Raw genomic sequence first — 55,752 nt, forward strand, 5'->3', positions numbered from 1 at the left:
AACAAGGGCAGCGCGCCTGCGCCGCGCTACTCCGCCGATGCTTGCCAAAGAACAATCAGCGCAATCCGCAAAATCTGCGATTCATGACGACCAACGAAATCAAAGCCCTCATCTCCCTGCTCGACGACCCGGAAATCGCCCCCCAGATTCAGGGCGAAATTCAGGGTTTGGGCGAAGCCATTATTCCATTTCTGGAAGAATCCTGGGAAGAAACCCTCGACCCGCAGCAGCAAAGCCGCCTCGAAGACCTCATCCACCAGCTCCAGTTTGATGGCTTGCAGCAGCGCCTGCGCGTGTGGCGCGATGCCGGTGCCCAGGACCTGCTCGAAGGCATGTGGCTGCTCAACTCGTACCAGTACCCCGATGCTGACCTGCAAGCCCTTAACCGCGCCATTGAGCAGCTGCGCTTCGAGGCCTGGACGCTGCTGCGCCCCGAAATGCACCCCGCCGACCAGATGCAGGTGCTCAACCACGTCATTTTCCGCAATCATAAGTTCGCGGCCAATACCCAGCACTTCCACTCGCCGGCCAACTCCATGCTGCACCGGGTGCTCGAAACCAAGCGCGGTAACCCGCTGTCGCTCTGCGTTATCTACCTGCTGGTAGCCCAGCGCCTCGACCTGCCGGTGTTTGGCGTGAACTTACCTAACTTGTTTGTGCTGACGTACTTAGTAAAAAAGGACGACGACGACGAGGTGGTGCTGCCCTTTTACATCAACTGCTACAACCGGGGCGTCATCCTCTCCAAGGCCGACATTGAGCACTATGTGGGCCAGCTCGGCATCACCTCGCAGCCCGGTTTTTACGAGCCCTGCACGCACCTCGACATAGTGCGCCGCGCCATGCGCAACCTGCAAGTAGGTTTCGAAAAGCTCCAAGAACCCGCTAAGGCTGAAGAAGTTGCGCAGCTACTAGCCATTTTGCTGGAGCAAGACGAGCCGGGCGAAGAAGCGGAGGAAGAGTAGAAATTTAGGCTGAACTGAAAAAGACCGTCATGCTCAGCATGACGGTCTTCTTATTGCCTGTCACTCTTATAAAAACTACCGCTTAATCAAGCAGCCGGCGGCACGCTTATCGGCTACGCCGGCGGGGCGGCTGGCCAGCACGTTGTCGAGCACCTGCTGCAAGTAGTGCTGCTGCACGCCGCTGGCTACCTGGGGGTTATCGTCAATGGCACCGCGGTAGCGCACAGCAAAGCCCGAGCCAGCGGGCTGCAACACCACGGCCTCGGTGGTTTTGCTCACGCCGAGGGCCGCGCTGGCCGCGCCATCGTCGGTGAAGGTGGCTAGCGAGCCGCCGCTGCCCTCGGCCCCGTCGAGGTTGATGGGCACGTTGACGAACATGAACTGCACGCCTTTACCGCTGTACGCACTATTGAGGGCCGCCAGGCGCTCCTGGTAGAGGCGCGTGTAGGCGCAAGCGGGGTTCATAAATACCACTACCACTGCCTTTTGGCCATTGTAGGCGCTGAGCGAGGCGCTGCCGCCACCGGTTTTTTGCACCGTGAAGTCGCTCACGGTGCCTTGGGCGCGGGCCATGCGCACCGTGACGGTAGCTAGCAGTAGCGCGGTAGCCAGCACAATGGAGATTTTGCGAAAAGACATGACGGGGGTAGAAAGAGCCAAAGAGAAGATGCGGCGCGGGCCGCGGGCTAGACGTACGAAAAAACTAGTAGCAGTAAGTGAGCACGTAGCCCGCTGCCGGCCGAAGATAACAAATCTGGTGCCGGGAAATATGATTATTCAGCCACAGCTGGGCGGGTAAGGTGCCGGGCATTGCCCAGGGACCCGCCGGCAAGTCGAGCAGCAGGTTATCGCGGAAGATGATGCCGCGCTGCCCGGCCAGCTTATACAGCGTTTCCTTGGCGCTCCAGAGCAGGCTGTATAGCTCCTGGGGCGCAGTGTCGGGCGTAGTATCTGCTAAGGTAATATGCTCTAAAACAGCTAGTTCTTGTTCGTTTAGAAACTTGCGGGCAATGCGCTGAGCTTTATCGCGCACCACTTCCACGTCGATGCCCAGAGCCGTGCCGGGCGGGGCCAGCAGCGCCGCCACCCACTCGCCCGAGTGCGAGAGCGACACGGCCGGTTGCTTGAAACCAGTCAGAAAAGGCCGGCCGGTTTCGTCGTTGCGTAGCACCGCAAGCGGCCAGTCCGCTGGAACGATGCTGCTCAGCAACTGCTGCACCAGCACCCGGCCAGCCAGCCACTGCGCCTGGCGCGGGCCGTCGGCGCGGGCGGGCAGCAGCGGTGCGTAGGCGGGGGCATCGGCGAGCTGGGGCCAAAGGTCGGCCGGGGCTTCGGTGAGGTGCCACAGGCCCAGCAAAGGGCCACCGGGTAGGGGCGTGAGCGAGTGGAGCGGCATAAACTAAACGTGGGCGGCGAAGGTAGGGGGCGGCGCTTTGGCAGCATTCTGCCGACCTTTGGGGCCTTATGCTTGCTACCACGCCGCCGCCCCGCCCCACTGCTACCCGCCTCGGCACCCTGGCCGGGCACCGCGACGCGGTGTACGCGCTGGCCGGCCGGGCCGGTTCCGACCAGGTGTTTTCGGGCAGTGCCGACGGCATGGTGGTGGCCTGGGACGCCGCCCACCCCGAGGCCGATGGCAAGCTGCTGGCCCAGGTGGAGGGTTCGGTATATGCCCTGCTCGAATTACCGGCGCGCGGCCTGCTGCTGCTGGGGCACAATTTTCAGGGCGTGCAGGCGCTTGACTTACAGACCCGGACGCTGGCCTTTGCCACGGCGCTGCCGCCGGTGGCCATCTTCGAGATGGTATTTTCGGAAAGCCGCCAGCGCCTGTACTGTGCCTTGGGCGACGGCACGCTGGCGGTGCTGCGCGGCGACGATTTTCGGGTGGAGCACCTGCTGCGCCTCAGCGACAAAAGCCTGCGCTGCCTGGCCCTGCACGAAGGCCGGGGCGAGCTGGCCGTGGGCGCGTCAGACTGGAAAACCTACATCTTAGACCTCGACTCGCTGGCCGTCAAAACCACGCTCACGGAGGCTACCAATTCGGTTTTTACGCTCACCTACTCGCCCGATGGCCAGCACCTGCTGGCGGCCGGCCGCGATGCCCACCTGCGCCGCTACGCCGCCACCGACGGCTACCCGCTTTTCGACAGCGTGGTGGCCCATATGTACACCATTAATCACCTGGCTTTCAGCGCCGATGGCCGCTATCTGGCCAGCTGCTCGCTCGATAAAAGCATCAAGCTCTGGGACCCCGCCACCCTGGCCCTGCTGCGGGTGCTGGACAAGGCGCGGGCGGCCGGCCACGGCACGTCGGTGAATAAGCTGGTTTGGCCGGGCGCGCAGCATCGGCTAGTTTCGTGCAGCGATGACCGTAGCCTGGCCGTTTGGCAGATAAGTCCAGCTGTTAGCCAGTAGCTGCTAACTGTTAGCTTTCGGTCAAAATACAATTTTTGCGCAGGACTTTCGCTGAAGTCAGGCACTCGCTATTTTTATACTACAAAAAGCTAACGGCCAACAGCTAGCAGCTACCAGCTTAAGATAATGAAAATTACCGCCCTCGATATTCGGCAGAAAACGTTTGAAAAGTCCTTCCGGGGCGTGGATAAAGAAGAGGTGCAGGCCTTCCTCAACACGGTGTCGCAGCAGTGGGAGCGCCTGGGTGATGAGAACCGCGAGCTGCGCCTCAAGCTGGAGCACGCGCTACACGACGTGCAAAAAATGCGCGAAGTAGAGTCTTCGCTCTACCGCACCCTCAAAACGGCCGAGGACACCGGCAACTCCATCACCGAGCAGGCCCAGCGCGACGCCGACCTGCGCCGCCGTGAGGCCCAGCTCCTGGCCGAGCAAACCCTGTCGGAAGCCCGCCAGCGTGCCCGCACCATTGTGGACGAAGCCTACCAAACGGCCGAGAAAACCGTGGCCGACATGCAGAAGGAAGTAAGCGGCCTGGGTCAGGAATGTCAAAACCTTGAGCAGCAGCTCGATACCTTAGTGCGGGGCCTGCACCACCTGGCTTCCGATGCGCTAGAGAAAGTGGAGCGCGCCCGCACGCGCCCCAAAAACGGCCCCACGGCCATCCTTTCGCGGGCGGCGAGCGTACAGGTAAAGCGGCCGGCCGATGCGCCGGCCCCCGAACCTAGCCCCGCCCCCGATATGAACGTTACCACTGCTTCTTCCCGCGCCACGGCCGCCGCCGTTGCGCCCACGCCCGCTACCAGCGCTGACTTTAGCGGCCCCGCGGCCCGCGCTACGCAGCCCACGCCCGGCGGCGCGCCCACTGGCTACAACCCCAAGCCCGGCCAGCAGCCCGACCCCCGCAACCCCGACCAGGCGCCCGGCCCCGACATTGAGCGCCCCCAGGCCCCGCGCGAAAACCCCGGCATTGCGCCCGCCCCGCACATCGACCAGCCCGGCCCCGAAACGGTGCCCAACCCGCCCGCTCCCTACGTGGAGCCCACCCGCCCCGAGATTCAGCCCATCGGCCCGGACCGCCCCGAAATTCAGCAGCCCGAGCCCATGACGCACCCCGGCATGAACCCCGGCATGACTACCAAGCCGCAAGCTGAGACAGTAGGAGAGAAGTCGTTTTTTGACGAAATCTAGACCGCGGATTTATCGGATTCTTCGGATTAGTCGGATTTTGGTGACGTGATTCGGATTAAGATATTAGGAGGAGGGTTGCCCAGTAGGCAGCCCTTTTTTGTGCGCTTTGGGCGATGGCAGTCGGCGCATAGTTCGTCAGCTCAGCACCAGGTTTGTGTACGTAAGGAGGGCCGGCCGGCGGCCAACCCGTTACTTTTGCAACCCACTACGGCCCGCGTTCGTCACCAAAATCCGATAAATCCGACGAATCCGATAAATCCGCGGTTCAGATATGATGGGCCAGATTGCGCTTGAAGGACTCGAATTCTTTGCCTTCCACGGCTATTATGACGAGGAGCAGAAAATTGGCAATAAGTACGGCGTCGACCTGCACCTCAAAACCGACCTGCACGCCGCCGGGGCTTCCGACAAGCTGGCCGAAACCGTGAACTACGAGGTGCTCTACCGCCTGGTGCTGGCCGAAATGCAATTGCCGGCCCGCCTGCTGGAGCACCTGGCCCACCGCATCCTCGACCGTATCATGGGGGAGTTTCCGCAGGTGCGGCGGGCGCAGGTGAGCGTGTCGAAGTTCAACCCGCCGCTGGGCGGCATTTGCGACCGCGCGCGGGTAACGCTGGTGCGTAAGCGCAAGAAAACCAGCTAACTACTTAGCTATTGACCGGCGAAAAACTGGCCACCGTTTCGGGTGGTAGCTGGGTGAGGAGTAGCTGCTGAGCGCGCCGAAAATGCTGGGGCTGGTTATCCTTGATGAGTAGCTGAAATACCTCGTCGGCCTTGATGCGCTGCGGGTTGTAGTCGGCCAGCTGGGCGGCGGTGGTACTGCCTGAGAGCAGGCGCACAGCGTGCAGCGCATGGTTGCGCACGAGGTACTCCTTATTGGCCAGCAGGGCGAAAATGAGCGGCGGAATAGATGGGCCCAGCTGCGGTAGCGTGAAGTATTCGCGCAGCCCAATCACTAGGTCCATATATTGATGCTGCTTGGCGGGGTCAGCCAGCAAGTCGGCCACTACGGGCGGGTAAAAACCGGCGGGGTTTATCTGCGCGATGGCTTGCAGGGCGTAGTAGGTAGCAAAGCTTTGGCGCAGGCATTGATGCAGTAGGGGCAAGGCGTTGGCGTAGCGCAGGTAACCCAGGCCCAGCATGGCGCGGGCATCGGCCGTGCCGGCGCGCAGGCCGGCGAGCAATTCTTCGGCCGCTTGCTGCTGCTGGGCGGGCGTGAGCGCAGCCAGGCAAGTCAGGTCGGTTTGGTATTGGAAGCCGTCGTGCCAGGCCAAGTAGTTGTCAATGGGCCCAAAATAAGCTTGGCGGAAGGCGGCCAGCGAACCGTTGGGCGAATCCATAAAACAACAGGGTAAAAAATATAATTGCTGATTATCAGCTAGTTGTTGCATTATACGATTTATTTCGTACTTTGCAATTGCAACTACGAAGGTTGTCGTACAATCTTTGACCTACGAAATCATTCGTACGAAACTTTTTTGCCTCCTCCCATGCCTAAAGCGCCCCCTAAACCTACGGATTCTGAGCTGGAAATTTTGCATGTGCTTTGGCAGCATGGCCCCGCCACGGTGCGCACCGTGAACGACCAGCTCAGCCAGCACCGCGAAGTCGGCTATACTACGACCCTGAAAATCATGCAGCTGATGCTGGAAAAGGGCCTCGTGCAGCGCGACGATGAGGGCCGCAGCCACATTTACCGGGCGGCCGTGCGCGAGCAGGACACCCAGGGGCTGCTGCTCGACAAGTTTGTAGCTGCCACCTTCGGCGGCTCGGCTATGAAGCTGGTGATGCAGGCATTGGGCAACCGTAAAACCTCGCCCGATGAGCTGGCCCAGATTCGCCGCCTGCTCAATGACATTGAGATTCAGAATGCCACTCCCTCACCCTCTAAACCTAACGACAATGCTCCCGTTGCTTGAAGAAATGGTATCGCCCGCGCTGGTGCGGGGCGTGGGCTACGCGCTGCTGCACTCGTTGTGGCAGGGCGGGGTGCTGGCGCTGTTGCTGGCGGGCGTGCTGCCGCTGCTGCGCCGCCACCGGGCCGAAGTGCGCTACGCCGTGTCGGCCGCCGCGCTGGGCACGCTGGTGCTGGCGGCGGGGCTCACGTTTGGCTTTTATTACCAGACAACCCCGGCTGTTTCGGCAGTTGAAAACCACGCCATGGCTGCGCCAAAAGCGAATGCTGGGCTGGTCGCAAAAACCACCTCTATAAACTCCGCGTCCGCCACGATAATAGCGCCGTCCGCTGCTCAGGCTGCCGTGGCTGCGCCTGTTACCGTAGCCGCGCCGTTGGTTTGGCTGCGCGCAACTAGCCGAATAATAGAAGCTTACCTGCCCCTGGTGGTGGTAGCCTGGCTGCTGGGCCTGTTGCTGATGAGCGGCCGGCTGGCGGGTGGCTTGCTCTACGCGGGCCGGCTGCGCCGGGCGGGTACCCAGGCGCTGGGTGCCGAGTGGCAGCAGCGCCTGGCGGCGCTGGCCGCCCGTGCGGGCCTGCGCCGGCCGGTGGCGCTGCTAGAGTCGGCCCGGGTGGCGGGGCCGCTGGTGCTGGGGCACTTACGGCCAGTGATTTTGCTGCCGCTAGGCGCGGTGGCTGGCCTGAACCCAAGCTTGCTGGAGGCGCTGCTGGCGCATGAGCTGGCCCACATCGTGCGCCGCGACTACCTGCTCAACCTGGGCCTGGCCGTGGCCGAGGTGCTGTTTTTCTACCACCCCGCCGTGTGGTTTATGGCCCATTGCCTGCGCGCCGAGCGCGAAAACTGCTGCGACGACCAGGCCGCGGCCCTCTGTGGCGGCGACCGCCTGCGGGTGGCCCGCGCCCTAGCGGCCCTGGCCGAGCTGGAAACCACGTATGCTCCCACGCCCCGCCTAGCCTTGGCCGCGGCGGGCCCCGGCGGCCGTGGCTCGCTGCTGGCGCGGGTGCGCCGGCTGGCGCTGGGCCGGCCCGAATCGCCTACTATGAGCGAGCGCTTGTTGGCGGGTTCGCTCACGCTGCTCGGCCTGCTGGGTTTGAGCACGGGCGTGGTACTGGCCGCCAGCCCCCTGCCGCAGCAAGGCACTCGCCCGGCCGCGGCCGCCGACACTACCCGCCGCCAAGTGGCAGCCGTGCCAGCAGTGCCGCCCGTGGCCGAAACATCACGCCAAGTAGAGCGAATCGTGCGTGCAGAAGTACTTACTGGTGAGCAACTAAGCATGGCGCGCCCGCGCCCTCCGCGCCGGGGGCCGGCCAGCACGGTAGTTATTGAAAAGGATAAAAAAGGCCGCGTGGTGAACCTGACTGTCAATGGCGAGCGCGTCGAAACCAGCACCGGCAAGAAAGCCAAGCGGTCCAAAGCCGTGCGCACCGTTGAAGTAGTGCGGGTGCCCGACCAAACTATGAGCTTCGAGCGGCCGGAAAAACCCGAGCGTACCGAACGCCCCGAGCGCCCCGGTAACTCGTCGTTTAGCTTCGGCTTCTCGACTACTGTGGTGGAGGATGAGGCGCTGCGCGCCGCCCGCCAGGGCTTGGCCGAAGCTCTCCGCAGCCCCGACCTGACCGCCGAGCAACGCCAGGAAATGGAAAAAGAGTTGCGTAAGCTGGAGGAGCAGCGTATCAGCACACGCACCTTCGGCAACGGCAGTGCGTTTCGCGAGTTTCACTTCAATGTGAAGGGCGCCGCCACGGCCCACCGCCCTAACGACCCGCGCTTTTACATCAAAAACAACCGTTTGAAAATCTATAAGTCGAGCCCTGACAAGGCTGACCGTGATGCCATGCAAGCCGACCGCGATGCCGCCCAGGCCGACCGCGACGCCGCCCGGGCCGACCGCGATGCCGCCCAAGCCGACCAAGAAAACAGCCGCGCCGAGCTGACCAGCCGCCGCGCCGAGCTGCGCGCCCGCATAGTGGCCGATGCCGCCGAACTGCGGGCGTTGGAGCAGGAAACTGGCCGCTCGGGCGTGCCCGCATCGCCCCGCGCCCCGCGGGCACCCCGCGCGCCCTTCGCGCCGCAAGGCCCGGTGTCGCCGCAGGTGCCGCCCGCGCCCCCGGCCCCGCCCGCACCCAAAACCGAAAAGCTGCGCGCCGCCCTGCGCCAGGATGGCCTGCTTGATAAGGACGAGCGCAGCTTTTCCTTTCAGCTAAATGACAAGGGTGGGCGCGTGAATGGCAAGGCCCTCACGCCGGCCCAGGTAGCGCGCTATCGCCAGTTGCTGGACCAGCCCGCCAGTGGCAAGGGCAAGTCGTCGAGCTTCAATATTAACATCAGCGAGAATTAAGTATTTGTAAATGAGTTGAATAACGAGCGGGTCGGCCGGCTGAGAACCAGCGTGCCGACCCGCTTTTTTGTGCCCGGCGTGGTCGGCGGCGGGCTTTTTACAAACTATTTTTCCCCCCGCTGTAACGTATGGACACGCTGCCGGTACTCCCTGTAAATCCCGCTACCCCTGACCTTTTACCCACTGCCCGGATGCCCGCCGTCTCCGCCCTTACGTTCAGCGACGAAGCCCTGATGGCCCAGGTGCAAGCCGGCGACCTCGACCAGCTAACCGGGCTGTTTGAGCGCTACCAGAGGCCACTGTTTGGCTTCCTGGCCCGCCTGGCCAATGGCGACCGGGAGGTGGCCCAAGACCTGACCCAGAACGTGTTTGTGCGGGTGCTACGCTACCGCGCCAGCTTCCAGCCGGGCCAGGCGTTTCGGGCCTGGGTCTACCAGCTGGCCCGCCACGTGTGGGCCGACCACTACCAGCGCCAGCGCCCCACCGCCGACCTGGAAGAAGTGGAAAAAACCGCTTCCCACGGCCGCGCCGCCCAGGCCCAGCGCGCCGACAAAGACCAAAATGAAGCCCTGCACGAAGCCCTGGCCCTGCTGCCCGCCGCCCAGCGCGAGGTGCTGGTGCTGCACCGCTTCGAGGGCTTCGACTACGCCGAAATAGGCGAGCAGCTCGGCTGCACCGCCGGCGCCGCCCGCGTAAAAGCCCACCGCGCGCTCGACGCACTGCGCAAGATTTACCTGAGTTAACCTATTGATATAAAATACTTTATAAATCATAACTTCTGCTTCTAACCTACCAATGAGCCACGCTAGCGATTCCCACCTTATTGACCCCACCTGCGCCGCGCTGCGGCCCTGGCTGCCCGAGCTGGCCGATGGCCAGCCGCTGCCGCCCGAGGCCGCCCACTTGGCGGCGCACCTGCCCGCTTGCCCCGCCTGCCAGGCCGAGCTAGCCGAGCTGCGCCTGCTTTTCAGCGACCTCGACGCGCTGCCGGCTGAGGTGCCCCCGCTGGCGCTGCGCGATAATTTTCTGGCCATGCTGGAAGAGGAAAAGGCGAAGCTGGCCGCGGCTTCGCCTACCGGCTTGACGGCCGCCCGCGGTGGCCAGCCACTGGCGGCTCCTGCTCAGGAGCAACTAGTTGTTAATCAAAAAAATAGCAATCATCAACAGTGGCTGCGCGTGGCGGCCAGCGTGGCGCTGGTAGCCATCGGCGCGATGCTGGGTTTGCTGCTGCGCGGCGGCCAGCCGGCCACCCAACTGGCGCAAACCGCGCCGGAGGCGGGCCCCACGCTGTCGGCGCAGCTGGCGGCGGCGCGGCAGCTGCCGGCCACGGCCAGCCAGCGCTTGCAGCTGGTGAGCCAGGCCCCGGCCGCCGTGGTGGAGCCCAACGACCCGGCCGTGCTCACGCTCATTCACACCCTCGACACCGACCCCAACCCCAACGTGCGGCTGGCCGCCTGCGAGGCCCTGTTTCGGCTGCGCGCCGACCCCCGCGTGGGCCCGGCGCTGGTGGAGGCCCTGCCCCTGCAAACCGACCCCAACGTGCAGATTACCCTCATCGAAACCCTGGTGACGCTGCGCGAAAAGCGCGCCGTGCCCGGCCTCGAAGAACTGGCCAAGAAGCGCGATGCCTTGCCCGCCGTGCGCCAGCAGGCCGAAAGCGGCCTGGGCCAACTGATTTAATTACCCCAAATCGAGTACCAAGCGGCGTGGCACGCCGCCTCTGGAAAATCCCACCGCGAAGGTTTCGGCAGCGGGTGGGGGAGTGCTGTGCCACAGCGCTTTGCAGGCTGCCTTAGTTTTTCTTTCGCTCTTATTTTATCATGAAAAAGTTTGCTTTACTTCCGCTGCTGGCCTGCGCGCTGGCCCTGCCGGCGACGCTGCGCGCCCAGGAGTTTAAAATGAAATTCAACAGCCCCACCAACCGCAAAGTGGTGCTCGACATGCGCGGCAGCGACGTGACGGTGGAAGGCTACGACGGCGACGAGCTGCTGATAAAGGGCACGGGCGGCTACGAGGCCCCGCCGGCCCTGGCCATGGGCCTGCGCCCCGTGTACAGCGGCGGCACCGACAACACCCGCCTGGGTTTATCCGTGACGCCGGCCGGCGACAACACCATCCGCATTGGCAAGGCGGGGCGCCACGAGGGGCACTACACAGTGCGCCTGCCGCGCCTCACCGACGTGTCGTTTGCCCAGGGCGGCTGGGGCGGCTCCGACGACCTGACGATGCGCGACCTGGCCGGGCGCATCGAAATCAGCCTGCAATCGGGCGATTTACGGCTGCTGAACGTGAGCGGCCCCATTGTGGCCAACACCATCAGCGGCGACATTCAGGTGAAGTTTAGCGCCACGCCGACCCAGCCCAGCGCCATCTCGTCAGTGAGCGGCGACGTGGACGTGAGCCTGCCCGCCAGCGCCAAGCTGAGCCTCTCGATGCGCTCGATTTCGGGCGAAATCTACACCGACTTCGACCTCAACCTGGGCGGCGGCAACGGCCTCAAGCACGTGGGCGGCCAAACCGTGGAGGGCCGCGCCAACGGCGGCGGCACCACCTTCTCGCTGAAGACGATAAGTGGCGACATTTTTGTGCGCAAAACCAAGTAAATCAGTAAATTAACTGTTAATTCGTCAATTTAACGCCCTTTTTTATGAACCGCTTTTTACTCGCCGCCGGGCTGCTGCTCGGTAGCTGCGCCCCCGTCCTGGCCCAGCGCCTGGTATCGCAAACTGCCACGCTGACCGCCGGCCAGGCGGTGGTGCTGGACCTGAAATTTGCCCAAACCATCCGGGTGCGGCCGGGCACCGGGCTGAGCGTGCAAGCCAAGGTGAGCATCAACAACAACCAGCAAAACGACGCCTACAGCCTGGTGCTGGACAAAGCTGGCGACGAGCTACGGGTGGAAGAAAAGCTGGATGATAACCTGCTGCGCCAGAGCCAGTTCACGGGCGACTGCGACGGCGGCCACTTCAACAGCAGCTCGCAGGGCGTGAACGTGAACCGGCCCGGCAACCGCCCCGCTACTCGGGATGCGGGCCGCCACGGGTACGGCTACTGCGCCCGCATCGACTACGAGGTGACGCTGCCCGCCGGCACCGACCTGCGCATCAAAACCATAACTGGCGACCTGGACCTGAGCGCCTTGCGCGGCACCATCTCCGTGAACACGGTGAGCGGCAATATCTTACTGAGCGCGCTGGCTGGCCCCGTTACGGCGCGCAGCGTGAGCGGCGACGTGAAGCTGCAACAATCCGGCGCCGCGCCAGTGCGCGCCGCCAGCGTGAGCGGCAACGTGGACGCGAGCTGGCCCGCCGGCCAAAGTGCCGACCTGAGCCTGCACACTGTGAGCGGTGAGGTGTACGCCGACCCGGCCGTGACCTTCAGCAACCTCAAGGAAAAAAGCTACGTGGGCTACGAGCTGCACGGCAGCTACGGCCCCGGCGGCGGCCCGCTGGTGAAACTGGAGTCGGTGAGCGGCGACGTGTTTTTCCGCAAGCAGCAGTAGGATGTAGCGCGAAGCTCTGCTTCGTGCGCGAGCGCAGCGAGCAGCTCGCGTTTGGGTCATTCGGGTCGTCCGGCCCCGCCTGCTCGCTGCGCTCGCGCACGAAGCAGAGCTTCGCGCTACTAAAAATACCTGGTGCATCAGACAACGGCCGCGCTAATGTGCGTGTCTATGGCCCTGCTGCACTCTTACTCACCCATCCCTCATGTTTTCCTTACTAGCCAAGCAGTGGCCCGTTGGCCTGCTGCTGTGCTGTCTTTCCCTGATTGGGCTGGCCCCGGCCGCGGCCCAAAAAAGCCTGCCTGGCGCGCCTGCCGCCACGGCCGCGCCGCGCCGCCAGCTGGCCGCCCAGCGCACGGCCGCGCCCCTCAAACTTGATGGCCTGCTCGACGAAGCTGCCTGGGTCACGGCCCCGGTCACAGGCCAGTTTACGGAGCAGCGGCCGCGGCCGGGCCGCCCCGAGCGCCTGCCCACCGAGGTGCGCGTACTCTACGACGATGCCGCTATGTACGTAGGAGCCAAGATGATAGAGGCCAGTGCCGATAGCATTCGGCACGAGCTGACCCAGCGCGACGACGCGGGCAACACCGACTTTTTTGCCATTTTTATCGACCCCTACCGCGACCACCTCAACGGCTACGGCTTCATTGTGCTGAGCACGGGCGTGCAGATGGACAGCCGCTACTCGCCCGCCAACGGCGAGGACTTTGCCTGGAACGCCGTGTGGGAAAGCCACGTGGCCCCCCTGCCCGGCGGCAAGGGCTGGAGCGTGGAGCTGCGCATTCCGTACTCGGCGCTGCGCTTTGCAGCGGCCGACGTGCAAACCTGGGGCGTCAACTTTATGCGCCAGCGCAAAAAGGACAACCAGCAGCTGTTTTGGAACGAGGTGAAGCCCGCCGTGGATGGCTTCGTAAACCAGTGGGGCGAGGTCACCGACCTGCGCGACCTGCACCCGCCGCTACGCCTCTCGCTCACGCCCTACGTGAGCAGCTACGTCAACCACTACCCCTACAACGAGCAGGGCAAGCAGAACACCAGCACCAGCTTCAACGCCGGGGCCGATATAAAGTGGGGCATCAACGAGAGCTTTACCCTGGATGCCACGCTAATCCCGGACTTTGGCCAGACTATCAGTGATAACCAGGTACTTAACCTGTCGCCGTTTGAGGTGCAATACCAGGAAAACCGGGCGTTTTTCACCGAAGGCACCGAGCTATTCAACAAAGGCGGCTTGTTCTACTCGCGGCGGGTGGGGGCGCAGCCGTTGGGCTTTGGCGACGCGGCCGGGCAGCTGGCGCCGGGCGAAGCGTTGTACCACAACCCCGGCGTGACGCGGCTCATCAACGCCACCAAGGTGTCGGGCCGCACTAGCAAGGGGCTGGGCGTGGGCGTGTTCAATGCCGTGTCGGCGGCCAGCTACGCCACCCTGCGCGATAGCGTGGGCGGCCGCGAGCGCGAACTGATGACCCAGCCGCTCACCAACTACAACATTGTGGTGCTCGACCAGAGCCTGCCCCACAACTCGTACGTGTCGCTCATCAACACCAACGTGACGCGCGCCGGCACGGCCTACGATGCCAACGTGACGGCCGGCCTGTTTCGCTTTGCCGATAAGAAAAACGAGTACGCCCTCAAAGGCCAGCTCAACTACTCGCAGCGCCGCGGCCAGAACATGTTTTCCGAAACGCCGGTGAGCGACCGCAACGGCTACAAATACTACCTCAACTACGGCAAAATATCGGGCAACTGGACTTGGAACGTGGACCACGGCATCGAGTCGGACACCTACAACCCCAACGACCTCGGCATCCTGTTTGGCAACAACAACGTGAGCCAGTCGGCCACCGTCAACTACAACAAGTACCAGCAGTTTTGGAAGGTCAATAACCTGTATACCACGCTGGGCGCGTACCAGTCGCTGCTATTCAAGCCGCTGCTCTACCAGGATGCGGGGCTCTACGGTAGCCTCAATACCACGTTCACCAAGAGCTTCTTATCCACGGGCTTTAACGTCAATATCGACCTCGCCAAGCACGACTATTACGAGCCGCGCACCGCGCCGCTGGGCGGCTACTACGTGCTAGTGCCCACCAGCTACAACCTGGGCTACTACGCCTCGTCGGACTACCGCAAGAAGCTGGCTTACGACGTGAACGCCGGCATCCGGCTCTACGAGCACGACAGCCGCTTCGAGCGCCCGCGCCGCGCCGGCTACGGCCTCACGCTGAGCCCCCGCTACCGCGTGAGCGATAAGCTGAACTTTCGCTACACGTTTGATTATAACCTGAAAGTGAACCAGATAGGCTACGTCAACGACGGCCTCGACCCCAGTGTGCCCATCGACCAGCTCTATGGCTTCATCCTGGGGCCCGACCCGCTGCTGGGCCGCCGCAACGTGTCCACGTTCACCAACACTGTGAACGCTAACTATACGTTTACCAACAAGTTATCGCTAACCGTGCGGGTGCGGCACTACGTGAGCACGGTGCACTACTACGACTTTGCCCGCCTGCACCCCGGCGGCCCCGAAGAGAACCTGCCCGGCTACCAGCGCAACCACGACAACAGCTTCAGCGCCTTCAACGTGGATGCCGCCCTGGTGTGGTGGTTTGCGCCCGGCTCGCAGGTGAGCCTGGTGTATAAGGATGCCACCGCCAGCTACCTGCAAGGCAATGAAGCCACCCCGCTTTATTTCGACAACCTAACCAACGTGGCCAACACGCCGCACAATAATAACGTGTCCATCAAGGTGTTGTATTACCTGGACTACCTGAATATCCGCCGCCGCAAAGCCTAAGGCCGGCTACCCGGCTTTCCTGGCCAAAAGCCGCTACGCTGAAAAGCTGGCCGCCTGGTAGGAGGGAGGCCGGGGCGCTACGCAGTACCGCGCACCCAGCGGGCGGCCCCGGCCAGCGCCAAACTCAAGCCGGCCGCCGGCAATAGCGCCATCTGGGGCAGGTGGTGCTGCCCCGCCGCCCCGCCCAGCGCCCCGGCCAAAAACGCCAGCCACAGCGTAACGGGCCACAGCCAGTCGTGGGCCGGGGCCGCGCCGCTGAGCCAGTCGGCCAGCCCTGCGCCGAAGCGCACGAGCGTGCCCGTCACGAACGTGAGGCTGACCTTCACGCGGCCCACTTGGTGCACGCTGGCATTGAGCACGCCCATGGCCAGCACGAGGCTGGCAATGGTGGTAGTGGGGATGGTGGTGGCCAGTACCAGTAGGTTAGCTATCATAATTAAAATCAGGATGTTGCCCCACTGGCCGGCCCAGCGGTGCAATAGGCTGCCCGCTACTACGCCCGTCACAAACAGCGCCACCACGCCGGCCAGCTCGCTGGCCTTGGCCGCGTCTTCGTGGGCCACGGCCACGCCCAGCGAGGTGGTGTTGCCGCTCATAAACGACACGAATAGCCCCGTAAACCGCAGGTAGCCCACGGCATCGACGTAGCCGGCCAGCGCCACCAGCGCCAGCGTGAAACTAAGTGCCCCCAGGGGCGCGGCGGGCGGAGCAGGAGAAGCAGTGGCCATAGCTAAAACGCGCCGCGCCCGCGCTGCCGCTGGCAACGTTGCCGACAACGATTGCGCAAAGAAAAGCCCGCCGCCGCGCGCATTCGCTAGGTTAATGGGGCGTATTTGCGGCGTTCTGCTTCTTCCCACCCTTTTTGATTCTGAGTTTATGCTGCTAGGTTTTGGGTTGCGCCACGGGTTTTTACTCGCCACCATGGCCACCGGCTGGGCCCTGCGCCTGGGCGCACCGGCCGCCCCCGCGCCGCTGTTGGCCTACCCTGGCGCCGAGGGCGCCGGGCGCTTCACCACCGGCGGGCGCGGCACGACCGCGCTGCCCACCACGGTGCTGGAAGTAACTAATTTACTGGATGATAACCAGCCCGGTAGCCTGCGCTACGCCGTGCAGCTGAATGCCAAAAAGGCCCCGGCGCGCACCATCGTGTTTCGGGTAGCGGGCACCATTCACCTGCTTTCGCCGCTCACCATCAACAAGGCCAACACCACCATTGCGGGCCAAACGGCCCCCGGCGGCGGCATTTGCCTGGCCGATTTCCCGGTGCAGGTGCACGCTAATAACGTGGTAGTGCGCTTCGTGCGCTTTCGGATGGGCGATAAAAACCAGAACAAGGGCCAGGTAGATGGCGCGGGCGGCGACGATGCCTTCGGCGGCAACCGCAACCACCAGCTCGTCATCGACCACTGCTCGATGAGCTGGAGCACCGACGAGGCCTTTTCGGTGTACGAGGGCGACAGCACCACCCTCAGCTGGAATCTCATTGGCCCGCCGCTCAACTACTCGTACCACTTCGAAACCGGCGACAAGGACTACGAGCACCACGGCTACGGCGGCATCTGGGGCGGGCAGCACGCCAGCATGCACCACAACCTGTTTGTGCACTGCAACAGCCGCACGCCGCGCTTCAATGGCAGCCGCTACACCCACCCGGCGGGCTTTGAAAACTGCGACTTCCGCAACAACGTTATCTACGACTGGGGCGAGAATAACGTGTACGCCGGCGAAGGCGGTAACTACAACATTGTCAACAACTACTACAAGCCGGGCCCCAGCACCAAGCCCGCCGTGCGCGCCCGCCTGCTGAATCCCTACAAGCTCACCAAGGGCAGCAACCCGCTGCCCTACGGCAAGTTTTACCTCGCTGGCAACTACCAGGAAGCCAGCGCCGACGTAACCGCCCACAACTGGCGCGGCGTGGACATGGACGGCGGCACCCGCGCCGACACCATCCTCTCCAAAGTCACCGCGCCCTTCGACTTGGGCCCCGTGGCCACCCAGCCCGCCCCGGAAGCCTACAACCTGGTGCTGGCCAGCGCCGGCGCCAGCCGCCCCCTGCGCGACACCCTCGACCAACGTATGGTGCGCGAGGTGCGCACCCGCACCGGCCGGATTATCGACGTGCAGGGCGGCTACCCCCACGGCACGCCCTACGAGGTGTCGCAGAAAGCCTGGCCGGTGCTAAAAGCCGAGCCCGCCCCCGCTGATACCGACCACGACGGTATGCCCGATGCCTGGGAAACCGCCCACCAGCTCAACCCCAAAGACGCCGCTGACCGCAGTAAAACCGGGGCCGGCGGCTACCCCATGCTGGAAGTGTACCTGGCCGAGCTGGCGGGGAAGTAGGCCCACCCCTTATCCCTGAGCGGTTAGGTTCTAATCATCGCCCTCCGCGTTAACCCCACCCCCTAGCCCCCTCCCCTCCGGGAGAGGGGGAACTAGCAGTAGCGCTAAAATGCTGGTGATTAGGTTTTATGACTATATCTAATTCCCCTCTCCCGGAGGGGAGGGGGTTAGGGGGTGGGGTGCACGTGGAGGGCGATGACTAACTCCCAGGGTCAGCGAGCTGCCTACCCCTCCTGCCACAACCCGTGAAAACCCAGCGGAATATTGTGCGGCAGCCGCAGGCGGGCCAGGGTGCGCAGGTCGGCGGCATCGGCCACGAGCAGGTCGGTGGTGCTGGTGGTGGCATCGAAGCGCAGGTAGGCGAGGTAGCCGTCGTCTTCGGCCTGGCTGTTGGCGCGGGGCACCACTACGGGCTCGCTGCACAGGGTGGCGGGCGCGTGGGCGTGGCGCACTGCGCCGGTGTGCACGTCGAGCTTGAGGAGGTGGTCGAGCAGGGGTTGGGGCGAGCTGGCGGGCCGCCCGATGGTCCAGGTGTAGCGGTAGGGCTGGCCCAGGTGGGCGGGGTGAATCTCGGGTAGCTCGCCCTCGCAGTCGGCCAGCGATTGCCGGGTTACGGTGCCCGCTGCCAGGTTGAGCCGGAAGCGCACAAACCGCGCCTGCGGCTGGTCATCGGGCAGGTTGCCAGCTAGATACGCCTTAATGCTGGCCGAGTCGGGGTAGTTGCCGAGCAGCAGCGCATCGACCACCAGCTTGCCATCGGCGGGGTCCTGGTAGCCATTCACAAAGTGGAAAGCGAAGCCAAACTCGGTGTGTAGCCGGTGCACCGTGCCATCGGGGGCCACCACCACCACCTGGGTCGGCTGGCTGGCATCGACCTTGATGGAGGCCGCCGGCGAAGTCAGCCCCGCGAAGGCCCGAAACACATCAAACGCCACCGGCGTGAGGAAAAAAATCTGGTGCCCGCTGGCCGTCAGCACAAAGTCGTGGGCAAAGTGGGCGTCGGTCAACGGCAGCACGTGGGCCACCCGCGCCACGCCGGCGGGGCTCACCTCATACAGCACCAGCCGGTGCTTGGCACCCGCCACGGTGCCAAAGTTGTGGAGCACGCCCGTGGTGGGGTGCACCTTAGGATGGGCCGAAAACGGCATTTCGGGCGTGATGCGCCGGTCGAGCCAGCCAAACGGGTTGCGCAGCACCCCGCCGTAGTCAAAGCGCCCCAGCGTGGCCAGCGAGTCGGGGGCCAGGGCGTGGGGCAGGCCGCCTTCCCACAGCGCCAGCAGGTGGCCGCCGTGCTCCACCAGGCTGGTATTGGCGGTGTTTTTAAACTGTGTTTTGCCAAAATTGGCCCGCAGCCCGCCGGGCAGGTTGGTGCCAAAGCTGCGGTAGAGCATCTTATCGGCCGCCTCCTCGGCCACAAACTCGTCGGTGCGCACGTAGCGGTTGCGGTACGTTACGCGCTGGCCATCAAAGCGAAAGCGCGCCACCATGCCATCACCGTCGAAGAGGTGGTCGTAGAGCACGCCGTGCTGCTCGAAGTGGCCGTTGCCGTTGCGCAGCAGCGTGCCCATGAGGTCGGGCGGCAGGGCGCCTTCCACCAATTCTAGGGCCACGTCGTCGTATTCGGGCGTGCGGCGGCGGTTGCCTTCCAGGTACGTGAGCAGGGTAGGGTAGTGGCGAACGGGCATGGGCGCGGTAGGGCAAGGTGCGCGCAGCTAACGCGCGCCGGCCGCAATAAGTGACAGGCGCGCCCGTACTTCGCGCCATGCAGCTTCTCTCCGTCAACGTCGCCCAGCCGCAAGACCTGCTGTGGCAGGGCAAAACCGTGCGCACCAGCATTTTTAAGCAACCCATAGCCGGCCCGGTAGCGGTGCTGGCCGAGCACCTGGCCGGCGACGGCCAGGCCGACCTGCGCGTGCACGGCGGACCCGACAAAGCGGTGTATGCCTATCCGCAGGAGCACTGGGACTACTGGCGGCAGCTGCTGCCCGCCGCCCAGCTCGTGCCCGGTGCCTTCGGCGAAAACCTAACCACGCGGGGCATGCTCGAAACGGTGGTGCGCGTGGGCGACTGCTTCCAGCTGGGCACGGCCGTGCTGATGGCTGTGCAGCCCCGCCGGCCCTGCTTCAAATTGGGTATTCGCCTGGCACGGCCGGGCATCGTGCGCGAATTTGAGCTGGCGCGCCGTAGCGGCATCTATTTTCGGGTGCATGAGCCGGGGATTATTCAGGCTGGCGATGCCATTACCCTGGTGCAGGCCTCGCCCTACATAGCTACCATTCAAGACATGGTGGATTGCCTCGCGCCCGGTCCGCACGACCTGGAGAAGGTGCGGGCGCTGTTGGCAATGCCCTATTTATCAAGCTCCTGGCGCGAGCGCCTGACCGCTTTGCTCACTCAGGCTACTACGCCCGACCAGTAGCCGGGCTGGGCAGTTGGGGTAGCTAATGGGTGGCACGCCAAGGACTGGCGATGGATAAGCCGCAAGGGGGGCGGCTTGCTAGCCCCGGGGCGTAAACATTAGCGCGGCGGAAGGGCTTTGATTTCAAACGTTTACCCTGCGCCCGGCCCGAATAACGGCGCGGCGTGGTCCCTGGCAACCCGTGCCAGGGCGACAAAACAACTGGCCATCGGTGGGCCCCAACACAAATCAGCATGACCAACCTTGTCAGTATTGCGCAACTTGTCGTCGCCCTCGCGGTCATCTACGTGTGGGTATTCCGCTTCGATAATATCGTGCTGGAATTCAGGCAATATGGCCTGAGCGACCAAACCCGCACGCTGGTGGGGGCCACCAAAATCGCCCTGGCCACCCTGCTGATTGCCGGCATCTGGTACCCGGCCCTGGTGCTGGTACCGGCCCTGCTGATGGGCGCCCTGATGCTGGCCGCGCAGTATTTTCACCACAAGGTGCGCAACCCGCTCGTCAAGCGCGCGCCTTCCTTCATCTTGCTGGTACTGTGCGCGTTCATCGCCTACGCTGCCCTGCACCCCGCCGCCTGATGTACCTGTTCACCGCCCTGGTTTTGGTTTCGAGCCTGTCCTTTTTGGGCTACGGCATTGCCTATTTCGTGTCGCCCAACATGAAAAACGAGTTCAAGCGGTTTGGGCTGGGCAAGCTGGGGCTGGTGGCCATCATCTTCGAGCTGCTCGGGGCCGTGGGGCTGCTGGTGGGCCTGAGAAGCTACCCCATCCTGCTGATTTCTTCCGGTGGCCTGGCTCTGTTGATGTTCCTCGGGGTAGTCTACCGCATTAAGCTGAAAGACAGCCTGCTGGTGTCACTGCCCGCCCTGTTTTTTATGCTCCTGAACGCCGGCATCTTCGCCTGGGCGCTGTAAAGCTTGGAGTTTGGGGCCCGGTTGGCCCGGATTGAATAAAGCGCGGCTTTTATTACATAAAATACTGTGCATTAGTATTTTATGTAATAAAAGCCGCCTTTATTTGCTGCGTAAGAAGCAGCTGAACTACCGCGAGGCTAAGGCCGCAGCCAATGCTGGTTGGTAGCAGACCCACCGAGCTATCTAGAAAAGTGGCCGGCGCAACAAGGCTATGCGCCCAGGGTAGCGCGTACCAGGCTTAGCCCGATGCAGTGTTTCCCCCAAAAGATGCCGCCGACTGTGGTAAAATCGGTCCCACTGGCTACCCTGTGCGGGAAATCTATTTGGCAGAGTTGAAAGAGAATTACGATTAAGCTAGTTGTTGGTTTCCAGGGTTTTATCAATTACCCACGGAATAGTTGTTTCAAACTCAACCTGTACCAGACCATTCTTATCCTCAAAATAAGTCAGCGCGCTGCCTTCAGCGAAGCCGATAGAAAAATTATCGGTAACACTAGTCAGGTTAATCGTGTGGCCCCCGTTTGGCAAAGGTTCCCGGTAGTCGGGGCCCGCCAGTACCCGTCCTTTGAAGTGAAACCAGCCAGCTATATGGTGCAGCCCGTTAGGCAATTGCTCGTATGTGAAAATTTCCACTTCCTTGCGGTAGTCAATCCCCAAGTCAGCCAGCAGAAGGGTGATTTCGGCCGGAAAAACGCGGTCGCGGTAAGCAACATAATTCTTGCAGTCGTTGCATACGCAGGTATCGGACCCGCTACCAGTGACGGCGGCGTAGGTTTGCTGGGTCAGATAATGGTCAAATTCAAAAGCCCAGCTCCGGTAGTGTAATGTTGAAGTAGCCATATAATGAATGCAAGCTGCAATCGGATTGATATTCGTAGGGAGGGTTACAAAGCTCACGCTACTGCCCCAGCAACTGCCCCGCCGCCGCCCACGGCGTGAGCTGCCCAGCCGCCACAGCGGCCCGCACGCCCGGCAGCGCGCTCTGCACGCCTGCCCGCCCGTAAAATTGCGCCTCCAGGGCCTGGCGCACAGCCTCGTCGAGCCACTGGAGCTGCTGCTGGGCGCGGCGCTGCTGCCAATAGCCGCTGGCCTGGGTTTGGGCGGCGTAGGCTTCGATAAGCTGCCAGGCTTCGGGCAGGCCCGCGCCGCTCACGGCCGAGCAGGTGCGCACGGGCACCGCCCAGCCCGAGGCGGCGGGCGGGAACAGGTGCAGCGCGCCCTCGTAGTCGCGGGCGGCGCGGCGGGCGGCTTGCTCGTTGCCGGCATCGGCTTTGGTAATAAGCAGAGCATCAGCCATTTCCATGATACCGCGCTTCACGCCTTGCAGCTCGTCGCCGGCCCCGGCCAGCATGAGGAGCAGAAAGAAATCGACCAGGCCGTGCACTGCCACTTCGCTCTGGCCCACGCCCACGGTTTCGACGAAGATGACGTCGTAGCCGGCCGCCTCGCACAGCAGCAGGGCCTCGCGGGTGGCGCGGGCCACGCCGCCCAGGCTGCCGCTGGCCGGCGAAGGCCGAATGAACGCCCGCGGGTGCAGCGTGAGCTGGGGCATCCGGGTTTTATCGCCCAAAATGCTGCCGCCGCCGCGCGGCGAGCTGGGGTCCACGGCCAGCACGGCCAGCTTTTTGCCCAGCTTCTCCACCAAATACAAACCCAGCGCCTCAATAAACGTGCTTTTGCCCACGCCCGGCACGCCCGTGATGCCTAGTCGCAGCGCGCCGCCGGTGCGGGGCAGCACCGCTTGCAGCACTTCTTGCGCTAGTGCCTGGTGCGCGGGCAACGTGCTTTCTACCAGGGTAATGGCGCGGGCCAGGGTGCCGCGCTGGCCCGCGGCGAGGCCCTGGGCATAGTCGGCGGCGGAGAGAACGGGAGTCGGCACGGCCGCAAAATACGCACCCGGTGCGTGGCGCACCCCGGCGGGCCGGTGGCAGGCAGGCGCGCCGGCCAAGTGAGCGAGGCGGCGTACTCAGTCATTTTATTAGATGAATGACAGATTAAATTGACTCATTGGCCGAATGCCAGGGCCTGCCCGCCGTCCGGTGGCCGTAATTTTGTGGGCAGTACGCCCGCGTTTCCGGCGTTGCCCTCTCCTATGAAAACCCGACTTGCCTGGCTGCCCGCCGCCTTGGGGCTGCTGGCCACCGTGCCCGCGCTGGCCCAAAATGAACTGAGCAACTTTTCGGCCACCGGCCGCGGCGGCGTGGTCAACACGTTTGCCCTCGACTACCAGGCGCTGGGCATCAACCCCGCCAACCTGGGCCGGCAGGGCACCAGCCTTATTTCCTTCACAGTGGGGGAGGTGGGCGCGGGCGTGGGCTCGCAGTCGCTGACCAATAGCCAGTTCAAAAAGCTGCTATTTCACGCCAACGACGCGCTTTCGGCCGCCGAGCGGACCTCGCTGGTAGCTAACCTCAACAGCCAGAACGCGCTCAATATCAACGCCGATGCCACCGCTTTTGGCTTGGCTGTGACCCTGCCGCCGGGCCTGGGCGGCCTGGCCGTATCGGTGCGCCAGCGCCTGAGTGGCCACGTGGCCCTCAACCAAAACAGCGCCGACATCATCGTGAACGGCCAGCAGGCGGCCATTGTGCAGCAGTATTACGACTTTGCGGGCAACCCGCGCGGTGGCACGCCGCCGCTGCTCTCGGCCGCGCTCGACGGCACGCAGTTGCAACTGGCGCTTACCAACGAGTTCAATATCGGCTACGGCGTGGAAGTACTTGATATACCGGGCGTTATTAGGCTAACGGCCGGGGTGGGCTACCGCTACATCCAGGGTATTGGGGTGGCCGATGTGCGCATTGGCGGGGGCAGCCTCTCGGCGTACTCGTCGCTCTCGCCGGTGTTCGATATTAATTATGGTAGCCTGGCCAGTAGTCCGTCATTTAACTATCAGAGCGGCAGTAAGTTGCAACCCGTAGGCCACGGCAATGGCTTCGACCTGGGCCTGGCGGCCGAGGTGGGCAAGGTTATCCGCCTGGGCGCGTCGGTTACCGACCTGGGCTCCATGACCTGGACCGGCAACGTGGTGACGGCTACCGACCAGAGCCTGACTTTCCCGCAGTACAGCGGCCTCGCGACCTACGACGTGGTGCAGAATATCGTGAACCAATTCGGAGCCAGCGGCAAAACGCTTTTTACCTACCAAACTGCCCAGAAGCGCCGCGCCGACCTGCCCACCAAGCTGCGCCTGGGCGGCGGTGTGCGCATCTCCGAGCTGTTTGAGGCCGGCCTCGACGTAACGGTGCCGCTCAACAAAGTGGCTGGTAACCTGCCCACTACGTTCATCGGCGCGGGCCTCGACTTCAAGCCCGTGCGCTGGGTGCGCCTGAGCACCGGCGTGAGCGGCGGCGCGGGCTACAAGCTAAGCGTGCCGCTGGGTGTCACCTTCGTAACGCCCGTGTGGGAGGCCGGTATTAGCACCCGCAGCGTGGCGGGCTACTTCGCTGACAACAACCCGTATGCCTCGGTAGCCCTTGGTTTTCTGCGCTTTAAGATTGGCAAAAGCTAGCTAATACTCTGCATACTCCTCTGCCCAATGGGCATAAGAAAGGAGCCCTGGCGTAGCAACTTGCTACGCCAGGGCTCCTTTCTTATGCGTAGCATTTACTTCACGTCCACCACTTCTACATCGAAGGTGATAACCGCGTTGGCCGGAATGGAGCCCGAGCCCGAAGCTCCGTAGGCTAGCGCCGAGGGGATGAGCAGCGTGGCCTTTTCGCCCTTACGCATCAGGCTAATGCCTTCGTCGAAGCCGGGAATTACTTGCTTGGGCATGGCCCCCACCACGAAGGTGAAGGGCGCATTGTTGCGCTGCGACGTAGCATCGAACACCGTACCGTTCAGTAACTTACCGGTATAAAGTACCGAAATGGTTTTGCCGGCGGCGGCGGGCACGCCAGTGGGGTTGCTAACGGTGGGCACGAAATAAAGGCCCGAAGCCTGCTTCTGGGCCGTAGTGATGTTGTTCTTAGCTAGGTAGCGGGTAATGAGGTTGTCGTCGGGGATGGCGAAGCTCGTGTTGATGTCCGTCAGCTCTACCTCGAAGCGGATAACGGCGTTGGCCGGAATGGCGGGCGGCGAGCCGCTTGTGCCGTAAGCCAGCCCCGAGGGAATGAGGAACACGGCCTTGTCGCCCTTGTGCATCAACGAGATGCCTTCTTCCAGGCCCGGAATTATCCGGTTGACGCCCAAAATGAAGCTCAGCGGCGTGTTGTCGCGCTGCGACGTGGCGTCGAACACCGTGCCGTTGAGCAGCTGGCCGGTGTAGAGGATGGATACCACCTGGTTGGCCGTGGGCTTGGCCGCGCTGGCGTTGGTTGTTACCGGGATGTAGTAGAGGCCCGACGTCTGCTTCTGCGCGGTAGTTATCGCGTTGTCAGACAAGTACTTCTTAATGGCGGCATCGTCTACGGCCGTGTAGTCGGTCGTCGTTTCGTCATCCTTTTTGCAAGCCGTGGTAAGTAGGCTCGCCGTTAGCAACCACAAGAGCACCGTGGGCAAGCGGTGCATTTTCCCCCAAAAAAATGATTTCATAGATTGGTTTTTGTGCAAAAATAACCCCGCCGCCCCACACCTAAGAGCTGGACCTAGTAATAAAGGTTGCGTGGGCGGCGTAAGCAGTCGGTCCAGCGTCCGGCAGCCCGCTAAGGCTCCACCACAAAGCCCGGCAGCCCGAGCTTGCTGCGCCGCCCACCCAGCTTGAGGCCATCATCGACGTAGCCGCAGGCCGCGCCGCTGGTATTGGGCTGCGCAATCACGCCCAGGAAGGAATTGTCCTCGCGGGCCACGTAGATTTTACCATCGGGCCCGCGCTGCAAGGCCCCGATTTTGTGGTTGGAGGAGTGGCCCACCGGCACGGCCGCCTTGGTTTTGAGGTCGAATTGCAGTATCTGCGTTTCGCTCATGCCGGCAGTTAATTTTTGGTCCTTGGTATCGCCGTTGCAGGTGCCGTAGAGCAGGCGGCCATCGGGCGAAAACTCGACGCCGTAGGCCTCCTGGTAGGGCCCGAAGCTGCGCGGGTTGCTCACCTTGCCGGTATTCCGGTCGAAGTCATACACCTCAAACCGGTTGTTTTCGCGCCACAGGGCGGCGGCCAGCTTGCTGCCATCGGGCGAAAACTTGAGCGCCCCAATGGCGTTGCGGCCGGGCCCGGCATTCATGCTGCCCACGTTGCTGAGAATGGGCTTGCCCGAGCCCACACCGTCGGCCGTGACGAGGTAGCTCACGAACGCGCTGGAGTTCCAGCGGTGGGCCACCACCCACACGTCGCGGCCGTTGGGGTGGCGCACGGCGGCCAGCTTCTCAGCTACCGGTGTGATTAGCAAGAGGTTGGCGCGGGGTACGTCGCCGAGGCCGTTGGCGCGGGTCATGTCCACCACCGAGTAGCGCAGGCCGTCGGGGCTGCCCTGCGGGGCCACTGTGAAGATGTAGAAGATGTTGCCCGAGCCGGGGTCGGGCACAATGAGGGCCGACTGCGTACTGCTGCCGCTGCCCATGAGGTGCCGCCCACCCGGCATGGGCTGGTGCTGGCGGTTCCATACGGTTTGGCCATCGGTGTAAAACAGCAACTCGCCGCGCTTGGTGGTGGCCGTGGCGCAGCCCTCGTAGGTGGTCATGGCCCCGTCGAGCAGCGGTGTAGGCGCGCCGCCCGCAAAGTTGAGCCCGGCCTGGCGGCCAAAGTACCACAAGTCGGTGGGCCGCTGGGCGCTAGCGGGTTGCGTAAAAAAAGCAAAAGCAAAAAGGGCAAGAAGGAGCCGGCGCATGGGCAAAGCAGGGAAGGATGAGTACCTGCTTCAACGAAAAAACCGTGCCGGGTGGTGTAAGGATGTAGCGCGAACTTTCCAGTTCGTGCGTGAGTGCAGCGAGCATCCTGCGTATGCTGGCAGCTGGTCCCGGATGCTCGCTGCGCTCGCGCACGAACTGGAAAGTTCGCGCTACGGCGCTACGGCCCATTTCGTGCCTTTGCGGGCTCTTATGCCCCCTTCCTGACGCTTATTTTCAAGCTCACCCCACCCTGAGTACCGGCCAGAAATGCTGTTGCCGCCGCTTCTTAGCCGAAGCGTGCGGCTTTTATTTTGCCTATACCTCAGACTTTTATGCAGTTTTCGTCAGCTTATTTTACTCAATACAAACTTAACGGTAAAAACGAAGCGCTGGCTGGCCTTACTACGGCCCTGGCCTTGGTGCCGGAGGTGGTGGCCTTCGCGCTGCTGGCTCACATCAGCCCGCTGGTGGGCATTGGCTCGGCCTTTGTTATTTGCCTTATTACCAGCGTGTTTGGCGGACGGCCGGGCATGATATCGGGCGCAGCGGGCTCGGTGGCGGTGGTTATTGTGAGTTTGGTGGCCCAGCGGGGCATCGAGTACCTGTTTCCGGCCGTGGTGCTGATGGGGATTATCCAAGTGGTTATCGGGCTGCTGCGCTTCGGCAAGTTTATTCGGCTGGTGCCGCAGCCGGTGGTATATGGGTTTGTTAATGGCCTGGCCATCATCATTTTCCTGGCCCAGCTGGAGCAGTTTAAGGTACATGATGCGGCTGGGGCCGCGCACTGGCTCACGGGCTCGGCGCTGCTGCTGATGGCGGGCCTGGTGGCGCTCACCATGGCCATTGTTTATGTTTTACCCAAGCTCACCAAGGCCGTGCCGGCCTCGCTGGCGGCCATTGTAGTGGTGTCGGCCCTCGTGATTGGCGGCGGGCTGCATACCAAGTCGGTGGGTGACATTGCCTCCATTGCGGGCGGGCTGCCCCGGCCGCACCTGCCGCAGGTGCCCTACACCTGGCACACACTGGGCGTGGTGCTGTCCTACGCCTTCATTATGGCGCTGGTGGGCCTCACCGAAAGCCTGCTCACCCTAACCGTGGTGGACGAAATGACCGATACCCGCGGCCGCGGCAACCAGGATTGCGTGGCCCAGGGCCTGGCCAACATCGCCTCGGGCCTGACGGGTGGCATAGGCGGCTGCGCCATGATTGGCCAAACGATGGTGAACCTCGGGTCGCGCGGGCGCGGGCGGCTCTCGGGCGTGGTGGCGGCGCTGGCGCTGGCGGGCTTCGTGGTGGCCGGCTCGGGGCTGATTGAGCGCCTGCCACTGGCGGCGCTGGTGGGCGTGATGTTTATGGTAGTGATTGGCACGTTTGAGTGGGCCAGCCTGCGCATTTTGCGCCGCATGCCGCTGCCCGACGTGCTGGCGATGCTGCTCGTGACGCTCGTAACGGCCATTTCGCAAAACCTGGCCCTGGCCGTGCTGCTGGGCGTGGTGGTGTCGGCCCTGAACTTTGCCTGGGAAAACGCCCAGCGCATCCGGGCCCGCCACCACCTCGACGCGGCCGGCGTGAAGCACTACGAGCTCTACGGCCCGCTGTTCTTTGGCTCGGTGCAGGCCTTTGGCGAAAAGTTTGACGTGGCCCGCGACCCCGCCGAGGTCGTGCTCGATTTCCGCGAGAGCCGCGTGGCCGACATGTCGGCCCTCGACGCCCTGCATAAGCTCACCGGGCGCTACGCCCGCGCCGGCAAAACCCTGCACCTGCGCCACCTCAGCCCCGACTGCCGCAAGCTTTTAGGGAACGCCGGGGCTATTATTGACGTCAATATTCAGGAGGACCCCACGTACCTGGTGTCGGGGGCCAATGCCATTTATTAGACAGGTTACCAGTAGGTTAATTGCAAAGTTAAGACTTACGCAAACCCCGTTTGTCATTGCGAGCACAGCGAAGTAATCGCACCGAAACGATGCCCGAACGACTCGTTCTGATGCGATTGCTTCGCTGTGCTCGCAATGACAAACGGGGTTTGCGTAAGTGCCTAAAAACAGAGCGTCACTAACGCGGGTCAACCGCTAGCGCGTGGTGCGTTTCGAAATAAGCGTAGCCCGGCACCAATCCGCGCCAAAAAGCCGCGTGCGGACTGGCCGAGCGATGGCGCAACTCGCTATCTACCAAAGGAAACGGGAAAATATGCACCGCCAGGCTGCTTTGCCCAGCCGCCCGCGCCGCCACGGCCAGCAGGTACACCTCCTCAATGCCCGCGTCGGTGAGGGGCAGGCAGCCCACCGTCACGTTGGAGCCGTGCAGGAAAATGTCGCCGCCGGGGTCGCCCAGGCCGGTGGCCAGCAGGTCGTCGGCCGTGGGGTAGTCGAGGCCCAGCGAGAGGTGAAAGGCGCTCTGCGGCTGGAAGCGGTCGATAGTGTAAAAGCCTTCGGGCACCTGCCCGTCGCCGGCCCGGCGCTTGGGCCCCAGCGTGCCCGAAGTAGCTGCCAGCGGGTAGCCGCCCAACTGCCGAAAAGCCGCGTCGCCGTGGTTGCGGGCCCACACTTCCAGCGTCCGGCTGGTTTTGATGAGCCGAAAAAATACCTCCAGCCGGGCCGAGTCGAGGTGTTGGGCTTGCAGGCGGGCGGCCAGCGTGGGCCAGCAATGGGCATAGGCTGCCCGCACGCGTGGAAAGGCCAACTGCTGCTGCCAATAATCGGCCGGGGTAGGTGGCTGGCCCGGCTGGGCGCTGGTTGGGCTCAATAGGCCTAGCCAAAGCCAAGTAATTAGTAGTGCGCGCATAAGCTGCCAATAGGGTTGCGCTTGCCCAACGCCGCCGCCCCCGCGGCCAGTATAAGGGCGGCGCGTTCGCCCTGGCGCGCCGCATCTTTGCGGTCTATGAATCCTGCTACGCTCTTCCAATTCCTCGAAAACCTGGCCCAGCATAACGACCGTGACTGGTTCCAGGCCAACAAAGAAACCTTCGACCAGCTTCGGGCCGATTTTGAGCAAGACGTGGCCTACTGGCTGCGCGAGTTGGTGCAGGATGAGCCCGCCCTGGCCGGCCTGGAGCCCAAAAAGTGCGTCTTCCGCATCTACCGCGACGTGCGCTTTTCCAAGGTGAAGGTGCCGTATAAAACGCACTTCTCGGCCTACTTTGCCGTGGGCGGCAAGCAAAGTGAGGGGCCGGGCCGCTACATTCAGGTGGGCCCCCACGGCCAAACGCTGGTGGCCGGCGGCATCTACGAACCCACCAAGGAGCAGCTAGCCGCCATCCGCCAGGAAATCGACTACGCGGCCGAAGGCTTGCATGCGCTGCTGGCCATGCCCACCGCCCGGCAGCTCTTCCCGCAGGGCATGGGCGGCGCGCAGCTCAAGAAAATGCCGGCTGGCTATGAGGCCACCCACCCCGAGGCCAACTGGCTGCGCCATAAGCAGTTCTTGCTCATGCAACACCTGCCCGATGCCGAGGTGCGGCCGCTTAGCCCCGAGGCATTCCGGGCGCAAGTGCTGGCTGCGCTGTGCGGCCTGGGCCCGTTTTGCGAGTGGCTGACTGACGCCACAGCCAAAGAGTAAGCTTCAATAAGTTAAGCGTAGCCTTAAGGGGCGGTCGCCGGTCCGCCGGCCGACCGGTTGACGCGTGTGCCGCTTGGCTAATTGGGCTGTCACCGCTCACGTAATAATCGCTCGGTTGGCTTTGCCATCGAGCCAGTAGGTGGGTGGGCTGCTTGGCCAGCCGTGCGGGTATCGTTCAGGTGTCAACCGGTCGGCCGGCTTCGCCAACGGACCGGCGACCGCAGTCTACTTTGACTATAATACCAGGATGTTACTCCAGAGCCTTAAAAATTCAGTACTTCCTCTTCGTGGCCGCTGCGGAGCAAGGCGCTGATTTTCTTGCCGTTGCCTTCGGCATTCACAATGTTCATCTGGTCGGAAAACAACTCCAGCAGCATGTCTTGCTGGATGAGCAATTCCTTGGTGGAGCGGGGCAGCGGTACTTTGGCGTAGAGCCAGTAGGCGTCTTTTTCGGGTTGCAGGCCCAAAAACTGCACGTCGAGCGGGCGGCGCGGCTGGCGCGGGGCGGCCGGCAGGCTTAGCTTAAGGTGCTGGTGCAGGTAGAGTTCGGCCAGCGGCAGCGCGCCCGGCGAGCGCAGGTCCACGGCCTTGGCCTGGCCCTGCGAGAGCGCCCGGCTAAAGTCGTCGGTAAAGACCTTCAGGGCCAGCTCTACCTGTTGCTTCTGGGGGTTAAGCTTCAACTCCAGAATGCTGGTGTGGTAGGCGTGGCGGGTGCCCGCCGCGCCCGGCAGCCCCAGTAGCACGAGGGAAAAGAGAAGAACGCGCCGCATAGTAGTACAGTAGGAGAGGTAAGGAGCCCTAAGCCGTTTGTCATTGCGAGCGCAACGCAGTGGAGCGCGGCAATCTTTCCTTTTCCGTTGGGTTGGTACCCCTGACGTGAAGGAAAGATTGCCGCGCTCCACTGCGTTGCGCTTGCAATGACAACTGTTTATGGTAGTAAAATTAACTTAAAACAGCTTCATAACCTGCTTAATCACAATAACATAAGCCATGAGCGCCAGAATCAGCATGGTGCCCACGCGCTGGGCGCCCTCCAGGAATTTCTCTGACGGCTTGCGGCGCAGAATTATCTCGTAGAGCAGGAACAGCACGTGGCCGCCGTCGAGAGCCGGAATTGGCAGCAGGTTCATGAAGGCCAGCACCATGCTCAGCGTGCCCACCAGGCTCCAGAAATGCGGCCAGTTCCAGACGCCCCCAAACTGCTGGGCAATCTCTACGGGACCACCCAGGCTCTCGGAAGCTGACGCCTCGCGCTTTAGAATTTTGCCAAACGCCTTGGCTTGCAGTGTGATAACGCTAAAGGCCTGCTTGGTGCCCTGCGGTACCGACTCGCCGACGCCAAAGTAGCGGGTGCTGAAGTTCAGCTCCGGCTTGGGGCGCACGCCAATTTTGCCGGCGGCGCTCACGGCCACGGGCAGCGCCACCGACTGGCCATCGCGGGTGACCGTGATGGGGATGGTCTGTCCTTTGTAGCGGGGCAGGGTGTGCAGCAGCTCATCGTAGTACCGGATGGGCGTGCTGCCAATCTGGGTGATGCGGTCACCCACCTTAATGCCCGCTTTGGCGGCGGGGTTGCCGGCCACTACCTCGGCCAGGGTGAAGGGCGAGCGGGCTTCTACGAAGAGGCTGTCGCCCTGCTTGTTGAGGCGGTCAAAGAAGTTTTTGGGCAGCTTGGGCAGGTCGAGGAGCTGGCCGCCGCGCTCCACGGTGTAGTACGTCTCGTTGCTGAGCAGCACGTTGGGGTCGTACACGTCGTTGAACTCGGTGAAGGGCCGGCCGTTGATTTTCACAATCTGGTCGCCGTCGCGGAAGCCGATGTCGCGGCCCAGCTTGGTGGTGACCACGCCGTAGCGTGCCTCGGTGGCGGGCAGGTAGCTTTCGCCCAGCTTGTAGGTGAGGGCCGAGAAAATGACGATGCCCGTAATCACGTTCATAATGATGCCGCCCAGCATCACCAGCAGGCGCTGCCAGGCCGGCTTGGCCCGAAACTCGTCGGGCTGCGGTGGGCCGGCCAGCGCGTCGGCGTCCTGCGTTTCGTCCACCATGCCGTGGATGGCCACGTAGCCACCCAGCGGAAACCAGCCGATACCATATTCCGTGTCGCCTACTTTTTTCTTGAGCAGACTGAAATTCCAGACGTGCGGTAGCGGAAACAGGAAGTCAAAAAAGATGTAAAACTTCGTGACCTTAATCTTAAAAAGCTTGGCGAAGGCAAAGTGCCCAAATTCGTGCAAGCCAACCAACAGCGAAAGGCCCAGCACCAGCTGGCCAATCATAATGAGAATTTCCAAAGGGGAATGTTGCGTTAAACTGTCATCCTGAGCTTGCGAAAGGTCTTATCACGCACGCGCTCAGCTATTTACTAAATCTGACGAAAGGCAGCCGTGATAAGATGCTTCCTTTGTCAGCATGACAACGATTTTTTTAGAGCAAACTACTCGCCACGCGCCGCGCTTCGGCATCCGTAGCGGCGTAGTCGGCCAGCGTCGGGGCTGCAAGATACGGTACCCTTTCCAGGCAGTCGGCCACGATATCGGCCATGCCCAAAAAGCTCACTTGGTCTTGTAAAAATGCCGCTACTGCCACCTCGTTGGCCGCGTTGAGCACGCAGGGGGCGGTGCCGCCGCGCTGCATGGCCGCGTAGGCCAGCGGCAGGTGGCGAAACGTGGCCAGGTCGGGCGCCTCGAAGGTGAGGGTGGGGTAGTTAAGAAACGAAAACCGGGGAAAATCATTCCGCAGCCGCTGCGGGTAGCCCAGCGCGTACTGAATGGGCAGCTTCATATCGGGCAAGCCCAGCTGGGCTTTTAGCGAGCCGTCCTCGAACTGCACCAGCGAGTGCACGATGCTCTGGGGGTGCACCACCACGTCAACTTGCTCATCACGAAGGTTAAACAGCCACTTGGCCTCAATCACTTCGAGGCCCTTATTCATGAGCGTGGCCGAGTCGATGGTGATTTTGGCCCCCATCGTCCAGTTGGGGTGCTTGAGGGCCTGCGCCTTAGTAATGTGCGCCAGCTCGGCGGTGCTACGCCCCCGAAACGGCCCGCCCGAAGCCGTAAGAACGACCTTCTCAATGGGGTTCTGCGCCTCGCCCGCCAGGCACTGAAAAATGGCCGAATGTTCCGAATCGACGGGCAGCAGCGCCACGCCGTACTCCTGTACGAGCTTGGTTATCAGCTCGCCGGCCACTACCAGCGTTTCCTTGTTGGCCAGCGCAATATCCTTGCCCGCCCGGATGGCGGCCACCGTGGGGGCCAGTCCCGCGTATCCCACCAGCGCAGTGAGCACCACGGCCACGTCGGGGCGCTGCACCACTTCGGTGAGGGCGGCTGCGCCGGCCAGCACCTGGGTTTCGGGCTGGCTGGCCAGGGCGGCCTTTACCTCCTGGTAAAACTCGTCGCTGATGACCACGGCGGCCGGCTGAAACTCCTGCGCCTGCTGCACCAGCAGCTGCCACTGCCGCCCCGCCGTGAGCACCGCCACCCGAAACCGGCCGCGCTGCTCGCGTACTACGTCCAGCGCCTGCGTGCCAATGGAGCCCGTGGAGCCCAGCAGCGCCAGGCCTTTGGGAGTAGCTGTTATCGAAAAAGAATCCACCAGATAAGTAGGGTTGGGAATAGGAGCGTAAAGGTAAGGGGAGCGTTGCGGGCCTAAGCTCCTCCTTATCCATTTGGCCTGGCTACCCGTAAAGCCAGGGGTAGTAGTCCTGCTACTTTTTCCTTTTCCACCCGCTCCTTAACTTATGTCTGTTAAACTCAAACCGCTCGACCAGCAGGTAATTGTGATTACCGGCGCTACCAGCGGCATTGGCCTGGCCACTGCCCGCGCCGCTGCCAAGGCCGGGGCCCGCCTCGTGCTGGCCGCCCGCTCGCAAGCCGACCTCGATACCGTTGCCCGTCACATTGGCGGCAACATTGCCACCGTGGCCGCCGACGTGGCCGACCCCGACGCCGTGCGCCGCATCCACGAAGCGGCCCATGCCAATTTCGGCGGCTTCGATACCTGGGTCAATAATGCCGGCGTAGGCATGTGGGGCAAGCTGGAGCAAGGCAACCTAGAAGACTTTAAGCGGCTGTACGATACCAATTTCTGGGGCGTGGTCAACGGCTCGCTCGAAGCCATTAAGCACCTCAAAAAGCACGGCGGCGCGCTCATTAATCTGGGTAGTGTTGTGTCGGACGTGGCCGTGCCCATCCAGGGTATGTACGCCTCCAGCAAGCACGCCGTGAAGGGCTTTACCGATGCGTTGCGCATTGAGTTAGCTGATGAAAAAGCACCCGTATCGGTCACGCTCATCAAGCCGGCCGCTATTAACACGCCTTTTCCAGAGCACGCCCGCAACTACCTGCCCGAAAAACCCAAGTTGCCCCAGCCAGTGTACGCCCCTGAAGAAGTGGCCAACGCTATTCTGCACGCTGCCGTGAACCCCATGCGCGACGTGTTTGTGGGCGGCGGCGGCAAAGTAATGAGCAGCGTGAACAAGTACGCTCCTGGCGTAATGGACTGGGTGGAAGCCAAAACCGGCGTGGCCCAGCAGAAGCAGGAAGGCACCAAAGCCGTAAACCCCGCCGGCTCGTTGTACCGCCCCAGCGGCCCCCGCGCCAAAGCACGCGGCAACAACCCCGGCCACGTGATGGAAACCAGCCTCTACACTCGCGCCCGCCTAAACCCGGTGGTAGCGGGCATTGTGGCCGCCACCACGCTGGCCGCCACTATCGCCCTTTTCGCGGGCAAAAAATCGCAATTTCCTAAGCCAACTTCTTATAACGAGCCGCTAGTGCCCGCCACCGACGAGTAAGTAGCGCAAGGTTTCGCAAAGTAAAAAGAGGTTTCGCAAGGTGGAAGAACAGCTCGTTCTCACACCTTGCGAAACCTCTTTTTACTTTGCGAAACCTTGCGCTTCCTACTTCAGCTTATCCAGTGCGGCGCGCAGGCGCGGTAGCGCGGCCTCAATAGAAGCCTGCGACTCAGCCCCCACCGACAGCCGGAACCACGGCTCCGATGCCTCAGCCCCGAAGGCGCTGAACGGCACTACTGCCAGTCCGGCCTCGGTAAGCAGGTAGGAGGTGGTTTCCTTGGTGGTAGCCAGCACCTCGCCGGCCGCCGTGGTGCGGCCTAGCACGTCGATGCGGGCCGTGAGGTAAATGGCCCCGGCCGGCACAATGGCATCTACGGGGTAGCCTTGGGCGCGCAGGTCCTTCAGGCCCTGGTAGGCGGCTTGCAGGCTGCCTTGCAGGCCCGTCTTCAACTCAGCCAGGAAACCATCAACGGCGGCTGTCTGGGGCAGCAGCGCAGCCGTGGCTACTTGCTCGGCCTTGGGAGCCCAGGCCCCGATATGGCCCAGCAGACCTTTCATCTTGTCAATCACCTGCTTAGGCCCAAAAGCGTAGCCTACGCGCACACCGGTAGCGGCGAAGCACTTCGAAATGCCGTCGATGTACACCACGTAGTCGCGCAGGGCGGGCCGCAAGCTCACGGGGTCAAAATGCTGGGTCTGGCCGAAGGTTAGCAGCCAGTAAATTTGGTCGTACAAGATGTAGAGGGGCTTCTCGTCGGGACCGCGGCGCTGGTTTTCAGCCAGCACCAGGTCGCAGATTTCTTCCAGGCCTTCCTTCGTAAATACCGTGCCCGTGGGGTTGAGCGGCGAGCACAGCGCCAGCAGCGTAGCCCCGGCCAGCTGCGGGGCCAGCTCGGCGGCGGTGGGCATAAAGTCGTTTTCGGGCTGGGTGGGCACGGCCACCTGCTGCGCCCCCGAGAGGTGGCAGTAGTGGTTGTTGTTCCACGACGGCACCGGGAACACCACGCGGTCGCCGGGGTCTACTAGCGCCAGGTAAGCGGCGTAAATAAGCGGGCGTGAACCCCCAGCTATCAAAAACTCATCGGCTGGCGAGTAGTTGAGGCCCAGCCGATTGCGCAAGAAGTCGGCGGCGGCCTGGCGCATGTCGGCGGTGCCGGCGGCGGGCGGGTAGTTGGTCTGGCCGGCCTGGTAGGCGGCCATCACGCCATCGCGCAGCTCGGCCGGAATAGGAAACAGCTTAGGGTCAAAATCACCAATGGTGAGGTTACAGATGGTTTCGCCCTGGCGAATCTGCTCGCTCACGGCGTTGCCAATCTTGATAATTTCGGAGCCGCTCATCTGGTCGGCCAGCCGGGAAATACGCATAGGGTAGGAGGTAGGGGAGAGAGCACTAAAGACCCTCAAAGGTACCGATTGTTGCGGGGGGCGGCGATTCATGTAGCGTAAATGCCGCCGGCGATGCCTGCTTACCGCCCCGATACCCACGCTGCCTGGCCGCCAAAAATCTGTTTCAGCGTGTATTTTTTTGCCTCCTGCGCCGTGAGCTGGTGCACCCATGGTACCCGCGCCGCTGGGTTGGCCCCTGAGCCGGTAGAGCGGTATTCGGCGTAGTAGGCGGTTTTCTCGGTGTCGGCGTTTTTCCAGTTGTCCCAGCCGGCTGGCGCAATGTGGCCGCCCAACTTGCAGCGCAGGTACACCACTTGGGCATTGGGCCGCCAAGGCCGCCCGAGGTACACCTTCTTAGCCAAGGCAGTATCGGCCGTTAGCGTACAATCCAGAAAGACAAACCCATATGCCTGGCCGGCCGGCGTAGAGGCCGCCGTTACAAACGAGTTTTTCTTGCTCTTAATTACGCAGTGGTCAAATACGCCGATGCTGGCCCCGAAAATAAAATCGGTGGTGCCCTCGATGTAGCAATCCTGGTAATACTGCCGGCTGCCGCCGGTGGCCAACAGCAGCACGTCCTGGTTGCCCACCATCCGGCAGTGCCGGAAGCTGGCCCGGTCGCCCTCCATGTTGAGCGCCACCGCCTGGCCCGCCGTGTAGCCGGCGGCATTCTCAATTGTCACGTTTTCGGCCGTGAAGTCATTCGCCTGCACCAGCATCGAATACGAGGTCGGCGTGGTGACGCCGGGCATACCCACGTGGTCGGCGTAGGTGATAACGGTGGTGGCGGCATCGTTTCCCCGCAACACTAGGTGGGTTTTGAGGGTTGGCACCATCACTTTCTCGCGGTAGGTGCCGGGCTGGAGCTGAATGATAACCGGCCGCTCCGACTGGCTGGGCGCGGCATCAATAGCCGCTTGCACCGTCCGAAACTGCCCGCTGCCATCGGCGGCTACCACGAGCGGGCCGGCCTGCTGCGCTTGCACTAGGCCCGCGCTCAGTCCCAGGCTAAGCAGTAAAAAAAGCTGCTTCATGGTGTGGTAGGCTGAGCGGCCGCGCCGGTGGGCGCAGCTACCATGTTCTTAGGCAAGGCTTTAGCCAAATGCTGCTCGAACAAGGTAACGTGCTGAGCTTTCAGGTCATTGACCACCAGCTGGGCCATCTTGCGGGCTCCCAGCTCGTTAAAGTGCGTGTTGTCGTTGCGGCCCAGCGGGTAGTTGGGGTGGTCGCCGGGGGCCAGCTGCATAAACAGCAGCTTGGAGTTCTCGTCGCCCAGCTTTTGCAGCAGCTCGCGGCTCAGCCGGTCGAGGTCTACCAATGGCACCTTGGCTTCGGTGGCGGCAGCAGCGGTCAAGGCCGAGTAGGTCACGTGTGTTTCTTTCACGTGCCCTTCCTTGTCGAACTGCCGCCGCGACACCGGCGTAATTAAAATAGGTATGGCCCGCTTGCTGCGTGCCTCGGCCACGAAGCGCAGCAGATTGCGCCGGAAGTCGGCCGGCGGCGTGTAGCGGTCCACTTTGTCCGGCGACTCGTCGTTGTGCCCAAACTGGATGAGCACGTAGTCGCCCGGCCGCAACGCATCGACCACCGGCTGCCAGCGGTTTTCAGTTAGAAACGTGCGCGTGCTGCGCCCGTTCTGCGCCCGATTGTCCACCACCACCGTCGAGTCGAAGAACGTGGTTAGCGGCATGCCCCAGCCCGTTTCGGGAAAAGTAGCGGGGACTTTATTAGCCATCGTCGAATCACCAATCAGGTAAACCTTGGTTTTGTGCGGCGGCGCGGGCGGGGCAAAAGCCAGCAGCCCCAACAGGCCCAGCGTAGCGGCCGAAATGCGAATAAGCATGAGAGGAAGGATGGGAAAGGCCGCTAAATTCCGGCTTTATGCCCCGAAAAGCTACCACTAGTCAGGCCGCCAGGCATTATTATCTGCGCAATCGTTGCCGACAACGTTACCAACGCTGAAAAACAGGGCACAAAAAAACCGGCCTCCCCACGAAGGGGAGGCCGGTAAATCTTTTAGCTGATGAAAGCGGAGCTTATGCAGCTACTTCTTTCACAATGTCGCGACGACGCTCCTTGATACGAGCAGCTTTGCCCGACAGGCCGCGCAGGTAGAACAGACGAGCACGACGTACTTTACCGCGGCGCAGTACTTCGATTTTGTCGATGTTGGGCGACAACAGCGGGAAAATCCGCTCGGTGCCAATCTGGTTCGAGATTTTGCGAACGGTGAAGGTCTCACCGTTGCTGCTGGGGTTGCGGCGCTGAAGCACCACGCCCTGGAACTGCTGAATGCGCTCCTTGTTACCCTCACGGATTTTCACGTGAACGATAATGGTGTCACCGGCTGCAAACTTGGGAAAGCTGGCGCGGCGCTCCTGGCCTTCGGCATTAATAAAGTCGAGTAGTACGCTCATGGCGAAAAAAAGAATTACGAAGTAGGCAGCGCCGCTGCCCGCTGGTTGGTATTTTGCGAAACGGAGCGCAAAGATAGAAAATTAAGCGCAGAAAAGCAAGTGCTGATGGGTTAAATAACTGGCAGTAGTTGCATTAATGCAATAAATCGGGCCTTTTGGCCTGGGTGTGGGCTAGCGCCTGCTCGTGGCGCCACTCCTCAATCTTGGGCGTGTTGCCCGAAAGAAGAATGTCGGGCACGGCGAGCCCGCGCCATTCGGCCGGCCGGGTGTACACGGGGGGAGCCAGGAGGTCGTCCTGGAAGGAGTCGGAGAGAGCTGATTCTTCGTTGCCTAGCACGCCAGGCAACAATCGCACTACAGCATCAACCAGCACGGCCGCGCCCAGCTCGCCCCCGCTCATCACGAAATCGCCAAGGCTAATTTCGTGCGTAACGTAGTGGTCCCGAATGCGTTGGTCCACGCCCTTGTAGTGACCGCACAATAGGATGAGGTTGCCAAGCAGCGAAAGCCGGTTGGCCAGCGGCTGACGCAGCACCTCGCCGTCGGGCGTGAGGTAGATGATGGCATCGTAGGTCCGCTGGGCCTGCAACTCATCAATCCAGGCCGCAATGGGCTCCACGCGCAGCACCATGCCCGCCCCGCCGCCAAACACGTAATCATCGAGCTGGCCATGCTTATTAATCGCATAGTCGCGCAAGTTGTGCACGTGGATATCGGCCAAGCCCTTGTCCTGCGCCCGCTTCACAATGGAATGGGCAAACGGACTTTCGAGCAAGGCCGGCTGGCAGGTGAGAATGTCTATACGCATTGCTGGTAGCGTGGACTCTGTGAGTCCGCGCGGGGTAACGTTGTGCAACTAAGCAACGCGCGGACTCGCAGAGTCCACGCTACCAGCTAGTCGGCGTTTGGGTTTTTGTGCGCGCTGGGGTTCATGTAGATGTCCAGCAAGCCGTCGGGCATGTTGACGAAGAGTTGCTTTTTCTCCATGTCGGCGTGGCTCACCAATTCATCCACTACGGGCAGCAATACTTCCTGGCCTTGGTAGCGCATGGCTAGTACATCCTGCTGCGGAAACTCGTAGAAATTCTCTACTACGCCCAACACGCCCTCTTTCTCGTCAATTACCTGAAAGCCAATGACATCGTGAAAGTAGAACTGCGCTTCGCCTAACGCTGGCAACTCGCTTAGCGGCAGCCAAAGCTTGGACCCGCGAAGCGGTTCGGCCTCCTCGATGCGCTCGATGCCACGTAGCTTGAGCAGCACGCGCTGGCCCGCCTGCGGGTTCACGCGGTCTACCTGGTAGGCGGTGAGCTTGGTGGGAGTGGCGGCCAGGGCCAAATACACGGTTTTAAGCCGGTCGTAGGTCGAGGCATCGTCCACGTCCAACTGCGTTACCATCTGACCTTTCAGGCCGTGGGGCTTCACGATAAAGCCAAGCTCAAAGCATTCGTCGAGCGTCATGCGCGGGGAGGAATAGGGGCAGTAGAAAAGAGAGTACGCCCACCTAAACACGAACGTCATGCCGGGCAATGCACAGCATGACGTTCATGTTCAATAGGTTAGCGAGCCAGGGCTAGCAAACTTACGCGGCGGCTTCGGCCGATGTTTCGGCGGTCTCCGTCGTGCCTTCGGTAGCTTCTTCAGCAGCCGGGGCGGGCGTAGCAGCGGCTAACGCATCAGCCTGCTTCTTGGCCAAAGCAGCGGTGCGGGCTTCCTTCACTTTGGTTTCGGCAGCCATAGCAGTGGCGCGGGCTTCGGCCTTGGTGTCGGTGAGGCCAGTCTTCTTGGCTTCGATTTTGGTGTTTTTCTCGTCCAGCCACGACTGGTAGCGCTGGTCGGCAACTTCCTGGGTCAGCGCACCTTTCACTACACCTAGCTGGAGGTGACGACGCAGCAACACGCCACGGTAGGCGAGCATGGCGCGAACGGTTTCGGTAGGCTGCGCGCCGGTCATTACCCAGTAGAAAGCGCGGTCGCTGTCGTAGGTGATGGTAGCGGGGTTGGTGTTGGGGTTGTAGGTACCGAGCTTCTCGATGAAGCGGCCATCGCGGGGAGCGCGGGCGTCGGCTACTACGATGTCGTAAGTCGCGGCCTTCTTGCGGCCACGGCGGGCGAGGCGGATTTTAACTGCCATAAACCTTGGGGGTTATGCGATGCATCTCGTGCATCTGAGTGAAGATATTTTCCCTGTTTGGGGCCGCAAAGGTACGGAGAAGAATCAGGAATAAATAACTTTTTCCGGAGAATAATACGGGATTAGTATCGTGATATTTGACCTTGAATTCATCTTTTTCTAATTTCTTACTTCTTCAAGCGTATGCGCAAAAAAATACCCCATTGGCTTCCGTTCGTCCTGCTCCTGCTACTGGGCCCGGCCCGTAGCTGGGCCCAGCAACAGACTACCATGCACTGCCTGTTGCCGAGCGGCCAACCAGCTGCTCTCCAGGTAGCTAATTCGTCTGCCCGCAGCACGGCCGCGACTATTCCCGCTTGTAGTAGGGTTATCAACGTCAATATTCATTTTATTCTGCGCCAGGATGGCACCGGCAATTGGAATGAAGTGGATAACGGGATAAAATACAAACGTTACAATGACCCAAATACAACATATCAGCCTGATACCGCCCGAAATGGGTACACCTATGCTCGCGGGCTGGTAGATGAAATGAATGCCAACTTTGCCATCAACCCGCCGCAGGGCAACCCATCAGGAATTCCAAACCCAGCTAAAAAAATTCGGGTCACGCTCAATGGGGTGTATTTTCACCGGGTAAGCGCGGAGCTGTTTGAAGTTGATAAGGATAAAACCGACGCCTACGGCAACAAGGTGTATACAGGTATTTTTCTGGGGGGGGTACCTGATTCCCGCCTGTTTGATACGTATGGGGCAGCGAAAGACACGGTCATCAACATGCTGGTCACGGGCGACTATACGGAGGTACACGTATCCGATATTAGTGGGATAGCTTGCTCCATCGGCTATAATGCCAATACCCCAACTACCAGTTGGCTTAAAGTTTTTAATACCAATGAGTTCTGGAAGTGGCGACAGGAGAATGAGGGTAACGCAAACACTACCCAAGCCCCTGGCTACATCATTCCGCAGAATGCCCAGCAACTCACTGCCAATACGATGTGCCACGAGTTGGGACATCTGCTGGGGCTAATTCACACGTTTGAAGGGGGCAATGGTTGCTAGGATGTAAACATGCAGCAAGGGCAGTCGGGCAATAACCTGATGGACTACGTCAGTGCCAATAACTACGCCGTATCGCCGTGCCAGCTTGATGTGATGCACGGGCAGCTCGACGACCCGGCCAACCCGGCCAGCGATTACCGTCGCTACCTAACCCGGTCGGCCTGCGATGAGGTGCCGCCCCGCGCCTTTTTTACCCTGGCGGCCAGCACCTTCCCCGACCCCACCCAGGTGTGGATGGATAGCCGGGGTACCTACGCCGCCACTGGCTGGCAGGTGAATCTTTACCAGCAAGTGCCGGGGTTTGGCTTGGTCAGGCAGGGCACCTATACCAAGCACGGTGGCCTGGGCCAGCGCTGGAATATAGCCCGGGTGTTCACCCTGAGCAGCGGGGGCAGCTACCAGCTGGAAATGAAAGCAGTGAAGCCGAGTGGTCAGTTCCACGTGTACCGGCAAAGCTTCACGGTAGCTGACGCGGGGGCGAGTGGCCCCCCCGCCTGCGATGACTGCGAGCCGCCACGCTTACCCGAAAGCGCCACTAAACCGGGTGCGCCGGTGCCCCCGCGCCCAACTGCCATTGCCCGTCCTTAAACCCCTACCTGCTACCTGATATGAAAAATCAATTCTGTTTTTTGCGCCGCCGGGCCCTGGCGGTGCTGGGCGGCGGGCTCGGGCTGCTGGCGGCCCACCCGGCGGCCCAGGCCCAGGCCCGCCCACCCTACGACTGGAGCTGGGCCACCCAGCTGGGGCCGAGTGCCGGCACTAACCGCACCGCCTTTGTGCGGGGGCTGGCCGCCGACGCGGCCGGCAACGTAACCATCGGCGGCGAGTTCAACCCCGACCTCTACTTTGCCAACGAGCCCACCGTGCTGCAAACCAACCGGGCACCTGACCCCCGAACGGGCGATACCTCCCCCAATGGCTTTGTGGCCCAGTACCGGCCCGGGGGGCAACTGGCCTGGACGCTCAACCTCGAAAGCCCGGGCGCGCAACTAGTTGACCTGGCTACCGACGCGGCCGGCAACATCTACGCCCTGGGCTACCGGGCGGGTAGCCTCAGCTTTGGGGCGGGCGTGGCGCTGCTCACCCAACCGGGGTCGCGGGCCTTCTTGGTCAAGCTTAGTGCGGCCGGCGTGCCGCAGTGGGCCGTGGACCTGGTGGCTGCACCGCAGGGCCTGACGGAAAGCTACTTTACCTGGCAGCTGGCCGTCGATGCGGTGGGCAACAGCGTGGTGCAGGGCACATACAGCGGGACCATTACCGTGGCCGGGCAAACCTACACTGCCCCGGCAAACTCCTCGACCCGCCAGCCCTTTCTGGTGCGCACCACGGCCGCCGGGGTGGTGGCGAGCGCCTGGGGCGGGCAGCAGACGCAGGGAGATGATATTGACCGTAGCTACACCGGGCTGGCTTTAGCGCCAACCGGCGAGGTGTACCTGTCTGGGTCAGTGAGTGGGGCAGTGCTTAAGTTTGGCAGCCTACCACCGGTTAGCTCACCCGCTACCGCCACGCGGCCGGCGGGCTTTCTGCTAAAAGTATCGGCGGCGAACGTAGCCGAATGGGTGCTGGTCGGCAACGCGGCGACGGCCACTACTTACAATGCGTTTGAAGACGTGAAGGTGAGCTCATCCGGGGCCGTTTACGCCTTAGGCAGCCTGAATGGTCCGCTCACGCTGGGTACGCAGGCCATTGCCAACCCGGCCAACGGCAACAGCTTTGTGGCGCGGCTGGCCCCCACCGGTGCCGTCCGGCGCATAGCCATTGGCACCAGCAGCCCCCGAAACCTGGCGCTTGGCCCCCACGACGACCTCTTCATTGGTACCGGTACGGTCCCGGGGCCGGTGAGCTGGGGCAGTGTGCAGCTGCCCGGCCCCGATAATGACAACGACCAGCGGCTCAACGTGTTGCGGCTCGACTCGATGGGCCAGGCGCTGCAAGGTTGGCAGGCCAGCGGGCCGCCCATCGTGCGTGAGCCCCGGCTGGCCGTGGATGGGCAAGGGCAGGCGGCGGTAGCGGCCTGGCTCTACGGCACGGGTACGTATCGCTTCGGCAGCAAGCCAGCTACCGCCGCCAACCCGTGGGGCATGTTGGTGGCGCGCACGGGTTCGCAGGTGCTGGCTGCGCACCCGGCGCAGCCGGTGCCCGGCCTGGCCATTTACCCCAACCCCGCCCACGCCACCGCTACCATCGACCTGGCGTTGGCCGCGCCCGCCCAGGTACAAGTGCTTGATGCGCTGGGGCGCGTGGTGGCCACCCAGGCGCTGCCCCGCGCCGGCACGCTCGACCTGCGCGGGCTGGCAGCCGGTACCTACCTGGTGCGGGTGCAGCAGGGAACGGCCGCCAGCTACCAGCACCTGACCGTGCTGCCCTAGGGCTGGGCTGGGTTTCAGGTATTGACGCAAAAAGGCCCCGTTGCTTTCGAGAACAACGGGGCCTTTTTGCGTGAGGGCAGGCGGTACGCTAAGCGGCCTGGGCCAGCTTTTTGGTGCGCTGCTTGGGCTGCACGTTCTTGCGCTTGATTTTGATGATGCGGGCCTTGTCCAACGTCCAGATAGCCAGGTAGGTAGGGTCAAATTCCCACCACTTCACGCCGAAGTTTACGCGCATCGGCAGCTTGTGGTGGTTGTTTTGGAATAGCTCGCCGAAGGCCAGGAAATCCAGCGCCAACGTGTTTTTGCTCTTGTCATTGTTGTCGAAGTTCTGGTAGCCGTACTTGTGGCCACCCCAGTTCACGATAGCACCGTGAATCGGGCCCATCAGGAAGTGGATGGGCAGCAGCAGATACTGCCACCAAGCAGTAGCGAAGCCGATGTAGAACAGCACGTAGGCCGTGCCCCAACCCAGGCGCGAAACGACCGTGCTACCAAAGGCTTCCAGCGCCTTCCACTCCGGAATGTCACCATCAAAGCTCTCCGCCCGCTCATTCTTTTGGTGAAGCACGTCGTTGTAGATGTTCTTGGTCTTCCACATCATGTCAAACGCGTTATTCGAGAAGTGCGGCGAGTGCGGGTCCAACTCCGTGTCGGAGTAGGCATGGTGCATGCGGTGCAGCAGCGCGTAGGCCCGCGGCGACAGAAACGAGCTGCCCTGGCAGATGTATGTGAACAGGTAAAAGAACCGCTCCCAGAACTTGTTCATGGTGAACATCTTATGCGCCGCGTAGCGGTGCAGATAAAACGTCTGCGTGAACAGCGATAAGTAGTAGTGGGCAACGAAAAAAACCAGGATGGCCATTCGATAATGAAATAAGTGTGAGGTTAGCGCCGCCCGCACAAGCTATTCGTGTGGGGCTTAGTTCACCGTTAAGACAAAATTACGGCCGTTGTTTAGCCGAAATTGCCCCACTCCTCCACAATGCCATAATGTTACACCCTTGGTCAAGGAGTGAATTGGTGAGTGAGTGAAGGAGTGATTTTTCTGCCTACTTCATCCTTCGCCTCCTTGCGCATTCACTTCCTCACGTAGTATAAAAGGCTCGGGCCGCATCCCAGTGCGGGGCGTCGGGCAGGGGGGCCACAAACTTCATGGCTGCTTTCGTTACTGGGTGCTGCAATTCGAGCTGGCGGGCGTGCAGCGCAATGCTCACGTCGGGCAGGGGGTTGAGGAAGCCGTACTTTACGTCGCCCACGATGGGCGTGTGCAGGCCCGTGGCAAGCTGCACCCGAATCTGGTGCGGCCGGCCGGTTACGGGGTTCACTTGCAGCAGGTAGCGGTTGGCGGCGGGGCCCAGCAGCTCGTAGCTCAGCTCGGAGCGCTGGCCCTGGCCATGCTTGTCGGTGTAGGCCTTAGTAACGTTGCGCATGGGGTCTTTCACCAGCCAGTGCACCAGCTTGCCGTGCTCGGGCACGGGCGGCTTACCGGTGAGCGCCCAATAGGTTTTGGTCATCAGGCCATCGCGGAACATCTCGTTGAGCCGGCTCAGGGCCTTGCTGGTTTTGGCCATGACCACAATGCCCGACACCGGCCGGTCGATGCGGTGGGCCACGCCTACAAAGGCTGCGCCGGGCTTCTTGTACTTGAATTTCAGGTACTCCTCGGCCTTTTTAGAAAGGGGCTCGTCGCCGGTTTCGTCGCCCTGCACCAAGATGCCAGCGGGCTTGTTAATCACCAGCAGGTGATTGTCTTCGAAAATAATCTCCTGGCCTTCGGCCCACAGGTTTGGACGGTTCACGCGGTAGTAGGGCCGCAGCGCGGGCTGCGGAAAAAGATAGTTCTGGTCACCGAAAAATAAGCAGCAGCCCACCCGCGCCAGCGCGGGCTTGTGTAGTCAATAACCCAACCGAGTGGCTTGCTGCCAGCGAAGGTACGGCCAGAACGCAGCATACGTTTGAGGTGGTGCAATGGCTGCTCCCTGCCTGCACCACCTCAAACGTATGCTGCATTTCACTAATACCCTTCCTCCTTGCTCGGAAACTCGCGGCTTTTTACATCGGCCACGTAATGCTGCACGGCTTCGGTCATGATATCGTGCAACTCGGCGTAGCGGCGCAAAAAGCGCGGCTTAAACTCCTTGGTGATGCCCAGCACGTCGTGTACTACCAGCACCTGGCCGTCCACGTCGGGGCCGGCCCCGATGCCGATAACCGGGATGGTCAGCTCTTCGGCCACGCGCTTGGCCAGGGCGGCGGGTATTTTTTCGAGCACCAGCCCGAAGCAGCCGATTTCCTGGAGCAGGTGAGCATCTTCGATAAGTTTCTGGGCTTCTGCTTCTTCCTTGGCCCGTACATTATATGTGCCAAATTTATAGATGCTTTGGGGCGTGAGGCCGAGGTGGCCCATCACCGGAATGCCGGCCGTGAGAATGCGCGTGATGCTGTCCTTAATTTCGGCGCCACCTTCCAGCTTGAGGCCGTGGCCGCCGCTTTCTTTCATAATGCGCACGGCCGACTGCAAGGCCACCGACGAGTTGCCCTGGTAGGAGCCAAACGGCATGTCGACTACCACAAAAGCGCGCTTTACGGCCCGTACCACGCTCTGGGCGTGGTATATCATCTGGTCGAGGGTGATGGGCAGGGTCGTTTCGTGGCCCGCCATCACGTTGGAAGCCGAGTCGCCCACGAGCAGCACATCCACCCCGGCCCCGTCCAAAATCTGGGCCATCGAGAAGTCGTAGGCCGTGAGCATGGAGATTTTTTCGCCCCGCTGCTTCATGGCCAGCATCTGGTGGGTGGTTACTAATTTAATTTCTTTGTACTGCGACATGGGTGGGCGGCTAAAGGTATTTGGGGCTGCAAAGCTGGCGACAATTTCGGAAAAATGCCGAAATTGGGAACGCCAAACCCCTGCTTGGCGTAGATGATAATAACAGCTAATGCGCCCGGCTCTTACTCTACATCTTCTCCTATTGCTATTGATGAAGCACTTAACTCTCTGGTTGACGAGCTTAACGCTGCTGGCGACCCCAGTAGCTGCCCAAACTACGGCCGAGCTGCGGGGCCACCTCACCAACACGGGAACCGAAAAATTACTGCTTCGTTGGTGGAGCCAGCCCTTAGCTACCCACGAGCAGCAACGGGCCGTGCACATCGAGCCCAACGGCGACTTTACCATGCAGGTGCCCCTCACGCAGCCCACGCTGGCCCAGCTTAGCTACGGCGACGAGGAGCTAACGGTGTTTCTGGAGCCGGGCGATGTGCTCGCGCTGCACGGCGATGCGCCGGAGCTGACCACCACCGTTAAGTTTGACTCGGGCGATGGGGCCGCGCACCGGCCAGCCGCCGCAGCCAACAACTATCTACAGGAGTTCAATCAGAAATTTGGCAGCAACGACGCCTTTCAGGTAGTACCCGATAATATCTCCTTGGCGGAGAAAGGCTTCCTGGCATTTCTCGACTACCGGCGCGACCACGAGCAGGCGCTGCTGAAACAGGCCGACCGCCGCGGCAACTTCACGCCGGCCTTCCGGGCCTACGCCGCGGCAGACATCGCCTATACCTACGCCGAGGACCGCCTCACCTACGCCGACCTGCGCGAGCAGACCGTGGCCAGCCAGCCCCGCCTGGAGCTGTCGGCCAACTACTACGATTTTTTGCAGCAGCCCGGCTTGCTGCCCGGCAATGAGCTGGCCGTGCCCAGCCCGCACTACCAAGACTTCTTGCTTGATTACGTGCATTACCAGGCGCGCACCACGGGTCACCAGCCCAGCAGCCCCGACTACTTTCCGACCTGCTACCAGCTGGCCGACAAGCTGTTGAGCGCCCAGGCGCGCCCCGTGGTGCTGGGGCGCATTGTGCTCGAAACCATTCGGCAGGGCCATGTGGCCCACGCCCAGGCCATGCTGACCAGCTACGAAGCCTCGGGCCGGGCCCCGGCGGGCTGGGTGGCGCAGTTGCGCACTGATTTGGCTGACCACCAGTCGTTTGCCATTGGCAGCGTGGCTCCCCCCGTTACGATGCGCACCGTGGATGGCCGCAAGCTGTCGCTGGCTGATTACCGGGGCAAGTTGGTTTACCTCATGTTCTGGGACAGCCGGTTTCCGGCGGGCCAGCGGGAAGTTCCGTATTTAAAAGAAGTGACGACTGCCTTGGCGGGCCAGCCTATTGTGATACTCATGGTGGCCATGGATGAGTCGCTCACCCACTGGCAGCAAACGGTGGCCTGCGCCAGCCCCGCCCTCACCGGCGTGCAGGTAAGCGTGCCGGCCGGCCGGCAAGAAGCATTGCGCCAAGCCTATAGCATTGAGCGCCTGCCCACCGCCGTGCTCATCGCCGAAGACGGTACCCTGCTCGACCTGCACCCGCGCACCCTCAGCAGTCGGGCCCTGCAAGACGACCTGAAGGCCGCCGTGGGCCGCGCCGCTGCCTACCGCGCCGTGGCGCTTAACAACCTGTAAAATAGCGCTTTAGATACTGAAATAAAAAAAGCCCCGGCTGCCGACTAGTCAGCAGCCGGGGCTTTTTTTATTTGCTATGTTCTCGATGACACGGCACCAGTCCGCTGGCTATTGCCGGGGCACGCGCAGGGTTTCGCCCACGCGCAGCACGGGCGCGGGCCGCTCGTTGTGAGCCAGGAGCGCCGCCACGGTGCAGTTGTAACGCCGCGAGATGCTGTAAAAAGTGTCGCCGGTGGCCACTGTATACACGCCGTTGGCGTTGGCACTGGCCATCAAGTCGGGCGCGGCGGCGGGCGGGCGAAGGTGCAGCGCCTGACCCGCCCGCAGCGGGGCAATGGGCGAGATATTGTTCCAGGCCGCTAGCTCGGTGGGGCGCACGCCCACGCGGCGGGCCAGAGCATAGAGCGTTTCGCCGGGGGCCACCAGGTACGGATGGCTGAAGTCGGGGGTAGGAAGCGTGGGCGCCACTGCCACGGGCCGTGCTGGGCGGGTGGGCACGGGTAGTGGGACTAGCACTACCGGCCGCGCCGGGGCTGGCACGGCCTCCGCTGCCACTGCGGGGCGTGGGGTGGGCAACGACTGCACCGGCGGGCCCGGCACCTCCGTTGGCAGGTCGTTGATGGAGGCTAACTCCTCGCTGTCGTCGGGGGCGGGCGGGGCGGGGGCAACTGGGGCGGGGGGATTCGGGGCCAGCACGAGTGGGGGGCGCACGGCTACTGGGCGGCTACCGGGCAGGGCTTGGTATTCGGCGGCCACGTTGCGGGGGCGCACGTGGCTGAGCCACAGCACCAGGCCGGGCTGCACAGCCTCATCATCGGGCAGGTGATTGTAGAGGCGCAAGGCGCGGCGCAGCACGCCGTAGTGCTGGGCCACGGCGGCCAGCGTTTGGCCGCGGGCTACTACGTGGTAGTCTTCGTCGGCCGCTTCTTTCTTGCGCTGAAAAAAATAGGGCTCGTTGGGAGTAAGCGTTTCGTCGTCAGCTAGTTCGTTTACTTTTAAGAAGAAACCCAGGCTTGCGCCGCCGCGCTCGGCCAGCGCGGCGGGGGTTTCGCCGGGGCGGGCCAGCAGGGCGCGTATGCCGTTGATGCGCAGGTACTCGGGCGCGGGCAGCGCAACGGCCGGAATAGCCAGGGCTGGCGTGGTCGCCAGGGGCGGCGCGCCCGCTAGCGGTACCAGAATGGTGTACGAACGGCCATCCTGGGGCACATTCCTGGCTAGCAGCCAGAGGTTGAGCTGGGCCACGGCGGCCGGGTCGGCGGCGTAGGAGGCGGCTTGCTGGGCCAGGCTTTGGCCGGGAGCGGCGGGTACCTCGCGCCATGGCACAAAGGGCACGGTGCCCTGGGCGCAGGCGGGCTCAAAAACCAGCTTCTGAGCCACGAAGTCGAGTAGGTACTGGTTGGTGCGGCCGGTAAAAGCCATTTGGGTGGCGTCGGCGTCGCGGGGCTGCACGTAGGGCCGCACGCCACCAAGGCCGGTTTGGTAGCTGAGCAGGGCGTTGGCCCAGTTGTGCAGCGTGGCGTTGTTACGAGTGAGGTAGCGGGCGGCGGCGCGAGTGCTGGCCGTGAGGTGGCGGCGCTCATCAATGCTGCTGTTTACCGTAAGGCCCAGGCTGAGAGCCGTTTCGCGCTTGAGCTGCCAGTAGCCCACGGCCCCGTGGTTGCTTTCGGCGCTGCCCTGCAAGGCGCTTTCCTGGAGCACCAGGTACCGGAAATCGGCCGGTACGCCTTCTTCGGCCAGTACCTGGTCGATGAGTGGAAACGCGGCCTCGGCCAGCGCCACCCGGGCTTCCAGGGAGGCGGTGTGGCGGCATAGGCTGTTCACCTTGGCTTGCACCAGCTGGCGGGCATCGGCGTCGAGGGTCAGGTACAGGCCGGCCACATTGAGGGTGGCTGGTACGGTGGGCGGGGGCATGGCCAGCGCCGGGCGGCTGGCCAGCCCCAACAGGATAGCGGGAAAAAGTTTTTTCATAACAGCGTGTCAGTCAGTAGTTCGCCTCCGCTACTGTTGGCAAGTTAAGCAGAAAAGGCAAACGATGGGTTGCTGCCCCGGCGCTACCCGCCGGGAGGGCCGCCAAAGCCTCCGCCGGGGGGCGGGCCACCCTGCCCACCGCCGCCGGGCGGGCCATCGAACCCACCGCGCCCGCGCCGCCCGCCTGGCCCCTCGGGGGCGGTGGGCACGGCCGTCATGTTGGCCGAGCGGATGTTGTAGGTAAACATCAGCATTAGGTACTGTTGCAGCACGGTGGTTTGCACGTCTTCGTAATACGCCACGTTTACGTTGCGCTGAATGGCCCGGTTCTGCTTGAGAATGTCAAAGGCGTAGAGCTTGATTTCGCCGCGCTGGCCAGGGAAAATCTTCTTGCCAATGGAGGCGTTCCAGAGCACGTAGTTCTGGTTGTAGGCGGCGCTGAGGCCGCGGTAGAGCTGGTGGGCCACGTCGGTTTGAAACGAGATACCCGGCCCCACTATCCAGCTGAATTTCAGGCGGGTGAGCTGGCTGAAGTAGCTGTTGTTGAGCTGCTTGCTAAGCGTGTTGCGCACGTAGCTCTGGGTGGAGTTGGAGGAGAGCGTGAAGTCCAGGTTGGGGCTCACGTTGCTGCTCAGCACCAGGCCGCCCGTAATGGCCGGGGTGCGGGCGTAGTTGAGCGCATTGTTCACAATGCCCGGGTTTTGGCTGAAGCTACCGCCCAGGCTCACGTTGAAATTCGACTTGATGGCCTTGAGCGGCTGGCCGTAATTGGCCAGGGCCCGCACGGTGTACTGCTCCTGCAAGTTGGTCGATTGCGTGAGCTGGGCCCCGGCCGGCAGCCGCACCGTGATGCTCTGGTCGCTAAGAATGGGCCGCACCGTGGTGTCGCGCACAGCCACTAGCGTGCGGTTGGAGATGGGGTTTTGGGTGTAGCTGCCCGAGAGCAGGGCGAAGAAGTTGCTGTTTTTGTCGGCGCGGGCGGCCGTGTAGCGGGCCACCAGGCTGTGGGCGTATTCCTGCTTCAAATTCGGGTTGCCGATTATCAGCTGCAACGGGTTGGCGTTGTTCACCACGGCCTGCAACTGATTGAGGCTGGGCGCGTTGGTGCTGGTGCGGTAAAACAGCCGCACGTTGTGCGAGCGGTCGGGCCGCCACGTCAGGTTCACCTGGGGCAGCACGTTCCAGAAGGTGTAATCGACTGGGCCGGGGCGCGGAAACGTCTGGTCGCCCTGCAACCGCGCCACTTGCGCGCTGGCCCCCACCGAGGCCTGAATGGTGCGCGTGTTGTAGCGGTAGCTCAGCCCGCCGCCCTGCGTGAGGTAGTAGTTATTGAACACGTTGCTCAGCGCCGAATCGAGCCGCGTGTAGCCCTGGTCGCCGGCGTTGAAGTTGTTGGTGAGCTTGTTGGAGTTGTTGGGCGCGTAGCTCAGCGCGTAGTTGGCTTGCAGCTGGGCGTGCTCACCCACGGGCTCGGTGTAGGCCAGGTTGCCGGCAATGGTGCCGCTCTTCTGGGTCAGCACCGATTGCTGGTTGAGGTTGGTGTTGGTGCCGCCCACGTTGGTGGTGTTCAGCACCGACGTGCCGTTGCGGTAATTGTAAGAGCCATTGAGGCTCAGCGAGAGCGTGCGGCCCACCTTGCGCCCCACCTTGCGGCGCAGCAGCAGGTCACCACCTGGGTTAACGGCCTCGTTGTTAGAGTTATACAGCGTATTAATCTGGCTCTGCTGCACGCCCTCGCGGGCCGTGAGGCCGGTTAGCGTCTGGCTGGCATTGTTTTGCTGCCACGAAATGCGGGGCCGAAACAGCACCGACGTCATAGAGTCGATTTTCTGGTCGAGCCGGAAATTGGCGCGGTGGTTGGTGTTGGTGCTGCCCGAAAGCGAGTTTTCGTTGTAAGTCGTATTCGTCTGGCCTGGCAATACGTACTGGCGTAAGGTGCTGCTATTAAGCGTGTTATTAGAATGGTTGAAAAAGTAGCTGCCCGTTAGCTCGGTCTTCTTATTCCAGATGTTGGAATAGTTGAGGCCCGCCGCCGTGGTCTTGCTGATGCCGCCGTTCTGGCTCACCAAAAAGTCGCCGGCGTTGGCACCCGAGCCGCCGCCCCCGCCACCACCCCGGCCGCCGCGCCCGCCCCCGCCGCCGCCACCGGGGGCCGAGTTGCCGATAACGCCCAGCAGGTCGTCGGTGCCGAAGTTTTGCTCGTTCACGCTGTTGCTTTGGGCCAGCACCGTAGTGCGGCGGTCGCCGTGGAAGTCGTTGAGGTTCAGGCTGGCCCGGTAGCGGTCGGGGCCCGCGCCCACCACCGCCCGGCCAAATTGCCCGTTGCGAAAGGCTGGCTTGGTGATGATGTTCAGCGTCTTCTGTGTGTTGCCATCATTAAAGCCCGAAAAACGGCTTTGCTCGCTCTGCTGGTCAAATATTTCCACCCGGTCGATAGCATCGGCGGGCAGGTTTTTGAGCACCGCGTCGGGGTCGGTGCCGAAAAACGGCTTGCCATCCACGAGCACTTGCTGCACGGCTTCGCCCTGCGCCTGGGTCTTACCTGAAGCATCGACCGAGATGCCCGGCATCTTGGTGATGAGGTCGCCGGCCGTGGCGTCGGGGTTGGTTTTGAAGGCTTTCGCGTTGAGGCTGGTGGTATCACCGCGCTGCACCACCTGCACTTGCTCGCCGGTGACTACCACCGTTTTGAGGGCGATGCCGCCCGTTTGGAGCGCCACGGTGCCAAGCGTTACGGGCGTGCCGCCGGCGGGCACGGTCACGGGCTGGCGCTGGTCCTGGTAGCCGATGTAGGAGGCCACGAACACGTAGCGGCCGGGGGCCACGCCCGAAATCTCGAAGCCCCCATCGGGCCCCACGGCCGTGCCGGTGCGCACCGAATCGGGCAGGTGAATGAGCACCGCATTGGCCCCGATAAGGGGGCTCTGGTCTTTGCCATCGAGCACCTTGCCGCGCACTGCGCTCTGGGCCAGCGCGTTAAAAGTGAGGAGCCAGCCCAGGCCAATGAGGAGTAGTGAACGCATAAACAACAGATTGATAGATACTTATAGTTTGCGCAGCAGCAGCAGGCCATCGCGCACCGGCAGCAGCAGCGGCACCACGCGCGGGTCGTGGCGCAGCTGCTCGTTAAAGGCCCGCACCGCGCGGGTGTCGTGGTCGTTGGCTTTGAGCGGGTAAGTGGCCAGCGCCTTGCCGCCCCACAGCACATTGTCCACAATAAGCAAGCCACCCGGCCGCACCTGCTTGATTACAAGCTCAAAATACCGACCATTATGGAGCTTGTCGGCGTCAATAAAGACCAAATCCCACACTTCGCCGACCAAGCCGGCCAAAACATCGTGCGCATCGCCAATGTGCAGGCTCACCTGCGCCGTGAGGCCTGCCGCCGCCACGTAGCGCCGAATGCGGCTTTCGCGCTCGGGGTTGATTTCGATGGTATGCAGGTGCCCACCTTCCGCCAGCCCCTCGGCTAAGCACAGCGTAGCGTAGCCTGTGAAGGTGCCGATTTCCAGCACCTTATGCGGCTTTATGAGGTGCGAAAGCATGCTCAGCAGCCGGCCCTGCCAGTGGCCGGTGGCCATGCGCGGCATCAGTAGCTGCAAGTGGGTTTCGCGCCAGAGCTGGTGCAGCAAAGGCGGCTCGGAACCTGAGTGCTGGTCGGCGTATGCTTGTATCGTGTTGTCAATCATGCTGTTAATTTGGAATGAGGAGGTTGGAATGAAGAATTATTCGACCGAATAATTCTTCATTCCAACCTCCTCATTCTCTTTAAAAATCTCCAAGCGGAAGCGGTACACGCGGTAGCCCGATTTGCCGGTTACGTACTGCTGCGCCACCACGCGCCACAGGCCTTCGTAGCGAAACTGCCACGCCGCGGGCGCGCTGTCAACGCGCCGATACACGCGCACGGGCCGGCCCGTTTCCTGGCTGCGAGCCAGCGCCCGGTTGCGGTGGTTGAAATCCTGGTCTGTTACCTGGCGGCCGGTTTGGCCGTCGCGCCCGCCGTGGCCCGCGTACCAGAAGTAGTCTTCGTGCACTTCATCGTCCTCGTACTGGTCGGCCAGAATGATGCTTTCGGCCCCGTGGGCCACGGTGGCGCACACGCCCGCGCGCGGCGGCCGGTGCTGGCCGCGCAAGGATAAGTCGAGGCGCGAGGCAAATAAATCGCCCGGCCGGGCCGAGCCGACGTGGCCGAAAGTGGGTAAGGGCATTCGGAAAACTCAGGACTGGCCCTCGACGAGCGGCCGGTAAATGTGCTGCCGGTGATAAGCCAGCTGCTCAAGGTCGGGCAGGTGCGGGCCCAGGATGCGTAGCTGGCCCGGCAAGCCAAGCAGTGCGTAGTCGGCGGCCACGCCGAAGCTGCCCAAGTCGAAAAGCACGTGGTGGTTGGGGCAGAGGCACAGCACGTTGCCAGTAACATCGGGCCCGTGGTGCGGCGCGCCCAGCGGCCGAATGTGCGCCGCCTCGGCGTAAAAGCCGGCCGGGGTAGCCAGCCGCTCGCCGCACACCTGGCAGCGGTAGCCGTGCAGCGCCTTCACCTGGCGCGTGATGCTCGTATCGCGCACCAGCCGCGACACGGTGGCTTCGTAGCGCGGCGCGGGCTCGGCCGCGTCGGTGGGGCGGTCGAATAGCTCGGGCTGCGCATACGGCCGGGGTGGGGCCGTTGCCGCCACCGTGGTCAGCACGGGCTCCAGCCGAAACAGGAACACTAAAAAGCCCGAGCGGCCCGGCCGGCAGTCGCGGCTCACCACCCGAAACAAGCCTTCGTAGCGAAACGCCTGACCGCCGGCTGGGGCCGTGACTTTGCGGAAGACGCGCACTGGCAAGCCCGTCACCTGGCTGCGCACGAGGCCTTTATTGGCTTTAGTCAACGTTTGGTCGGCTACCTGCTGGCCGCTTTCCTCACTGCGCCCGCCGTGGCCGGTGTAGAGGATAAAGTCGTCGTGCACCTCATCGTCCTCGTACTTATCGGACAACACGATGCTTTCGGCTCCCTGCTCCTGGGTGGCGCAGATGCCGGCTTGCAGCGGCC

51 protein-coding genes (1 of these 51 cut by a window edge) are annotated in these 55,752 nt (G+C 62.5%); 23 read left to right on the forward strand and 28 right to left on the reverse strand.

What is annotated here, in order from left to right; genetic code table 11:
- Positions 1 to 83 precede the first annotated feature (83 nt).
- The gene (locus tag ACYVGC_RS06715) at positions 84 to 965 is read left to right on the forward strand and encodes a transglutaminase-like domain-containing protein (RefSeq protein WP_460583040.1); all 882 of its coding nucleotides are present in this window, start codon (positions 84 to 86) and stop codon (positions 963 to 965) included.
- 75 nt (positions 966 to 1,040) lie between these two features.
- On the opposite strand, the gene ACYVGC_RS06720 is transcribed toward ACYVGC_RS06715, so the two are convergent.
- Both ACYVGC_RS06720 and ACYVGC_RS06725 read right to left on the reverse strand, forming a co-directional pair.
- Positions 1,041 to 1,604, reverse strand: a complete 564-nt coding sequence (locus ACYVGC_RS06720) for a thioredoxin domain-containing protein (RefSeq protein WP_460583041.1) — start codon at positions 1,602 to 1,604, stop codon at positions 1,041 to 1,043.
- A gap of 64 nt (positions 1,605 to 1,668) precedes the next feature.
- The gene (locus ACYVGC_RS06725; protein WP_460583042.1) at positions 1,669 to 2,361 is read right to left on the reverse strand and encodes a 4'-phosphopantetheinyl transferase family protein; all 693 of its coding nucleotides are present in this window, start codon (positions 2,359 to 2,361) and stop codon (positions 1,669 to 1,671) included.
- A 68-nt stretch (positions 2,362 to 2,429) separates the two neighbouring features.
- On the opposite strand from ACYVGC_RS06725, the gene ACYVGC_RS06730 reads away from it, so the two are divergent.
- The 3 genes from ACYVGC_RS06730 (at position 2,430) to folB (ending at position 5,211) form a co-directional block, all read left to right on the forward strand.
- On the forward strand, positions 2,430 to 3,380 hold the full coding sequence (locus tag ACYVGC_RS06730; protein ID WP_460583043.1) for a WD40 repeat domain-containing protein: 951 nt from the start codon (positions 2,430 to 2,432) through the stop codon (positions 3,378 to 3,380).
- A gap of 126 nt (positions 3,381 to 3,506) precedes the next feature.
- A complete protein-coding gene (locus ACYVGC_RS06735) occupies positions 3,507 to 4,568 on the forward strand; it encodes a DivIVA domain-containing protein (protein ID WP_460583044.1) in 1,062 nt (353 codons plus the stop codon).
- Positions 4,569 to 4,842: 274 nt separating this feature from the next.
- A complete protein-coding gene (gene folB, locus ACYVGC_RS06740) occupies positions 4,843 to 5,211 on the forward strand; it encodes a dihydroneopterin aldolase (protein WP_460583413.1) in 369 nt (122 codons plus the stop codon).
- 4 nt (positions 5,212 to 5,215) lie between these two features.
- Here folB and ACYVGC_RS06745 read toward each other — a convergent pair whose 3' ends face one another.
- Complete coding sequence (locus tag ACYVGC_RS06745; protein ID WP_460583045.1) at positions 5,216 to 5,908, reverse strand: hypothetical protein; 693 nt, start codon at positions 5,906 to 5,908, stop codon at positions 5,216 to 5,218.
- A 150-nt stretch (positions 5,909 to 6,058) separates the two neighbouring features.
- Here ACYVGC_RS06745 and ACYVGC_RS06750 point away from each other — a divergent pair, with 150 nt between their 5' ends.
- The 7 genes from ACYVGC_RS06750 (at position 6,059) to ACYVGC_RS06780 (ending at position 15,118) form a co-directional block, all read left to right on the forward strand.
- The gene (locus tag ACYVGC_RS06750; RefSeq protein WP_460583046.1) at positions 6,059 to 6,487 is read left to right on the forward strand and encodes a BlaI/MecI/CopY family transcriptional regulator; all 429 of its coding nucleotides are present in this window, start codon (positions 6,059 to 6,061) and stop codon (positions 6,485 to 6,487) included.
- On the forward strand, positions 6,471 to 8,822 hold the full coding sequence (locus ACYVGC_RS06755) for a M56 family metallopeptidase (protein WP_460583047.1): 2,352 nt from the start codon (positions 6,471 to 6,473) through the stop codon (positions 8,820 to 8,822). Before ACYVGC_RS06750 ends, ACYVGC_RS06755 begins: the two co-directional genes overlap by 17 nt.
- Before the next feature lie 191 nt (positions 8,823 to 9,013).
- The gene (locus ACYVGC_RS06760) at positions 9,014 to 9,565 is read left to right on the forward strand and encodes an RNA polymerase sigma factor (RefSeq protein WP_460583048.1); all 552 of its coding nucleotides are present in this window, start codon (positions 9,014 to 9,016) and stop codon (positions 9,563 to 9,565) included.
- Positions 9,566 to 9,617: 52 nt separating this feature from the next.
- Positions 9,618 to 10,502: a HEAT repeat domain-containing protein gene (locus ACYVGC_RS06765; protein ID WP_460583049.1), complete on the forward strand. Its 885-nt coding sequence runs from the start codon at positions 9,618 to 9,620 to the stop codon at positions 10,500 to 10,502.
- Between the two features lie 140 nt (positions 10,503 to 10,642).
- Positions 10,643 to 11,425, forward strand: coding sequence for a DUF4097 family beta strand repeat-containing protein (locus ACYVGC_RS06770; RefSeq protein WP_460583050.1), 783 nt, complete (start codon positions 10,643 to 10,645; stop codon positions 11,423 to 11,425).
- A 44-nt stretch (positions 11,426 to 11,469) separates the two neighbouring features.
- Positions 11,470 to 12,324, forward strand: coding sequence for a DUF4097 family beta strand repeat-containing protein (locus ACYVGC_RS06775; RefSeq protein WP_460583051.1), 855 nt, complete (start codon positions 11,470 to 11,472; stop codon positions 12,322 to 12,324).
- 202 nt (positions 12,325 to 12,526) lie between these two features.
- On the forward strand, positions 12,527 to 15,118 hold the full coding sequence (locus tag ACYVGC_RS06780; RefSeq protein WP_460583052.1) for a DUF5916 domain-containing protein: 2,592 nt from the start codon (positions 12,527 to 12,529) through the stop codon (positions 15,116 to 15,118).
- A 77-nt stretch (positions 15,119 to 15,195) separates the two neighbouring features.
- On the opposite strand, the gene ACYVGC_RS06785 is transcribed toward ACYVGC_RS06780, so the two are convergent.
- Positions 15,196 to 15,846 (reverse strand): YoaK family protein, encoded by a 651-nt coding sequence (locus tag ACYVGC_RS06785; protein WP_460583053.1) that lies wholly within the window; start codon positions 15,844 to 15,846, stop codon positions 15,196 to 15,198.
- A gap of 148 nt (positions 15,847 to 15,994) precedes the next feature.
- Here ACYVGC_RS06785 and ACYVGC_RS06790 point away from each other — a divergent pair, with 148 nt between their 5' ends.
- A complete protein-coding gene (locus tag ACYVGC_RS06790; RefSeq protein WP_460583054.1) occupies positions 15,995 to 17,464 on the forward strand; it encodes a pectate lyase family protein in 1,470 nt (489 codons plus the stop codon).
- 224 nt (positions 17,465 to 17,688) lie between these two features.
- Here ACYVGC_RS06790 and ACYVGC_RS06795 read toward each other — a convergent pair whose 3' ends face one another.
- The gene (locus ACYVGC_RS06795; protein ID WP_460583055.1) at positions 17,689 to 19,149 is read right to left on the reverse strand and encodes a carotenoid oxygenase family protein; all 1,461 of its coding nucleotides are present in this window, start codon (positions 19,147 to 19,149) and stop codon (positions 17,689 to 17,691) included.
- A gap of 77 nt (positions 19,150 to 19,226) precedes the next feature.
- Between ACYVGC_RS06795 and ACYVGC_RS06800 the strand changes: the two genes are divergently transcribed.
- The 3 genes from ACYVGC_RS06800 (at position 19,227) to ACYVGC_RS06810 (ending at position 20,799) form a co-directional block, all read left to right on the forward strand.
- Complete coding sequence (locus ACYVGC_RS06800; RefSeq protein WP_460583056.1) at positions 19,227 to 19,883, forward strand: MOSC domain-containing protein; 657 nt, start codon at positions 19,227 to 19,229, stop codon at positions 19,881 to 19,883.
- 233 nt (positions 19,884 to 20,116) lie between these two features.
- On the forward strand, positions 20,117 to 20,464 hold the full coding sequence (locus tag ACYVGC_RS06805) for a DoxX family protein (RefSeq protein ID WP_460583057.1): 348 nt from the start codon (positions 20,117 to 20,119) through the stop codon (positions 20,462 to 20,464).
- Positions 20,464 to 20,799 (forward strand): DoxX family protein, encoded by a 336-nt coding sequence (locus tag ACYVGC_RS06810; protein ID WP_460583058.1) that lies wholly within the window; start codon positions 20,464 to 20,466, stop codon positions 20,797 to 20,799. The genes ACYVGC_RS06805 and ACYVGC_RS06810 overlap by 1 nt, the downstream gene beginning before the upstream one ends.
- A gap of 354 nt (positions 20,800 to 21,153) precedes the next feature.
- Here the strand turns inward: ACYVGC_RS06810 and ACYVGC_RS06815 are convergent, their stop codons facing one another.
- The gene (locus ACYVGC_RS06815) at positions 21,154 to 21,639 is read right to left on the reverse strand and encodes a hypothetical protein (RefSeq protein WP_460583059.1); all 486 of its coding nucleotides are present in this window, start codon (positions 21,637 to 21,639) and stop codon (positions 21,154 to 21,156) included.
- A gap of 58 nt (positions 21,640 to 21,697) precedes the next feature.
- Positions 21,698 to 22,678 (reverse strand): methylmalonyl Co-A mutase-associated GTPase MeaB, encoded by a 981-nt coding sequence (gene meaB, locus ACYVGC_RS06820; protein WP_460583060.1) that lies wholly within the window; start codon positions 22,676 to 22,678, stop codon positions 21,698 to 21,700.
- Between the two features lie 213 nt (positions 22,679 to 22,891).
- Between meaB and ACYVGC_RS06825 the strand changes: the two genes are divergently transcribed.
- Positions 22,892 to 24,310 carry a DUF5723 family protein gene (locus ACYVGC_RS06825; protein WP_460583061.1) on the forward strand — a complete coding sequence of 473 codons (1,419 nt, stop codon included), beginning with the start codon at positions 22,892 to 22,894 and terminating at the stop codon, positions 24,308 to 24,310.
- 95 nt (positions 24,311 to 24,405) lie between these two features.
- On the opposite strand, the gene ACYVGC_RS06830 is transcribed toward ACYVGC_RS06825, so the two are convergent.
- A complete protein-coding gene (locus ACYVGC_RS06830; protein WP_460583062.1) occupies positions 24,406 to 25,311 on the reverse strand; it encodes an FKBP-type peptidyl-prolyl cis-trans isomerase in 906 nt (301 codons plus the stop codon).
- Between the two features lie 134 nt (positions 25,312 to 25,445).
- Positions 25,446 to 26,564, reverse strand: coding sequence for an NHL repeat-containing protein (locus ACYVGC_RS06835; protein WP_460583063.1), 1,119 nt, complete (start codon positions 26,562 to 26,564; stop codon positions 25,446 to 25,448).
- 333 nt (positions 26,565 to 26,897) lie between these two features.
- Between ACYVGC_RS06835 and ACYVGC_RS06840 the strand changes: the two genes are divergently transcribed.
- Positions 26,898 to 28,442 carry a SulP family inorganic anion transporter gene (locus ACYVGC_RS06840; protein WP_460583064.1) on the forward strand — a complete coding sequence of 515 codons (1,545 nt, stop codon included), beginning with the start codon at positions 26,898 to 26,900 and terminating at the stop codon, positions 28,440 to 28,442.
- Between the two features lie 178 nt (positions 28,443 to 28,620).
- Here ACYVGC_RS06840 and ACYVGC_RS06845 read toward each other — a convergent pair whose 3' ends face one another.
- Positions 28,621 to 29,349 (reverse strand): L,D-transpeptidase family protein, encoded by a 729-nt coding sequence (locus ACYVGC_RS06845; protein ID WP_460583065.1) that lies wholly within the window; start codon positions 29,347 to 29,349, stop codon positions 28,621 to 28,623.
- A 96-nt stretch (positions 29,350 to 29,445) separates the two neighbouring features.
- Between ACYVGC_RS06845 and ACYVGC_RS06850 the strand changes: the two genes are divergently transcribed.
- Positions 29,446 to 30,123, forward strand: coding sequence for a DUF2461 domain-containing protein (locus ACYVGC_RS06850; RefSeq protein ID WP_460583066.1), 678 nt, complete (start codon positions 29,446 to 29,448; stop codon positions 30,121 to 30,123).
- Between the two features lie 263 nt (positions 30,124 to 30,386).
- Here ACYVGC_RS06850 and ACYVGC_RS06855 read toward each other — a convergent pair whose 3' ends face one another.
- From ACYVGC_RS06855 to ACYVGC_RS06865, 3 genes are all read right to left on the reverse strand, one after another.
- Complete coding sequence (locus ACYVGC_RS06855; RefSeq protein ID WP_460583067.1) at positions 30,387 to 30,893, reverse strand: DUF6702 family protein; 507 nt, start codon at positions 30,891 to 30,893, stop codon at positions 30,387 to 30,389.
- A 177-nt stretch (positions 30,894 to 31,070) separates the two neighbouring features.
- Entirely contained in the window at positions 31,071 to 32,414 is a 1,344-nt protein-coding gene (rseP, locus tag ACYVGC_RS06860; RefSeq protein ID WP_460583068.1) for an RIP metalloprotease RseP, read from the reverse strand.
- 133 nt (positions 32,415 to 32,547) lie between these two features.
- A complete protein-coding gene (locus tag ACYVGC_RS06865; protein ID WP_460583069.1) occupies positions 32,548 to 33,720 on the reverse strand; it encodes a 1-deoxy-D-xylulose-5-phosphate reductoisomerase in 1,173 nt (390 codons plus the stop codon).
- A 145-nt stretch (positions 33,721 to 33,865) separates the two neighbouring features.
- Here ACYVGC_RS06865 and ACYVGC_RS06870 point away from each other — a divergent pair, with 145 nt between their 5' ends.
- Positions 33,866 to 34,921 (forward strand): SDR family oxidoreductase, encoded by a 1,056-nt coding sequence (locus tag ACYVGC_RS06870; protein WP_460583070.1) that lies wholly within the window; start codon positions 33,866 to 33,868, stop codon positions 34,919 to 34,921.
- Positions 34,922 to 35,026: 105 nt separating this feature from the next.
- On the opposite strand, the gene ACYVGC_RS06875 is transcribed toward ACYVGC_RS06870, so the two are convergent.
- The 7 genes from ACYVGC_RS06875 to ACYVGC_RS06905 form a co-directional block, all read right to left on the reverse strand.
- Complete coding sequence (locus tag ACYVGC_RS06875) at positions 35,027 to 36,286, reverse strand: pyridoxal phosphate-dependent aminotransferase (RefSeq protein ID WP_460583071.1); 1,260 nt, start codon at positions 36,284 to 36,286, stop codon at positions 35,027 to 35,029.
- A gap of 101 nt (positions 36,287 to 36,387) precedes the next feature.
- Positions 36,388 to 37,341 carry a pectinesterase gene (locus ACYVGC_RS06880; protein WP_460583072.1) on the reverse strand — a complete coding sequence of 318 codons (954 nt, stop codon included), beginning with the start codon at positions 37,339 to 37,341 and terminating at the stop codon, positions 36,388 to 36,390.
- On the reverse strand, positions 37,338 to 38,150 hold the full coding sequence (locus tag ACYVGC_RS06885; protein WP_460583073.1) for a rhamnogalacturonan acetylesterase: 813 nt from the start codon (positions 38,148 to 38,150) through the stop codon (positions 37,338 to 37,340). The genes ACYVGC_RS06880 and ACYVGC_RS06885 overlap by 4 nt, the downstream gene beginning before the upstream one ends.
- A gap of 193 nt (positions 38,151 to 38,343) precedes the next feature.
- A complete protein-coding gene (rplS, locus tag ACYVGC_RS06890) occupies positions 38,344 to 38,724 on the reverse strand; it encodes a 50S ribosomal protein L19 (RefSeq protein ID WP_460583074.1) in 381 nt (126 codons plus the stop codon).
- A gap of 133 nt (positions 38,725 to 38,857) precedes the next feature.
- Positions 38,858 to 39,532: a tRNA (guanine(37)-N(1))-methyltransferase gene (trmD, locus tag ACYVGC_RS06895; RefSeq protein ID WP_460583075.1), complete on the reverse strand. Its 675-nt coding sequence runs from the start codon at positions 39,530 to 39,532 to the stop codon at positions 38,858 to 38,860.
- A gap of 86 nt (positions 39,533 to 39,618) precedes the next feature.
- Positions 39,619 to 40,185, reverse strand: coding sequence for a ribosome maturation factor RimM (rimM, locus tag ACYVGC_RS06900; RefSeq protein ID WP_460583076.1), 567 nt, complete (start codon positions 40,183 to 40,185; stop codon positions 39,619 to 39,621).
- 121 nt (positions 40,186 to 40,306) lie between these two features.
- Positions 40,307 to 40,858, reverse strand: a complete 552-nt coding sequence (locus ACYVGC_RS06905) for a 30S ribosomal protein S16 (protein ID WP_460583077.1) — start codon at positions 40,856 to 40,858, stop codon at positions 40,307 to 40,309.
- Positions 40,859 to 41,041: 183 nt separating this feature from the next.
- Here ACYVGC_RS06905 and ACYVGC_RS06910 point away from each other — a divergent pair, with 183 nt between their 5' ends.
- The 3 genes from ACYVGC_RS06910 to ACYVGC_RS06920 are packed head-to-tail and all read left to right on the forward strand — an operon-like array spanning position 41,042 to position 44,292.
- Positions 41,042 to 41,923 carry a M43 family zinc metalloprotease gene (locus ACYVGC_RS06910; RefSeq protein ID WP_460583078.1) on the forward strand — a complete coding sequence of 294 codons (882 nt, stop codon included), beginning with the start codon at positions 41,042 to 41,044 and terminating at the stop codon, positions 41,921 to 41,923.
- A gap of 9 nt (positions 41,924 to 41,932) precedes the next feature.
- Complete coding sequence (locus ACYVGC_RS06915; RefSeq protein WP_460583079.1) at positions 41,933 to 42,511, forward strand: hypothetical protein; 579 nt, start codon at positions 41,933 to 41,935, stop codon at positions 42,509 to 42,511.
- A 20-nt stretch (positions 42,512 to 42,531) separates the two neighbouring features.
- Entirely contained in the window at positions 42,532 to 44,292 is a 1,761-nt protein-coding gene (locus tag ACYVGC_RS06920) for a T9SS type A sorting domain-containing protein (protein ID WP_460583080.1), read from the forward strand.
- 88 nt (positions 44,293 to 44,380) lie between these two features.
- Here the strand turns inward: ACYVGC_RS06920 and ACYVGC_RS06925 are convergent, their stop codons facing one another.
- The 3 genes from ACYVGC_RS06925 to panB form a co-directional block, all read right to left on the reverse strand.
- Positions 44,381 to 45,154, reverse strand: a complete 774-nt coding sequence (locus ACYVGC_RS06925; RefSeq protein WP_460583081.1) for an acyl-CoA desaturase — start codon at positions 45,152 to 45,154, stop codon at positions 44,381 to 44,383.
- A gap of 223 nt (positions 45,155 to 45,377) precedes the next feature.
- A complete protein-coding gene (locus tag ACYVGC_RS06930) occupies positions 45,378 to 46,091 on the reverse strand; it encodes an RluA family pseudouridine synthase (RefSeq protein ID WP_460583082.1) in 714 nt (237 codons plus the stop codon).
- A 215-nt stretch (positions 46,092 to 46,306) separates the two neighbouring features.
- Positions 46,307 to 47,122: a 3-methyl-2-oxobutanoate hydroxymethyltransferase gene (panB, locus tag ACYVGC_RS06935; protein WP_460583083.1), complete on the reverse strand. Its 816-nt coding sequence runs from the start codon at positions 47,120 to 47,122 to the stop codon at positions 46,307 to 46,309.
- 151 nt (positions 47,123 to 47,273) lie between these two features.
- On the opposite strand from panB, the gene ACYVGC_RS06940 reads away from it, so the two are divergent.
- Positions 47,274 to 48,752 carry a TlpA family protein disulfide reductase gene (locus tag ACYVGC_RS06940; RefSeq protein WP_460583084.1) on the forward strand — a complete coding sequence of 493 codons (1,479 nt, stop codon included), beginning with the start codon at positions 47,274 to 47,276 and terminating at the stop codon, positions 48,750 to 48,752.
- A gap of 108 nt (positions 48,753 to 48,860) precedes the next feature.
- Here ACYVGC_RS06940 and ACYVGC_RS06945 read toward each other — a convergent pair whose 3' ends face one another.
- From ACYVGC_RS06945 to ACYVGC_RS06965, 5 genes are all read right to left on the reverse strand, one after another.
- Complete coding sequence (locus tag ACYVGC_RS06945) at positions 48,861 to 50,720, reverse strand: LysM peptidoglycan-binding domain-containing protein (protein WP_460583085.1); 1,860 nt, start codon at positions 50,718 to 50,720, stop codon at positions 48,861 to 48,863.
- An 83-nt stretch (positions 50,721 to 50,803) separates the two neighbouring features.
- Complete coding sequence (locus ACYVGC_RS06950) at positions 50,804 to 53,743, reverse strand: outer membrane beta-barrel protein (RefSeq protein WP_460583086.1); 2,940 nt, start codon at positions 53,741 to 53,743, stop codon at positions 50,804 to 50,806.
- Positions 53,744 to 53,764: 21 nt separating this feature from the next.
- Positions 53,765 to 54,409 (reverse strand): O-methyltransferase, encoded by a 645-nt coding sequence (locus ACYVGC_RS06955; RefSeq protein WP_460583087.1) that lies wholly within the window; start codon positions 54,407 to 54,409, stop codon positions 53,765 to 53,767.
- Positions 54,410 to 54,445: 36 nt separating this feature from the next.
- Entirely contained in the window at positions 54,446 to 54,931 is a 486-nt protein-coding gene (locus tag ACYVGC_RS06960; RefSeq protein WP_460583088.1) for a YDG/SRA domain-containing protein, read from the reverse strand.
- 9 nt (positions 54,932 to 54,940) lie between these two features.
- Positions 54,941 to 55,752 carry the 3' portion of a YDG/SRA domain-containing protein gene (locus ACYVGC_RS06965; RefSeq protein WP_460583089.1) on the reverse strand. Its footprint extends 94 nt past the window's final position, so the window shows 812 of its 906 coding nt (coding positions 95-906); the start codon falls outside the window, past its right edge; its stop codon occupies positions 54,941 to 54,943.

It is taken from the genome of Hymenobacter arcticus, assembly GCF_054779975.1.

Coding starts and splice junctions, on each gene's coding strand:
- ACYVGC_RS06715 (WP_460583040.1), top strand. CDS start 84: ATGACGACCAACGAAATCAAAGCCCTCATCTCCCTGCTCGACGACCCG.
- ACYVGC_RS06720 (WP_460583041.1), bottom strand. CDS start 1,604: ATGTCTTTTCGCAAAATCTCCATTGTGCTGGCTACCGCGCTACTGCTA.
- ACYVGC_RS06725 (WP_460583042.1), bottom strand. CDS start 2,361: ATGCCGCTCCACTCGCTCACGCCCCTACCCGGTGGCCCTTTGCTGGGC.
- ACYVGC_RS06730 (WP_460583043.1), top strand. CDS start 2,430: ATGCTTGCTACCACGCCGCCGCCCCGCCCCACTGCTACCCGCCTCGGC.
- ACYVGC_RS06735 (WP_460583044.1), top strand. CDS start 3,507: ATGAAAATTACCGCCCTCGATATTCGGCAGAAAACGTTTGAAAAGTCC.
- folB (WP_460583413.1), top strand. CDS start 4,843: ATGGGCCAGATTGCGCTTGAAGGACTCGAATTCTTTGCCTTCCACGGC.
- ACYVGC_RS06745 (WP_460583045.1), bottom strand. CDS start 5,908: ATGGATTCGCCCAACGGTTCGCTGGCCGCCTTCCGCCAAGCTTATTTT.
- ACYVGC_RS06750 (WP_460583046.1), top strand. CDS start 6,059: ATGCCTAAAGCGCCCCCTAAACCTACGGATTCTGAGCTGGAAATTTTG.
- ACYVGC_RS06755 (WP_460583047.1), top strand. CDS start 6,471: ATGCTCCCGTTGCTTGAAGAAATGGTATCGCCCGCGCTGGTGCGGGGC.
- ACYVGC_RS06760 (WP_460583048.1), top strand. CDS start 9,014: ATGCCCGCCGTCTCCGCCCTTACGTTCAGCGACGAAGCCCTGATGGCC.
- ACYVGC_RS06765 (WP_460583049.1), top strand. CDS start 9,618: ATGAGCCACGCTAGCGATTCCCACCTTATTGACCCCACCTGCGCCGCG.
- ACYVGC_RS06770 (WP_460583050.1), top strand. CDS start 10,643: ATGAAAAAGTTTGCTTTACTTCCGCTGCTGGCCTGCGCGCTGGCCCTG.
- ACYVGC_RS06775 (WP_460583051.1), top strand. CDS start 11,470: ATGAACCGCTTTTTACTCGCCGCCGGGCTGCTGCTCGGTAGCTGCGCC.
- ACYVGC_RS06780 (WP_460583052.1), top strand. CDS start 12,527: ATGTTTTCCTTACTAGCCAAGCAGTGGCCCGTTGGCCTGCTGCTGTGC.
- ACYVGC_RS06785 (WP_460583053.1), bottom strand. CDS start 15,846: ATGGCCACTGCTTCTCCTGCTCCGCCCGCCGCGCCCCTGGGGGCACTT.
- ACYVGC_RS06790 (WP_460583054.1), top strand. CDS start 15,995: ATGCTGCTAGGTTTTGGGTTGCGCCACGGGTTTTTACTCGCCACCATG.
- ACYVGC_RS06795 (WP_460583055.1), bottom strand. CDS start 19,149: ATGCCCGTTCGCCACTACCCTACCCTGCTCACGTACCTGGAAGGCAAC.
- ACYVGC_RS06800 (WP_460583056.1), top strand. CDS start 19,227: ATGCAGCTTCTCTCCGTCAACGTCGCCCAGCCGCAAGACCTGCTGTGG.
- ACYVGC_RS06805 (WP_460583057.1), top strand. CDS start 20,117: ATGACCAACCTTGTCAGTATTGCGCAACTTGTCGTCGCCCTCGCGGTC.
- ACYVGC_RS06810 (WP_460583058.1), top strand. CDS start 20,464: ATGTACCTGTTCACCGCCCTGGTTTTGGTTTCGAGCCTGTCCTTTTTG.
- ACYVGC_RS06815 (WP_460583059.1), bottom strand. CDS start 21,639: ATGGCTACTTCAACATTACACTACCGGAGCTGGGCTTTTGAATTTGAC.
- ACYVGC_RS06825 (WP_460583061.1), top strand. CDS start 22,892: ATGAAAACCCGACTTGCCTGGCTGCCCGCCGCCTTGGGGCTGCTGGCC.
- ACYVGC_RS06830 (WP_460583062.1), bottom strand. CDS start 25,311: ATGCACCGCTTGCCCACGGTGCTCTTGTGGTTGCTAACGGCGAGCCTA.
- ACYVGC_RS06835 (WP_460583063.1), bottom strand. CDS start 26,564: ATGCGCCGGCTCCTTCTTGCCCTTTTTGCTTTTGCTTTTTTTACGCAA.
- ACYVGC_RS06840 (WP_460583064.1), top strand. CDS start 26,898: ATGCAGTTTTCGTCAGCTTATTTTACTCAATACAAACTTAACGGTAAA.
- ACYVGC_RS06845 (WP_460583065.1), bottom strand. CDS start 29,349: ATGCGCGCACTACTAATTACTTGGCTTTGGCTAGGCCTATTGAGCCCA.
- ACYVGC_RS06850 (WP_460583066.1), top strand. CDS start 29,446: ATGAATCCTGCTACGCTCTTCCAATTCCTCGAAAACCTGGCCCAGCAT.
- ACYVGC_RS06855 (WP_460583067.1), bottom strand. CDS start 30,893: ATGCGGCGCGTTCTTCTCTTTTCCCTCGTGCTACTGGGGCTGCCGGGC.
- ACYVGC_RS06870 (WP_460583070.1), top strand. CDS start 33,866: ATGTCTGTTAAACTCAAACCGCTCGACCAGCAGGTAATTGTGATTACC.
- ACYVGC_RS06875 (WP_460583071.1), bottom strand. CDS start 36,286: ATGCGTATTTCCCGGCTGGCCGACCAGATGAGCGGCTCCGAAATTATC.
- ACYVGC_RS06880 (WP_460583072.1), bottom strand. CDS start 37,341: ATGAAGCAGCTTTTTTTACTGCTTAGCCTGGGACTGAGCGCGGGCCTA.
- ACYVGC_RS06885 (WP_460583073.1), bottom strand. CDS start 38,150: ATGCTTATTCGCATTTCGGCCGCTACGCTGGGCCTGTTGGGGCTGCTG.
- rplS (WP_460583074.1), bottom strand. CDS start 38,724: ATGAGCGTACTACTCGACTTTATTAATGCCGAAGGCCAGGAGCGCCGC.
- trmD (WP_460583075.1), bottom strand. CDS start 39,532: ATGCGTATAGACATTCTCACCTGCCAGCCGGCCTTGCTCGAAAGTCCG.
- rimM (WP_460583076.1), bottom strand. CDS start 40,185: ATGACGCTCGACGAATGCTTTGAGCTTGGCTTTATCGTGAAGCCCCAC.
- ACYVGC_RS06905 (WP_460583077.1), bottom strand. CDS start 40,858: ATGGCAGTTAAAATCCGCCTCGCCCGCCGTGGCCGCAAGAAGGCCGCG.
- ACYVGC_RS06910 (WP_460583078.1), top strand. CDS start 41,042: ATGCGCAAAAAAATACCCCATTGGCTTCCGTTCGTCCTGCTCCTGCTA.
- ACYVGC_RS06915 (WP_460583079.1), top strand. CDS start 41,933: ATGCAGCAAGGGCAGTCGGGCAATAACCTGATGGACTACGTCAGTGCC.
- ACYVGC_RS06920 (WP_460583080.1), top strand. CDS start 42,532: ATGAAAAATCAATTCTGTTTTTTGCGCCGCCGGGCCCTGGCGGTGCTG.
- ACYVGC_RS06925 (WP_460583081.1), bottom strand. CDS start 45,154: ATGGCCATCCTGGTTTTTTTCGTTGCCCACTACTACTTATCGCTGTTC.
- panB (WP_460583083.1), bottom strand. CDS start 47,122: ATGTCGCAGTACAAAGAAATTAAATTAGTAACCACCCACCAGATGCTG.
- ACYVGC_RS06940 (WP_460583084.1), top strand. CDS start 47,274: ATGAAGCACTTAACTCTCTGGTTGACGAGCTTAACGCTGCTGGCGACC.
- ACYVGC_RS06945 (WP_460583085.1), bottom strand. CDS start 50,720: ATGAAAAAACTTTTTCCCGCTATCCTGTTGGGGCTGGCCAGCCGCCCG.
- ACYVGC_RS06950 (WP_460583086.1), bottom strand. CDS start 53,743: ATGCGTTCACTACTCCTCATTGGCCTGGGCTGGCTCCTCACTTTTAAC.
- ACYVGC_RS06955 (WP_460583087.1), bottom strand. CDS start 54,409: ATGATTGACAACACGATACAAGCATACGCCGACCAGCACTCAGGTTCC.
- ACYVGC_RS06960 (WP_460583088.1), bottom strand. CDS start 54,931: ATGCCCTTACCCACTTTCGGCCACGTCGGCTCGGCCCGGCCGGGCGAT.